At 72.8% G+C, this 57671-nt stretch carries 44 protein-coding genes and 1 pseudogene (2 of these 45 only partly in view); 17 read left to right on the forward strand and 28 right to left on the reverse strand.

The genetic code is table 11. From position 1 onward, the window contains the following. The 15 genes and pseudogenes from ACIQ87_RS00775 to ACIQ87_RS00845 form a co-directional block, all read right to left on the reverse strand. Window positions 1-633: the 5' portion of a benzoate-CoA ligase family protein gene (locus ACIQ87_RS00775; RefSeq protein WP_402399482.1), read on the reverse strand. The gene continues 921 nt to the left of window position 1, outside the view; the window shows 633 of its 1554 coding nt (coding positions 1-633); its start codon is at window positions 631-633; its stop codon lies off the left edge, out of view. Then, complete coding sequence (locus tag ACIQ87_RS00780) at window positions 630-1883, reverse strand: acyltransferase family protein (protein ID WP_402399484.1); 1254 nt, start codon at window positions 1881-1883, stop codon at window positions 630-632. The genes ACIQ87_RS00775 and ACIQ87_RS00780 overlap by 4 nt, the downstream gene beginning before the upstream one ends. Window positions 1884-1974: 91 nt before the next feature. Next, a complete protein-coding gene (locus ACIQ87_RS00785) occupies window positions 1975-3090 on the reverse strand; it encodes a serine hydrolase domain-containing protein (protein WP_402399487.1) in 1116 nt (371 codons plus the stop codon). A gap of 137 nt (window positions 3091-3227) precedes the next feature. After that, the gene (locus tag ACIQ87_RS00790) at window positions 3228-3452 is read right to left on the reverse strand and encodes a DUF6052 family protein (protein ID WP_402399489.1); all 225 of its coding nucleotides are present in this window, start codon (window positions 3450-3452) and stop codon (window positions 3228-3230) included. Next, on the reverse strand, window positions 3433-4761 hold the full coding sequence (locus ACIQ87_RS00795; protein ID WP_402399492.1) for a phenylacetate--CoA ligase family protein: 1329 nt from the start codon (window positions 4759-4761) through the stop codon (window positions 3433-3435). The genes ACIQ87_RS00790 and ACIQ87_RS00795 overlap by 20 nt, the downstream gene beginning before the upstream one ends. Continuing rightward, window positions 4758-6560, reverse strand: a complete 1803-nt coding sequence (locus tag ACIQ87_RS00800) for an FAD-dependent monooxygenase (protein ID WP_402399495.1) — start codon at window positions 6558-6560, stop codon at window positions 4758-4760. Before ACIQ87_RS00800 ends, ACIQ87_RS00795 begins: the two co-directional genes overlap by 4 nt. Window positions 6561-6565: 5 nt before the next feature. Then, on the reverse strand, window positions 6566-7402 hold the full coding sequence (locus ACIQ87_RS00805; RefSeq protein ID WP_402399497.1) for a tryptophan synthase subunit alpha: 837 nt from the start codon (window positions 7400-7402) through the stop codon (window positions 6566-6568). A gap of 3 nt (window positions 7403-7405) precedes the next feature. Further along, window positions 7406-8113: an indole-3-glycerol-phosphate synthase gene (locus tag ACIQ87_RS00810; RefSeq protein WP_392870570.1), complete on the reverse strand. Its 708-nt coding sequence runs from the start codon at window positions 8111-8113 to the stop codon at window positions 7406-7408. Between the two features lie 82 nt (window positions 8114-8195). Continuing rightward, window positions 8196-9260 (reverse strand): annotated as a pseudogene (gene trpD / locus ACIQ87_RS00815) (anthranilate phosphoribosyltransferase); the annotation flags it as partial. Then, window positions 9238-11736 carry a methyltransferase gene (locus ACIQ87_RS00820; protein WP_402399500.1) on the reverse strand — a complete coding sequence of 833 codons (2499 nt, stop codon included), beginning with the start codon at window positions 11734-11736 and terminating at the stop codon, window positions 9238-9240. The gene ACIQ87_RS00820 and the pseudogene trpD, both read right to left, overlap by 23 nt. A 58-nt stretch (window positions 11737-11794) precedes the next feature. Next, entirely contained in the window at window positions 11795-12595 is an 801-nt protein-coding gene (locus ACIQ87_RS00825) for a tryptophan 2,3-dioxygenase (RefSeq protein ID WP_402399503.1), read from the reverse strand. A gap of 169 nt (window positions 12596-12764) precedes the next feature. Beyond that, window positions 12765-13952 (reverse strand): kynureninase, encoded by a 1188-nt coding sequence (locus ACIQ87_RS00830; protein WP_402399506.1) that lies wholly within the window; start codon window positions 13950-13952, stop codon window positions 12765-12767. After that, window positions 13949-14800, reverse strand: a complete 852-nt coding sequence (locus ACIQ87_RS00835; RefSeq protein ID WP_402399509.1) for an alpha/beta hydrolase — start codon at window positions 14798-14800, stop codon at window positions 13949-13951. Before ACIQ87_RS00835 ends, ACIQ87_RS00830 begins: the two co-directional genes overlap by 4 nt. A 73-nt stretch (window positions 14801-14873) precedes the next feature. Further along, the gene (locus ACIQ87_RS00840; protein ID WP_402399511.1) at window positions 14874-16031 is read right to left on the reverse strand and encodes an epoxide hydrolase family protein; all 1158 of its coding nucleotides are present in this window, start codon (window positions 16029-16031) and stop codon (window positions 14874-14876) included. A gap of 115 nt (window positions 16032-16146) precedes the next feature. After that, window positions 16147-16560 carry an SgcJ/EcaC family oxidoreductase gene (locus tag ACIQ87_RS00845; protein ID WP_402399514.1) on the reverse strand — a complete coding sequence of 138 codons (414 nt, stop codon included), beginning with the start codon at window positions 16558-16560 and terminating at the stop codon, window positions 16147-16149. Window positions 16561-16822: 262 nt separating this feature from the next. Between ACIQ87_RS00845 and ACIQ87_RS00850 the strand changes: the two genes are divergently transcribed. From ACIQ87_RS00850 to ACIQ87_RS00865, 4 genes are all read left to right on the forward strand, one after another. Further along, window positions 16823-18001, forward strand: a complete 1179-nt coding sequence (locus ACIQ87_RS00850; RefSeq protein WP_402399516.1) for an acyl-CoA dehydrogenase family protein — start codon at window positions 16823-16825, stop codon at window positions 17999-18001. Between the two features lie 95 nt (window positions 18002-18096). Continuing rightward, window positions 18097-19329 carry a cytochrome P450 gene (locus tag ACIQ87_RS00855; RefSeq protein ID WP_402399519.1) on the forward strand — a complete coding sequence of 411 codons (1233 nt, stop codon included), beginning with the start codon at window positions 18097-18099 and terminating at the stop codon, window positions 19327-19329. A gap of 21 nt (window positions 19330-19350) precedes the next feature. Beyond that, complete coding sequence (locus ACIQ87_RS00860) at window positions 19351-20370, forward strand: alcohol dehydrogenase catalytic domain-containing protein (protein WP_402399522.1); 1020 nt, start codon at window positions 19351-19353, stop codon at window positions 20368-20370. A 183-nt stretch (window positions 20371-20553) separates the two neighbouring features. Then, complete coding sequence (locus ACIQ87_RS00865; protein WP_392870599.1) at window positions 20554-21945, forward strand: multicopper oxidase family protein; 1392 nt, start codon at window positions 20554-20556, stop codon at window positions 21943-21945. A gap of 67 nt (window positions 21946-22012) precedes the next feature. On the opposite strand, the gene ACIQ87_RS00870 is transcribed toward ACIQ87_RS00865, so the two are convergent. The 10 genes from ACIQ87_RS00870 to ACIQ87_RS00915 all read right to left on the reverse strand — a co-directional run bounded on the left by ACIQ87_RS00870 (window position 22013) and on the right by ACIQ87_RS00915 (window position 32922). Further along, entirely contained in the window at window positions 22013-22375 is a 363-nt protein-coding gene (locus tag ACIQ87_RS00870) for a YciI family protein (protein WP_402399525.1), read from the reverse strand. A gap of 252 nt (window positions 22376-22627) precedes the next feature. Next, window positions 22628-23344 (reverse strand): DUF2306 domain-containing protein, encoded by a 717-nt coding sequence (locus ACIQ87_RS00875; RefSeq protein WP_402399528.1) that lies wholly within the window; start codon window positions 23342-23344, stop codon window positions 22628-22630. 35 nt (window positions 23345-23379) lie between these two features. Then, entirely contained in the window at window positions 23380-24153 is a 774-nt protein-coding gene (locus tag ACIQ87_RS00880) for an SDR family oxidoreductase (RefSeq protein ID WP_402399531.1), read from the reverse strand. After that, complete coding sequence (locus ACIQ87_RS00885; RefSeq protein ID WP_402399534.1) at window positions 24146-25699, reverse strand: FAD-binding oxidoreductase; 1554 nt, start codon at window positions 25697-25699, stop codon at window positions 24146-24148. The genes ACIQ87_RS00880 and ACIQ87_RS00885 overlap by 8 nt, the downstream gene beginning before the upstream one ends. Window positions 25700-25863: 164 nt before the next feature. Continuing rightward, window positions 25864-27378, reverse strand: coding sequence for a class I SAM-dependent methyltransferase (locus ACIQ87_RS00890; RefSeq protein WP_402399537.1), 1515 nt, complete (start codon window positions 27376-27378; stop codon window positions 25864-25866). Beyond that, entirely contained in the window at window positions 27375-28238 is an 864-nt protein-coding gene (locus ACIQ87_RS00895) for a hypothetical protein (RefSeq protein WP_402399540.1), read from the reverse strand. Before ACIQ87_RS00895 ends, ACIQ87_RS00890 begins: the two co-directional genes overlap by 4 nt. Further along, window positions 28228-29310, reverse strand: coding sequence for a 4-hydroxyphenylpyruvate dioxygenase (gene hppD, locus ACIQ87_RS00900; RefSeq protein ID WP_402399543.1), 1083 nt, complete (start codon window positions 29308-29310; stop codon window positions 28228-28230). The genes ACIQ87_RS00895 and hppD overlap by 11 nt, the downstream gene beginning before the upstream one ends. A gap of 15 nt (window positions 29311-29325) precedes the next feature. After that, entirely contained in the window at window positions 29326-29547 is a 222-nt protein-coding gene (locus ACIQ87_RS00905) for an MbtH family protein (RefSeq protein WP_402399546.1), read from the reverse strand. After that, on the reverse strand, window positions 29544-31298 hold the full coding sequence (locus ACIQ87_RS00910; protein WP_402399549.1) for an amino acid adenylation domain-containing protein: 1755 nt from the start codon (window positions 31296-31298) through the stop codon (window positions 29544-29546). Before ACIQ87_RS00910 ends, ACIQ87_RS00905 begins: the two co-directional genes overlap by 4 nt. 49 nt (window positions 31299-31347) lie before the next feature. Next, window positions 31348-32922, reverse strand: coding sequence for a 4-hydroxyphenylacetate 3-hydroxylase family protein (locus tag ACIQ87_RS00915; protein WP_402399552.1), 1575 nt, complete (start codon window positions 32920-32922; stop codon window positions 31348-31350). Between the two features lie 200 nt (window positions 32923-33122). Here ACIQ87_RS00915 and ACIQ87_RS00920 point away from each other — a divergent pair, with 200 nt between their 5' ends. Then, entirely contained in the window at window positions 33123-34460 is a 1338-nt protein-coding gene (locus ACIQ87_RS00920; protein WP_402399555.1) for an extracellular solute-binding protein, read from the forward strand. Window positions 34461-34524: 64 nt separating this feature from the next. Here ACIQ87_RS00920 and ACIQ87_RS00925 read toward each other — a convergent pair whose 3' ends face one another. After that, window positions 34525-35913 (reverse strand): condensation domain-containing protein, encoded by a 1389-nt coding sequence (locus tag ACIQ87_RS00925; RefSeq protein WP_402399557.1) that lies wholly within the window; start codon window positions 35911-35913, stop codon window positions 34525-34527. Window positions 35914-36107: 194 nt separating this feature from the next. Between ACIQ87_RS00925 and ACIQ87_RS00930 the strand changes: the two genes are divergently transcribed. The 4 genes from ACIQ87_RS00930 (at window position 36108) to ACIQ87_RS00945 (ending at window position 42183) form a co-directional block, all read left to right on the forward strand. Next, window positions 36108-37349, forward strand: a complete 1242-nt coding sequence (locus ACIQ87_RS00930) for an acyl-CoA dehydrogenase family protein (RefSeq protein WP_402399560.1) — start codon at window positions 36108-36110, stop codon at window positions 37347-37349. 42 nt (window positions 37350-37391) lie between these two features. Beyond that, on the forward strand, window positions 37392-38768 hold the full coding sequence (locus ACIQ87_RS00935) for an FAD-binding oxidoreductase (protein WP_402399563.1): 1377 nt from the start codon (window positions 37392-37394) through the stop codon (window positions 38766-38768). Window positions 38769-39241: 473 nt separating this feature from the next. Next, window positions 39242-41179 carry an FG-GAP repeat domain-containing protein gene (locus ACIQ87_RS00940; protein WP_402399992.1) on the forward strand — a complete coding sequence of 646 codons (1938 nt, stop codon included), beginning with the start codon at window positions 39242-39244 and terminating at the stop codon, window positions 41177-41179. After that, a complete protein-coding gene (locus tag ACIQ87_RS00945; RefSeq protein ID WP_402399566.1) occupies window positions 41176-42183 on the forward strand; it encodes an enediyne biosynthesis protein in 1008 nt (335 codons plus the stop codon). The genes ACIQ87_RS00940 and ACIQ87_RS00945 overlap by 4 nt, the downstream gene beginning before the upstream one ends. Before the next feature lie 76 nt (window positions 42184-42259). Here ACIQ87_RS00945 and ACIQ87_RS00950 read toward each other — a convergent pair whose 3' ends face one another. Continuing rightward, window positions 42260-42985, reverse strand: a complete 726-nt coding sequence (locus ACIQ87_RS00950; RefSeq protein WP_402399569.1) for a maleylpyruvate isomerase family mycothiol-dependent enzyme — start codon at window positions 42983-42985, stop codon at window positions 42260-42262. 251 nt (window positions 42986-43236) lie between these two features. On the opposite strand from ACIQ87_RS00950, the gene ACIQ87_RS00955 reads away from it, so the two are divergent. The 3 genes from ACIQ87_RS00955 to ACIQ87_RS00965 all read left to right on the forward strand — a co-directional run bounded on the left by ACIQ87_RS00955 (window position 43237) and on the right by ACIQ87_RS00965 (window position 46617). Then, window positions 43237-44217 carry a DUF1702 family protein gene (locus ACIQ87_RS00955; protein ID WP_402399572.1) on the forward strand — a complete coding sequence of 327 codons (981 nt, stop codon included), beginning with the start codon at window positions 43237-43239 and terminating at the stop codon, window positions 44215-44217. A gap of 64 nt (window positions 44218-44281) precedes the next feature. Next, entirely contained in the window at window positions 44282-45256 is a 975-nt protein-coding gene (locus ACIQ87_RS00960; RefSeq protein WP_402399575.1) for a DUF1702 family protein, read from the forward strand. A 2-nt stretch (window positions 45257-45258) separates the two neighbouring features. Further along, window positions 45259-46617: a cytochrome P450 gene (locus ACIQ87_RS00965; protein WP_402399577.1), complete on the forward strand. Its 1359-nt coding sequence runs from the start codon at window positions 45259-45261 to the stop codon at window positions 46615-46617. Window positions 46618-46766: 149 nt separating this feature from the next. On the opposite strand, the gene ACIQ87_RS00970 is transcribed toward ACIQ87_RS00965, so the two are convergent. Then, on the reverse strand, window positions 46767-47546 hold the full coding sequence (locus tag ACIQ87_RS00970; protein WP_402399580.1) for a helix-turn-helix transcriptional regulator: 780 nt from the start codon (window positions 47544-47546) through the stop codon (window positions 46767-46769). Window positions 47547-47996: 450 nt separating this feature from the next. On the opposite strand from ACIQ87_RS00970, the gene ACIQ87_RS00975 reads away from it, so the two are divergent. The 5 genes from ACIQ87_RS00975 to ACIQ87_RS00995 form a co-directional block, all read left to right on the forward strand. Beyond that, window positions 47997-48527: a DUF5987 family protein gene (locus ACIQ87_RS00975; RefSeq protein WP_402399583.1), complete on the forward strand. Its 531-nt coding sequence runs from the start codon at window positions 47997-47999 to the stop codon at window positions 48525-48527. After that, complete coding sequence (locus ACIQ87_RS00980) at window positions 48524-50179, forward strand: GMC family oxidoreductase N-terminal domain-containing protein (RefSeq protein WP_402399586.1); 1656 nt, start codon at window positions 48524-48526, stop codon at window positions 50177-50179. The genes ACIQ87_RS00975 and ACIQ87_RS00980 overlap by 4 nt, the downstream gene beginning before the upstream one ends. 76 nt (window positions 50180-50255) lie before the next feature. Next, on the forward strand, window positions 50256-51302 hold the full coding sequence (locus ACIQ87_RS00985; RefSeq protein ID WP_402399589.1) for a carboxymuconolactone decarboxylase family protein: 1047 nt from the start codon (window positions 50256-50258) through the stop codon (window positions 51300-51302). 284 nt (window positions 51303-51586) lie between these two features. Continuing rightward, entirely contained in the window at window positions 51587-57469 is a 5883-nt protein-coding gene (locus ACIQ87_RS00990; RefSeq protein WP_402399592.1) for an SDR family NAD(P)-dependent oxidoreductase, read from the forward strand. After that, on the forward strand, window positions 57469-57671 hold the 5' end (the start) of the coding sequence (locus ACIQ87_RS00995) for an acyl-CoA thioesterase (protein WP_402399594.1). It continues 295 nt past the right edge of the window; only the first 203 of its 498 coding nucleotides appear in the window; the start codon lies at window positions 57469-57471; the stop codon falls past the right edge of the window. The genes ACIQ87_RS00990 and ACIQ87_RS00995 overlap by 1 nt, the downstream gene beginning before the upstream one ends.

Here is a 57671-nt window from a genome sequence, read left to right on the forward strand (position 1 = left end):
GACGCCGCGGGCGTACCAGTCGAAGCTCAGCACCGGGCTGCGGGCCGGCACCGGGACGGCCTTGGGCGCGCCCGTGCTGCCCGTGGTGAACTTCCACATGACGATGTCGTCCCGGTCGACGTCCACCGCGGCCAGCTCGGCCGACTGCGCGGCGAGCAGCGTCTCGTAGTGCAGTTCGCCCTCGCGCAGCTCCTCCGGCGCCAGGCCCATCACCAGGAGGTTGCGCTCCCCGGCCTCGCGCAGGGCGGCCACCGTCGCCCGGTCGACCAGCGTGAGCGACGGCTTCACGTAGTCCAGGTAGTACCGGTAGTCCTTCGGGTGGAGGTAGCTGTAGACCTCCGCGGTGACGGCACCGATCTTCTGCACGCCGTACCAGGCCGCGACGTACTCGACGCCGTCGCTCAGCGCCATCATCACCCGGTCGCCGCGCCCGATGCCCTGGCCGCGCAGCAGGTTGCCCACCCGGTTGGCCAGCGCGCCCAGTTGGGCGTAGGTGGTGCGTCCGGTGTCGGTGATCAGCGCGGTGCGCTCGCCGTCGTTGCGGTCGACGAACCAGTCGGCGATGTTGAGCCGCTCCGGTACGTCCGCGTACCGCATCGGGCCCTGTGGCCCGGGTGCCCCCGTCTCGGTCATTTGCCGGACCCCACCAGGTCGCGCAGCCGCTCGGCGGGGCGCTCGATGAGGTAGTGGCTCACCGTCGCGAACAGCACGCTGCCCGCGAGGACGAACACCAGCAGCTCCCAGAAGCCGACCTTGCCCACGAACGCGCCGACCGGCATGGCGTGGTTGTCGAAGATGCTTCCGTTCTTGAACCAGGCGTGGATCATCGGCAGGTGCCAGAGGTAGATGCCGTACGACATCCGCCCGAGGAAGCGCACCGGCGGGTTGCCGAGCACGCCGTCCATCAGCCGCGAGCTGACGCCCGGGACGGTCAGCGGCAGCACCACCAGCATCGCGAAGAGGATGGTGAGCACCTGGACGGTCAGTTCCTGCGCCAGGGCGCCGTAGGTGCCGGTTCCCGGGATGCCGAAGGGCTTGGGGATGTTGAGCAGGAACACCACGCCCGCGCCGAGCCAGCACAGGTTGGGCCGCGCGGCCACCATCCGGAAGAGGGCGGGCGGCTGGGACGTCGTCTCGGCGTAGGCCAGCAGCGCCGCGAGCGCCATGCCTCCGGCGAAGAAGCTGAAGGAGCCGAAGGGGAAGAAGGAGTAGTAGAAGACGTCGGCCTTCATGGCCGGCAGGTACGCGAAGGTGGTCCAGCCCAGGCTGGCCAGCGCGACCAGGGCCAGCGGCAGGGCGATCCGGCGGGCCCGGCGGCTCGGGTCGGCGGCGCGGGACGCGAACTTCTGGACGAGCCAGCCGATGAGCGGCAGGCTCAGGTAGAACACCAGCTCGGTGGGGACCGTCCAGGTCGGCTCCAGGCCGGCGATCCAGTCCATCGGGTTCCTGGTCAGCACGAAGTGCACCATCAGGAACGGCTTGAGCACGTACCAGGGGCCGTCGATGTTGTCGAAGTCGATCAGCAGCAGGACGGCCAGGACCATCGCCCAGTAGCCCGGCACGATCCGCAGCGCCCGCTTCCAGAGGAACGGGAGCGTGGCGGGTCGCCGGGTCCCGGATATCGTGGCGCGCGCGAACGGGCGGAACAGCAGGAGGCCGGACAGCACGAAGAAGGGCGACAGGCACACCTCCAGGCCGTTGGCCAGCACGCTCCACAGGTCGTGCCCCGGCTCGGCCATCGAGTGGCTGACGTTGGCCTCGTACGCGACGTGGTACGCGAGCACGCCGACGGCGGCCAGCCCGCGCAGCCCTTCGAGGGTCGGAACCCTCTTCGTCTTCTGTGCCCCCCCGGCGATACCGACGGATCTCTCTGTCACTGCCATGCGTTTGTCCCCCTCTGGTGACTGTGTTCCGGTGTTCGGGAGCCGTCGAGGGCCGGGCCGCCGACGTGGCGGCCCGGCCCGACCAGAGGTCTCAGTTGGCGGCTGCGTGCTGCGCGACCAGCTCGCTGAGCTGGTCGACGGCGGAAGCGGGGCCGGGGAAGAACCGGTTCTTCGTCAGCGCGAAGGCGATGCCGGTCTCGGTGTCGGCGTAGGCCGTGCTGCCACCCATGCCGGGCATGCCGAACGTGGTGAGGGTGTCCTGCGGGTTGGCACCCGGGCGGCCCAGGTTGTAGCCCAGCGCGCGCGGCAGCGGGAAGCCGATCATCTGGTCCACGTCGGCGGTGGCCACGGCCGTGACCTCGCGCAGCCGCCCGTCCGAGATCAGCCGGACGCCGTCGACCTCGCCGAGCAGCGCGGCGTACATCCGGGCCACGGCGCGGGCGGACATCGTGCCGCCGGAGGGGATGTCCGAGCCGAGCACCAGCGGGTGGTTGCCGTAGTCGGCGCTCGGGGTCACGGCCGCCGGGGTGGCCTTGAACAGCGGCATGTCGGCGGGCATCATCGCCAGCATCTCGGCGGTGCCGGGCGCGTCCTCCAGCCGGGCGAGCCGGCCGAGCTCGGACTCCGGGACGCCGAAGTACAGCTCGTCCGCGATGCCGAGCGGACCGGTCACCTCCTCCTTGAGCACCTGGGAGATCGGCTTGCCGGTGGCCCGGCGGACGATCTCACCCATCACGAAGCCCCAGGTCATCGCGTGGTAACCGGTCTTCGTGCCGGGCTCCCACCACGGCTCGGCGTCGGCGAGCAGGCCGACCATCCGGTCCCAGTCGGCCAGGTCCGGGATGGTGAGGTCGGACGGCACCGCCGGGACGCCGACCGAGTGGGTCAGCGCGTGGCGCACGGTCGCCTTGTCCTTGCCGTGGGCGCCGAACTCCGGCCACAGCTCGACGATCGGGGTGTCGTAGTCAAGGGCGCCGCGTTCGGCGAGGACGTGCACCACCGTCGCGGTCACGCCCTTGCCGGTCGAGGCGCTGTAGAACGGGATGTCCGAGGTGACCGGACGGCCGGTGTCGGGGTCGGCGATGCCCGCCACCGCGTCCACGACCAGCTCGCCGTGCTGGTACACCGCGACCTGGATCCCCTGCTCGGCGCCGGACTCCACCATCTCGTCGATGGCCTGCTGGACGATCTTCTGCATGATGCTCATGCCCTTTCGACTTTCGCTCTGTGGATCCGGCGCCCCACGGGCACCGCTCACATGAGACATCGGTGCCGCCGTCGGGATCTCGACATCCGCTCACCGGGTGCTCGAAGATTTTTTTCGGTTCACCCGGGTGGCGGCGGTCAGCCGGTCCAGCGGTGGCTGTAGAACTCGAAGTCCAGCGCCTGCCCGTCGAGCGCGGCGTGCAGCTCGGCGACCGCGGCCCGGGCCGCGGCCCGTACGGAGGGCACCCGGCAGTCGGCCGCCAGCCCGTGCAGCACGCGGTAGCAGTCGCGCAGCTGCCCCTCCTCCTCGGGCGAGAGCCGGGCTCCGGCGGCGGGGGACTGGTCAACCGGCTCGTTCGTCATGGAATCGCGCTGCCTTCACTTCGAATCGGGGGAGGCTGCCGGGGTCGGCCAGTTCGACCTCGGGGCGCAGGCCGAGCTGGCGCTTCATCTCGGCGCTGATGCGCGCGCAGAGCTCGGCCTGCTCGGAGCGGCGCGCGGCCGGTGCGGGCCTCGGTTCGACCCGGACGACGACGGTGTCGAGTCCGCGCACCGTCCGCAGGACCGTCTGGTACTCGCTGACCTGGTCGAAGCCGCGCATGATGTCCTCGATCATCACCGGGGTGACCGAGATGCCGCGGATCTTGCGCATGTCGTCGGTCCGGCCGAGGATGCCGCCGTCGTACCAGTCCCAGGACCGGCCGCAGCCGCACTCGTGCCACGGCCGCCGCACCACCAGGTCGTCGGTCCAGTACCGGAAGATCTGGATGCCCTCGCGGCCGAGCGCCGTCATCACGCGGACGCCCTGCTCGCCGTAGCCGACCGGCTCGCGGGTGACCGGGTGCAGGACCTCCTCGATCACCCCCGGCTCGATGATGTGGCAGCTGCCCGCCCTCGCCGGGCACTCGAACATGAAGACGGTGGCGAGTTCGGTCATCCCGGCGAAGTTGTACACCCGGGCGCCGAAGGCCTCGGCGATCGCGCGCGCGGTCGAGTCCGGGCGCGGTTCGGCGCCGGTCACCACGATCCGCACGTTCGCCTCCGCGGCCAGGTCGACACCCATCTCCCGGGCCGTCTCCACGAGCCTCATCGCGTAGGTGGGAGTGCAGCCCAGGACGTCGATCCGCTGGTCGACCAGCAGCCGCACCCGGCTGCGGGAGTCCATCGAACCGACCGGGACGACCATGCTGCCCATCCGCTCCAGGGCGTAGTGCATGCCCCAGTAGCCCATGAACAGGCCGTACCCGAAGGCGACGCACCCCCGCTGTCCGGCCCGCACGCCCGCGCCGTACAGGGCCGTGCACCACATGTCGACGGCCCAGGCCCAGTCGCGCGCCGTGTCGAAGGTGCGGAACGGCGGGTTGCCGCTGGTGCCGCTGGTCTGGTGGTAGCGGACGGCCAGGGCCGGATCCGTCGAGGGGATCGTGCCGTACGGAGCCGGCTCGGCCTGCTGGGCGGCGATCAGGTCGGACTTGTACACCAGCGGCACCCGCTCGGTGTACTCCTCCAGGGAGGCGACGCCCTTCGGCAGGCGCTCGCGCCAGAACGGCGAGTGCTCGGCGTGGTCCAGGGCGCGCCGCAGCTTCCGCCACTGCCACCGCGCCAGTTCCTCGCGCGGCATGGTCTCCGTTCTCGGGTTCCAGTACGGGGAGTCGGTCGGCAGGAGGGTCATGACACCACGCCGGTCTCGGTCGGCGCCGGGCGCAGCACGCAGAGGTCGGCCCAGCCGGCCGCGAGCACGGTGTGGATCTGGTCGAGGGTCCGCAGCGAGTCGTCCACCATGACCGCGACCCCGGCCTCGTTGCGTACCGCGTCGGCGAGTTGGAGGACGTCCGACGGCTCGCCGGCGGCCCCGCGGGCCTCCAGGAGCAGCAGGTCCGCGCCGTGTTCGGCCAGCTGCCGGGCCAGCGCCACGAGCGGACCCGACCCGGTGGGCCGCGGGCCGGCCGGGTCGGGGCCGAGCGCCACCGCGATCGGGCGGGGGGAGGGCCAGGCGGCCCGCAGCGAGTCCAGCGCCGCGAGGACCCGCTCCGGCGGGCCGGCCGTGGGCTGTGGCCACGGCTCGGCGGAGAGGTCGAGCAGCACCATCGCGCAGCCGTCGTCGACGGCCTGCCGGGCGAGCTGCCGGTAGCTCCCCGGGTCCTCCGCCAGGGGGAGCCGGCGGCAGGCGGGCGCGGCGGCCCGGTCCACCGGGCCGGGTTCCGAGCCGAGCACCAGGGCGCTGCCCAGCGTCCCGGGCGTGCCGGCCTCGCTGACCAGGCGGTTCTCCAGGTGCAGCCCGCCGATCCGCAGCGGGGCGAACGCCGGCGGCGGCGCCAGCTGCGCCTGCCGTCCGGTCGCCCGGCTGTGGAACCAGCCGTCGAAGCGGGCCGAGAACTCGGGGTCGCGGGCCGCGATGTCGGCGTGGGTGATCCGCCAGGACCGGGCCACCAGCTGGTACGCGAACTGGGTCGGCTCGAAGTCGGTGTAGCGGTGCAGGTTCTCGAAGTAGCGCTCGGACCTGCGCGCCGCCTGCTGGAACTTCTCGACCCGTGGCATCCGGGCCCGCTCGAAGCGGGCCAGGGCGTCGGTGAGGCTGCCGGAGCCCGCCCGCAGCTCGTCGGCCAGCACGATGGCGTCCTCGATCGCGAGCCGGGTGCCCGATCCGATCGACCAGTGCGCGGTGTGGGCCGCGTCGCCGATCAGGACCACGTCGCGGTGGTGCCAGGTGGCGCAGCTGAGCTGCCGGAAGTTGGCCCAGGGCGCGCCGTTGGACCGGATCGGCCGTCCGTCGAGGTCCGCCGCGAAGATCTCCTCGCAGCGGCGCACCGACTCCTTCTCGTCCAGCTCCGGGAACCCGGCCCGCTGCCAGGTCTCCTCGGAGACGTGGATGATCATCGAGCTCCAGGGCTGCCCGGACGGGTAGCAGTAGCCGTGGAAGCGGCCCCATTCGGTGTCGCGGAAGATGTAGGTGAAGTAGGGGAAGACCTTGTCGACCCCGTACCAGACGTAGCGGAACGCCGACTGCTCGAACTCCGGCCGGAAGACGTCCTCGTGGGCCCGCCGGACCACCGAGTTCACGCCGTCGGCACCGACCACGAGGTCGGCCCCGGAGTGGTCGTCGAGGCTCTCCACCCGGTGGTGGTGGTGCACCCGCGCGCCGAGCCCGGTGGCGGTGTCGCGCAGGATGGCGAGGAGGGCGGCCCGGGGGACGCCGTGGAAGCGGTTGCCGTTCACCAGCAGCCGGGAGGAGCGGTACCGGACGTCCACCGGGGTCCAGGTGGTGCCGGCGGCGACGATCGCGGCGTGCGTCGCCGGGTCCACCCGCCCCAGCTCGTCCAGCGCTCCCTCCGGGAAGACGACCCCCCAGCCGTACGTCGTCTCCGGTCCGTTGCGCTCGAAGACCCGTACGTCGTCCGCGATTCCGTACCGGCGCAGGAGTACGGCGAGGAAGAGCCCGCCGGGACCGCCGCCGATGATGTCGACCCGCATGTGCCTCACTGTTCCGTTGGGGATCCGTCAAGGATGGTGGCCGCCTTCCAGCGGCCGATGTGCTCGCGAAGCGCGTCCGGTCGGGCCGCTGGGGCCGTCTGGGACAGCACGCTGATCAGACGGCTTCCGACCACCACGCCGGCCGCGTCCGGGGCGAGGGCCCGGATCTGCCGTTCGTCGCGGATGCCGAAGCCGACCAGGAACGGCCGGGCGGCCGTCGCGCCGAGCCGCCGGGTGAGGCGGGTGGCCTCGTCGAGGTCGAGGTCCGCCCCGGTGCGGTCGGCCAGGTTCCGGTACGTCAGGTGGGCGGCCGCCGACTCCAGCCGCCGGACCCGCGCCGGGTCGGCGGCCGGGGCGATCCCGGGGACGGCGCTGAGGCCGGCCGCCGCGACCCGCTCCAGGTCCTCGGGCCCGTCCGGGCGGGCGAGCACCAGCGCGTCCGCCCCGGCCGCGGCGGCCCGCTCGATGAGCCGGTCCCAGCCGAGGTCGGCGACGGTCTGCGGGTAGACCAGGAGCAGCAGTGGGAGGTCCGCCGCGGCCCGGCGCAACTCGCCCAGCCACTCCCAGAGTTGATCCTGGTCCGCCCCTCGGGCGCGTTCGAAGGACCGCGCGATCTCCGCACCGCGCGGGCGGGTGCCCGGAGTCGGGATGCCGAACTCGAGGATGTCCGCGCCCGCGTCGGCCGCCGCCAGGGCCAGGTCCGGCCGGTCGCAGGTCAGCGGGTCACCCAGCGTCAGGTAGATCGCCAGGGCCCGCTGCCGTGCGGCGGCCAGCCGGTCCAGGCAGCGTCCGAGCCGGTCGCCGGGACCGCCGGACGAGGCCGGTGGGAGATCGTCCGACACGTCCTAGGCCCTCGCCGCGTCCCGCAGCGACCGGACGGTGGCCGCCGGGTCGGCGCTCTTGGCGATGGCCGTCCCGACGAGGATGCAGTGGGCCCCGGCGCTCGCGGCCCGGGACACGTCCGCCTCGGAGTGGAAGGCGCTCTCGGAGATCACCAGGAGGTCGTCCGGGCAGTCGGCGATCAGCTTCTCGCTGAGGCTGACGGTGCCGTCGTCGAGTTCGAGCGCCGTGATGTCCCGGTTGTTGATGCCCACGGCGACCGCGCCGAGCTCGATCGCCCGCTCCAGCTGCTCGGCGTTGTGGACGCCGACCACGACCTCCAGCCCGAGGTGCTCCGCGCGGCTCTTCATCGCGCCGAAGAGCTCCGGATCGGGGACCGTGCTCAGCGAGATCTGCACCGCGTCGAAACCGGCCTCGTGCGACTCGTCCATCTGGTCCACCGTGCGGAAGAACTCCTTGCGCATCAGCGGAACCCCCGCCACCCGGCGGATCCTGCGGGCGATCGGGATGCTGCCGCCGAAGAAGTCGGGGTCGGTGGGGGTCGAGAGCGCGTCGGCGCCGCCGTCGAGCAGCACCCGGACGTAGGGCTCGAGCTGCTCGTCGGAGATCAGCTCCCCGTCCCGTGGGGACCGGCACTTGACGTCGACCATCAGGGCCGGCCGGCGGTCCCGGCGTGCGGTGGCGAGTACGTCATACAGGCTCAGGCTGTTCATGATCCTCCTCTCGGGTCGGTGCCACCACATTGTGGTCGGCCCCGGTGCGACGGACTTCTTCTGTCGTGCTGTGACGGATCCGGTCGGAGACCTTGACCCAGCGCGCGAGCAGGTCCGCCGCCGCCCCCGAGTCGACCGCCCGGGTGGCCTGCGCCAGCCCGGAGGCGAGGTCCTCCTCCAGCGATCCGGTGAAGCCGGTGTACGCGGCCAGGGCCGCGGCCGCGTTGAGCAGTACCGCGTCCCGCACCGCGCCGCGCTCGCCGCGGACCAGCCGGCGGACCGTCTCCGCGTTGGCCGCCGCGTCCCCGCCCCGCAGGTCCCGCGGCCGGGCCCGGGGGATGCCCAGCGCGATCGGGTCGAGCGTGCGCTCGGTCACCGTGCCGTCCTGGACCAGCCAGACCCGGCTGGTGGTCGTGGTGGTGAGTTCGTCCAGGCCGTCGTCGCCGCGGACCAGCAGCACGGTCGCGCCGCGCCGGGCGAACACCTCGGCCAGCAGCCGGGTCCGCTCCGGGAAGGCGCAGCCGACCAGGGCGCGCGACGGCCGGGCCGGATTGAGCAGCGGCCCGAGCAGGTTGAAGACCGTCGCCACGCCCAGGGCCCGCCGGGTGTCGGCGATGTGCCGCAGCGCGGGGTAGCACACCGGACCGAACAGGAACCCGATGCCGATCTCGGCCACGCAGCCCGCCACCGCCTCCGGTTCCAGGTCGATGGCGACACCGAGCCGCTCCAGCACGTCCGCCGAACCGGACCTCGACGTCGCGCTGCGATTGCCCACCTTGGCGACGGTGGCGCCGGCCGCGGCGGCCACCAGCGCCGCCATGGTCGAGATGTTCACCGAGTCGGACCGGTCGCCGCCCGTGCCCACGATGTCGAGGGCACGGGTGGCGAGCCGGACCGGACGGGCGTAGCCGAGCGTGGTGTCGGCCAACGCGCCGACCTCGGCCGGGGTCTCGCCCTTCGCGCGCAGCGCGACCAGGAAGCCCGCGACCTGGGCCGGGGCCGCGGCACCGGACATGACGCGGCCCATCACCCAGGCGATGTCCTCGGCCGAGAGGTCCCGGCCGTCCAGGAGCTGCTCGATCAGCTGCTGCCAGCCGGGCACCGCCAGGCCGGCGAGCGGCTGACTACGCGTCGGCAGCGCTCCCATTCCCGCCCCCCGGCTCGTCGTGCCCGGCGGCCGCACCGACCACCGCCGGAACCTCCGCCGGACGGGCCTCGATCAGCGACGACCTCGCCGAGCGGTCGATCCCGACGAACTCGAACCCGCTCTCGGTGAGCAGCCGCCGCCAGGAGCTCTCGCTCCGCTCGCGCCCCCCGAGCAGCACCAGCATGTGCAGGTCGAGCAGTTTCGCGGGGTGCGGCCGGGAGTCGTCCGGGATCACCTGTTCGAGGATGAGCAGCCGGGCCCCGGGCCCCATGGCCCGGTGACAGCTGCGCAGGATCTCCACCGCCCGGTCGTCGGACCAGTCGTGCAGGATCTGCGCCAGGACGTAGACGTCGCCCCCGGACGGGATCTCGTCGAAGAAGTCGCCGCCCACCACCCGGCAGCGCTCCCGCAGTTCGCCCCCGCCGAGCCCGGGCAGCGCCTCGTCGGCCACCTTCGGCAGGTCGAACAGCACCCCGCGCAGTTCCCGGTGCCGGGACAGCAGGGTGCCCAGCAGCGTGCCGTTGCCGCCGCCGACGTCGACGACCGTGCCGACCCCGCTCCAGTCCCGGTCGAGCAGGGGCAGCAGGCGCAGCGTCACCAGCCCGGCCTGGCCCTCGTTGAAGGCGGCCAGCTCCGCGGGATGGTCGCCGAGCCAGTCGAACATGGGCTGGCCGAAGACGGTCTCGAAGGCCGCGCGGCCGGTGCGCAGCGAGTGGCCGGCCGCCGTCCAGGCCTGGTACGCCTCGCCGGCCATCAGCGAGGCGAGGTGGTGCAGCGAGCCGGGCGCGTCGCGGTGCAGCAGGGCGCCGAGCGGGGTGACGGCGAAGGTGCCGGCGGGCTGCTCCACGAAGAGCCCCTCGGCGGTGAGGACCCGCAGGAAGCGGTGCAGGGCGTCCGGGTCGGCGCCGACCCTGCCGGCCAGCTCCTCGGCCGGGACGGCCTCCTCGCCGAGGCTCTCGACCACCTTCAGCTCGGTGACGGCGAAGATCGCCTGGGAGACGATGTACCCCATGATCTTCCGGCGCAGCAGGCTGTTCTGGTCCTCGGGATCGGGCATGGTGTTCTCCGTCGGTCGCGGCGGTCTCCGGTTGTGGTCGCGGGTGCGTTCGCCCGCGTCCCGCAGGTCCGGGAAGAGTGGTATCGCGGCGGTGGCCTTCAGGTAGTCGGCACCGGTGGTGCCACCGGTGCCGGGGGAGTCCTTGATGATCTTCCGGGTGATCCCCCAGTGGGTCCGCTTCATGGCGCGCCAGCTGTCGTCGAGCCGGGCCATCGCCGCGGCCACCGCCTCCAGCGCGTGCTCCCCGAGCACGGGTGCCAGCTCCTGGTAGGCCTCCTGGAGGGTGGGGCTCGGCACCTCGACCCGGGCGACCTTGTCGTCGGCGGCGGTGCGGGGCCGCGGTGCGGTGATCCGCTCCACCTGCCGGTAGGCGCGGGACTGGATGGCGCTGCGGCCCTCGGTGTGCGCGCGGATGATCGCGAAGCCCTCGCGGGACATCGTGGTGAGCACCCGGTAGAGGATCGGGGTGCTCTCCACCCGCTCGGCCGCGGCCTCGAGTTCGGCGACCGCCGTGCCGAGGTCCGCGGCCCGCAGCGCGGTCAGCGCCCGCTCCAGGCACCGGTACGTCCGCCGGTAGACCAGCTCGAAGAGCTGCACGCTGCGCACGAACATCAACTCGTCGTGGACGGGCGTGGACGGGAGCATCGAGATCTCGGCCGCCTGCCGGACGGCCTCCGGCGTCGCGTCCAGCGCCGCCTGCGCGAGGCGCCGGCCGAGTGCGGCCAGCGCCGGGTCGTCCCGGTCGAGGGTCCGGACGAACCCGGCCGGCGGCACCACGCCCCCGCGTGCCCTCGGGGCCAGTTCGGCCACCCGCGCCAGGGCCTGGGCGACCGCGTGGGTCCGCACCCGCTGCCAGTGCGCGTCCGGCGTCACCGCCAGGGCCTCGCTCTCGGCGAGCAGGAGGTCGGCCAGCAGGACGCGGATCTGGGTGTCGAGGCCCGGGTCGGTCTCCGACTCGCCGTCGGCGGCGGCCAGCCGTTCGAGCATCGGCACGAGGAGGTAGGAGTCGTAGCCGCCGTCGTCCTGGTCGAAGGTGCTCGGCAGCCAGTCGAGGAGCAGCCGCCAGTCGAGCGGCAGCCGGTGCTCCGGCGGCGCCGTCGCGGCCAGCCTCCGCTCCAACTCGCGTAGCGCGTCCACCAGTTCGGGGGAGGCGTAGTTCCGTCCCGTGGTCTGGAAGTGGTCGAGGATCTCCTTGAACGGGAAGCTCTCCGGCGACCCGCGCTCGCCGTCCGTCTCCAGTCCGGCGGTCCACTCGGCGAGGCGGGCGAGGGCCGCCGCGGGATCGGGTCGGTCGCTGGGGCGGGCTCCGTGGAGGCTGATTCCCGCCACGCCGGTGTGCTGCGGCCACTCGGCGGTCGGGCCGGCCGGGGTACGGCCTTCGGTTCGGGCGGACGGGGACTTGTGTTCCGATGAGTACATGCCACACCTCGTGGAATAGTGGCGGGATGGACGCCGTGAGGTGGATCAGGGATCGGTCTCACATCTCGCTGCGGATCGCCCAGAGGTCCGGGAACACCGGCTGGTGCAGGGTGCCGCGCAGGTACGCGGCACCGGCGGAACCCCCCGTACCGGGCTTGGCACCGATGATCCGTTCGGCCATCTTGGCGTGCCGGTAGCGCCACTCCTGGATGAGTTCGTCGAGGTCGAGCAGCCGCTCGCACAGCTGCGCCGCCACGCCGTCGTCGCGGTAGACCCGCAGCAGCGTCGACTGCACCGCCTCCGAAGGCTCCTGGGGCAGCGCGGCGTCCCGGTGCAGGCGGTCCTGCGGCACCGGGTAGCCGTGCTGCGCCAGGTAGCGCAGGACGGAGTCGAACACCGGCGGCCGGGTCATGGCCGCGGTGATGGTGGCCCGCTCGGCGCTGTGCTCCGGGTACTGGCTGACCATCGCGTCCCCGCGCCGGCCGAGCACCGCCTCGATCTCGCGGAACTGCGCCGACTGGAAGCCGCTGCCGTTCAGCACCGAGCGGAACGCGTTGAACTGGTCGGCCGTCATCGTCTCGATCAGGCCGACGTGACCGACCACCGCCCGGAAGACGGCGAGCAGCCGGTTCAGGCGGCGCAACGAGCCGCCGCTGTCACCCTCGGACAGCGCCCGCTGCAATTCCGCGAATTCATGGAGGATCAGCTTGAAGAAGATCTCGTGCGCCTGGTGGACCACGATGAAAAGCAGCTCGTCGGGCACGTCGGTGCGCGGCCGCTGCAATGCCATGAGTTCGTCCAGTGCGAGATATGCGGAATAGTCCAGAACCGCCGTGTCTTCGCCCGCCACAACCCACATCCGAATCGAGTAGGGAAACTGGAGCTGGAATGTCCGACAGGCTAGCGGGCGGCGCCGAAGGTCAACAAGGCGAGGATGGGGAGTTCAGCAATCCGGAAGATGTGACGCACCGTCAGACCTGTGCCCCGCGGTCACCGGCGGGTCGGTGACCGCGGGGCACGGACGACCGTCAGGTCAGTGACCGCAGGGCCTGGACGGTGGTCAGGACGTCCGCGTGCGAGACGTAGAGGCCGTTCAGGCCGAAGCGCAGCAGGTTCGGCGGCCGTACGTCGCCGGTGATGCCGCGTTCGATCAGGGCCGCCATGAGCCGGGCGGCCTCCGGGTGGCCGAGCGTCAGCTGGCTCCCCCTTCGTTCGTCCCGGCGCGGTGTCACCAGCTCGAAGCCCCGCCCCGCCAGGTGTTCGTCGACGCAGGCGATGAAGAACCGGCTCAGCGAGAGGCTCTTCCTCCGGAGCTGCCGGAGGTCGACGCCGTCGAAGACGTCCAGGGCCGCGTCCAGGGCCAGCAGCGACAGGACCGCCGGTGTGCCGATCCGGCAGCGGGCGATCCCCTCGGCCGGCCGGTAGTCCGGCGTCATCGCGAAGGGGTCGGCGTGGCCGTTCCAGCCGGTCAGCGGCTGGTCGAGGCGGTCGTGGTGACGGCGGGCCGCGTAGCCGAAGGCGGGGGCGCCCGGGCCGCCCGACAGGAACTTGTAGCCGCAGCCGACGGCGAAGTCGACGCCGTCCCGGTCCACCGCGAGCGGGACGGCGCCCACCGCGTGGCTGACGTCCCAGACCACCACGCCCCCCGCCCGGTGGGTGGCCGCGGTCAGCCGGGCGAGGTCCCACAGCTCGCCGGTGCGGAAGTCGACGGCGCTCGCGGTGACGACGGCCAGGCGCTCGCCGCAGTCGGCCAGCGCCTCCTCGAACCCGGACACCGGGGCCTCGCGCAGCTCCAGGCCGAGCATCCGGGCCACCGAGGCGGCCAGGTAGCGGTCGGTGGGGAAGCCCGCGTCGTCCATCAGCAGGATGTCGCGCCCGGGGCGCAGCCGGGCGGCGGCGGTCAGGGCGTTGAACAGCTGGACCGAGGTCGAGTCGCCGGCCACCGTCTGGCCGGGGGCCGCCCCGAGCAGCCGCCCGAGCCGGTCGCCGACCCGCAGCGGCGCGTCCCACCAGCCGTCCTCGTACCAGCCGCCGATCAGGTGCTCGCCCCACTGCTCGGCGACGACCCGGCGGACCCGCTCCGGTACGGAGGCCGGCAGCGCGCCCAGCGAGTTGCCGTCCAGGTACACCGTGCCCGGGGGCAGCAGGAAGGCCTTGCGGGCCGCGGCGAGCGGGTCATCCCGGTCGAGCTGCGCGGCGACCTCGTGCGTGGTCACAGGCCCACCTGCGCGAACACCGCGGCGCCGAGCCCGGTCGTCGGATCGGCCAGGTCGAACGGGAGGTCGAAGTGGTTGCGGTCGGCGGCGACGAGTTCGCGCACCACGGCCGCGCGCGGGCCGACGGCCCGGACCAGGTCGTCGTGCTGCCGGGCGAACTCGTCCGTCTCGGCGCCGCCCCTGGCCACCACCAGGGCGGGCAGGCGCGCGGGCAGCCGCAGGATCGGGCTGAGCCGGGCCGCCGCCGCGGCGTCCAGCCCCAGCGGCGCGTTCACATAGGTGTGCCGCAGCGGTTCGAGGTCGTAGACGCCGCTGAGCAGGACCGCCCCGGCGAACGCGTCGGCCGGGTGGCGGCCGCCCGGCAGCCAGTCGTCCAGCAGTGCCATCAGGGCCAGGTGGGCGCCGGCGGAGGAGCCGCCGATGTGGACGCGGTCCGCGTCCACCCCCAGCTCCCGCGCGTGCTCCAGCAGCCAGTGCAGGCCGCGGCGGACCTGCGCGACGATCTCGTCCAGCCGGTACCGGGGCGCCAGCCCGTAGCCCAGCGCCGCGTACGCGGCGCCGGCCGGGACCAGGCCGCGGGCCGGGAAGGACGCGTCGTCCTTGCTCAGCTCCTGCCAGTAGCCGCCGTGCAGGAAAACCACGAGCGGCGCGTTGCCGGAGCCCGCCGGAAAGAAGTCCAGGGATTCCGCGGGGGAGCGGCCGTAGGGTATTCCACGGCGGACGTCCAAATCTGCCCGGGCTTTCTCGCTGTCGCCGGCGTACCGGTCCACGAAGACGGTCAGGTCGGGCACGCGGGAACTCGGCGAGTACTGCCGGTCCAGGGTGCGCTGGTCGTATCCGCGATACACCGGCGATTCCATACGGGGCCTCTCCGTTTCTGCCCGGCGCCGCCACCGGCGCCGGGCGGGTTCGAGTTTCCGGTCAGCGCACCCGGCGCGCGAAGGTCCGGACGTCGCCGACGAACAGCTCGGGCTCCTCCAGCGCCGCGAAGTGCCCGCCGCGCTCGAGCTCGGACCAGTGGGCGAGGGTCGGCAGGATCTGCTCGGCCCACCGGCGGATCGGCCGGACGGCGTCCTCGGGGAAGACGGCCACCCCGACCGGTGCGGCGAGCGGCCACGGACCGGCCCAGGTGCGGATGAAGTCGGCGTCCAGCCGGTTGGACTCGTAGTAGAGCTGGGCGCTGGAGCCCGCGGCGGCGGTGAACCAGTAGATCGCGGCGTTGGTCAGCAGCCGGTCGCGGGCCACCGCGTCCTCCGGGACCGTCTCCGCGGCCGTCCACTCCTTGAACTTCTCGACGATCCAGGCGAGTTGGCCCACCGGGGAGTCGGTCAGGCCGTAGCTGAGGGTCTGCGGCCGGGTGGACTGGATCTTCCGCCAGCCGGCCCCGTCCTGCTCGAAGTTCGCGGCGAACTGCAGTCGGGCCAGGTCGGCCTCGCCCAGGTTCGCGAACTCGGCCGGGTCCTGCGGCGGGAAGGTGGCGAGCATGTTGAGGTGGACGCCCGCGACGTGCGCCGGATCGGCCAGGCCGAGCTGGAGCGAGACCGGCATGCCCCAGTCGCCGCCCTGGACGAGGTAGCGGTCGTAGTCGAGCCGGTGCATCAGCTCGGCCCAGGCCCGGCCGACCCGGGCGGTGTCCCAGCCGGCCTCCCGGGGGCGGCCGGAGAAGCCGTAACCGGGCAGCGAGGGGATGACCACGTGGAACGCGTCGGCGGGGTCGCCGCCGTGCGCCCGCGGGTCGGTCAACGGCCCGATCACGTCCAGGAACTCCACCACCGAGCCGGGCCAGCCGTGGGTGATGATCAACGGCATGGCATCCGGCTCCGGCGAGCGCACGTGCAGGAAGTGGATGTCCACGCCGTCGATCTCGGTCAGGAACTGCGGGAACGCGTTGAGCTGCTCCTCGGCCTTGCGCCAGTCGAAGCCGGTGCGCCAGTACTCGGCCAGCTCCTTCAGATAGCCGAGCGGTACACCGCGCTGCCAGCCCACGCCCGGCAGCTCACCGGGCCAGCGGGTCGCCGCGAGCCGGCGGTCCAGGTCGTCGAGGTCTTCCTGCGGGATGTCGATACGGAAGGGGCGCACGGCGAGTCCTCTCGGTGGGACGGTCGGGGCGAAGGCGGGGGCAGCGGCGGGGCCGGAAGCCGGCCGGGTCTCGGGCGGCGGTGTCTCAGACGGTGGTGTCTCGGGCGGCGGTGTCTCAGGCGGCGAGCGGGGTGTTCTGGTACGAGGCGATCCGCCAGTCGGCACCCTGGCGGGCCAGCACCCAGGTCGCCCGGATCGCGCGCTCGGCCGTCACCTCGGCGTCCCCGGGGGCCAGCACGCCGCCCCGGGTGACCAGCACGGCGACGTCCTCGGCGAGCGGGCGGACCGACACCGGCTCGCCGGTGACCCGGGTGCCCTTGAACGGGCCGGCGAAGGCCTGGGTCATGAAGGCGCGGATCTGCTGACGGCTCGTCAGGAACACGTCGCCGGGCAGGATCAGCGTCGCGTCCTCGGTGAAGACCTCGGCGAAGCCGTCGGCGTCCTGCGCGGCCCAGGCCGCGACGATGCGCTCCGGGACGGCACGCAGGGCGGCGGCGTCGGGGGTGTTGGGCGCGGGAGTGGCGGACATGGTCTCTCCTTCTCCGGTGGTCCCGGCCGCGATCACGCGGGCCGGGTGACGGCCAGCCTCACAGCAGGCCGGGAGGGGGGACAACTCCCGGATTGCGATGGTGTGTTGCCCCAATAATGGGGAACGGCATGCCTCGGGTGCGCCGCAATCCGGGAGATGCGGGCACCCCGGCCGACTGTCAGCCTCGACAGGGCCGATCAACGACCGCGGCCCGGACGGCCAAGCCGTCCCGAGTGGGCCGCCCACTCCGGAGGAGCCCCCGATGACAGCCAAGGAATCCCCGTCCAGGGAAGAACTGGTGAGCCGTGCCGCCGAGCTGGTGCCGCTGCTGCAGAAGAACGCGCTGTGGCACGAGGAGCACCGCCGGCTGTCCGACGAGACCCTGGCGGCGCTGAACGACTCCGGACTGCTGCAGATCCGGGTGCCGGTCCGCTACGGCGGCTACGAGTCCGACATGCGCACCGTGGTGGACGTGATCGCCGAGCTGGGCCGCGGCGACGGCTCCACGGCCTGGGTCATGGCGGTCTACGCGATCAGCTCCTGGATGGCCGGCCTGTTCCCGGACGAGGTGCAGGACGAGATCTTCGCCGACCCGGGCGTACGGGTGAGCGGCATCCTCAGCCCGACCGCGGTCGCCGTGCCGGTCGAGGGCGGCGTGCTGCTGAACGGCAAGTGGACGTTCAACTCCGGTGCCCTGCACAGCTCCTGGAACACCAACGCGGCCGTGCTGATGACCCCGGACGGCCCCCAGCCGATCATGGTGGCGGTCCCGCTGGCGGACCTGGAGATCGTCGACGACTGGCACACCACCGGCCTGCGCGGCTCCGGCAGCGTCACCACCGTCGCCACCGACCTGTTCATTCCCGAGCCGCGGGTGCTGCCGATGGTCCCGGTGCTCCAGGGGCAGCACCGCTCCGCGGCGAACGCCGACTCGCCCATCTACCGGGCGCCGTTCATGCCCACCGCGTGCGCCACCGTGGCCGCGCCGGCCCTCGGACTGGCCCGGGCCGCCAAGGAGGCGTTCTTCGAGCGGCTCCCCGGTCGGAAGATCAGCTACACCGAGTACGCCAACCAGGCCGAGGCCCCGATCACCCACATCCAGGTGGCCGAGGCCGTCACCCGGATCGACGAGGTGGAGTTCCACGCCCACCGCGCCGCCGCCCTGCTCGACACCAAGGGCCCCACCGGCGAGGAGTGGACGCTGGAGGAGCGCGCCCGGATCAGGCTCGACCTCGGCGCGGTCTGCTCGCGCGCCAAGGAGGCGGTGGACATCCTCAACACCGCCAGCGGCGGCTCCTCGATCTACACCACCGTCCCGATCCAGCGCATCGAGCGGGACGTCCAGACGCTCAACCTGCACGGCATCCTGCACCCCAACACCAACCTCGAGCTCTACGGGCGGGTCGCCTGCGGGCTCGGCCCGAACACGCTCTACCTGTAGCCGACGCTCTGCCCTGACAGGGCCGCCGCCACCCGCGGCGGCGGCCCTCGTAGGCATGCCGTCCGACCGTTCCCATCGACCGCTCGGAGACCTCCATGGCAATCCCCGAACCCGTCGTCATCGACCGCACCGGACGTGACATCCACGCCGAGGCCGCCCGGATCCGGGCGAACGGCCCGGTCACCCGGATCGAACTGCCCGGCGGCGTGCTCGCCTGGTCGATCGCCGACCACGAGACCGCCCGACAGGCCCTCAGCGACCACCGGCTGTCCAAGGACCCGCGCCGGCACTGGACGGACTTCGCCGAGGGCCGGATCGGCGAGGACTTCCCGCTCATCGGCTGGGTGCTGATGGACAACCTCACCACCCGGTACGGCGCCGACCACACCCGGCTGCGCCGGCTGACCGCCGGGGCCTTCACCCCGCGCCGGGTCGAGGCCATGCGCGCCGAGGTCCAGAAGGCCGTCGACGAGCTGCTGGACGAGCTGGCCCACTGCGAACCCGGCGAGGTGCTGGACCTCAAGGCCCGCTTCGCCCGCCCGATGCCCGCCCGGGTGATCTGCGACCTGTTCGGCGTCCCGGCCGAGGACCGCGCGCGGATCCTGCGCGGCGGCGAGGCGAACATCGACACCAGCCTCACCCCGGAGGAGGCCGCGGCCAACGTCGAGCAGTGGCACCGGGAGATGCTGGAGTTCGTCGACTCCAAGCGCCGCAGCCCCGGGGACGACCTCACCAGCGACCTGGTCCAGGTCCAGGAGGAGGACGGCTCCAGGCTGAACGACTCCGAGCTGGTCGGCACCCTGCACCTGCTGCTCGCCACCGGCACCGAGCCGGTGATGAACCTGCTCGCCAACGCGACCCGGGCCCTGCTCACCCACCCCGAACAGCTGGCGCTGCTCCGCAGCGGCGCGGTGAGCTGGGAGGACGTGATCGAGGAGACCCTGCGCGTCGAGGCGCCGGTCGCCCACCTGCCGTTCCGCTTCGCGGTGGAGGACATCGAGCTCGGCGGCGTCGTCATCGCCAAGGGCGACCCGGTCCTGATCAACTTCGCGGCGGTGGGCCGCGACCGCGCGATGCACGGCGACAGCGCGGACGCCTTCGACGCCGGCCGGCCGGACAAGGAGCACCTCTCCTTCGGCCACGGCGTCTACCGCTGCATCGGCATGCCGCTGGCCCGGATGGAGGCCGAGATCGCCCTCTCCGCGCTGTTCAGTCGCTTCCCCGACCTCGAACTCGCCGTCCCCGCGGGGGAACTGGAGCCGCAGGTCACCTTCATCATGAACGGCGTGCAGACCCTCCCGGTCCGCCTCACGCCGCGAACCCGCTGACACGAAAGGAAGGTCGGGCCGATGTGGGCTGCCGTCGTACCGGAGGCCAAGGCGCGCTGGGAACTGCGCGAGATCCCCACCCCCACGGCTGGACCGGGTCAGGTGCTGATCCGGGTCCACGCCTGCGGGGTCTGCCACAACGACCTCTGGGTGAGCCAGGGCGTCTTCCCCTTCCCGCCGCTCGACCCGGTGGTGGTCGGGCACGAGGCGGCCGGTGAGGTCGTCGAGGTCGGCCCGGGCGTGACCAGCCGCCGGGTCGGCGACCGGGTCGGCACCACCTGGGTGCAGGCGACCTGCGGCCGGTGCGACTACTGCCGGCTCAACCTCCCGCTCACCGGGCAGTCCGGGATGAACTGCCCGGAGTCGGTGATGAGCGGCCTCACCGTGCAGGGCGGCCACGCCCAGTACGTCGCGGTGGCGGCCGACAGCACGGTGCTGCTGCCGGACGCCCTCTCGTACGAGAGCGCCGCGCCGGTGCTGTGCGCCGGCTACACCGCGTGGAGCGCGCTGCGCGCCGCCGACCCCAAGCCGCACGAGCGGGTCGCGGTGCTCGGGATCGGCGGACTCGGCCACCTGGCCGTGCAGTTCGCCCGTGCGGCCGGCTTCGAGACCGTGGCCGTCACCAGCTCGCCGGACAAGCACGAGCTGGCCCGTTCGCTCGGTGCGGACCACGTGGTCGCCGACGGCGAGCAGCTGCGGGCGGCCGGCGGCGCCGACGTGGTCCTGGTGACCGGCACCTCCTACCGGGCGGCCACCGAGTCCCTCCAGGGGCTGCGGCCGAACGGCCGGATCGTGCTCGCCACCATCGACCCGGTCGACTCCTTCACCATCCCGCCCACCAGCCCGTTCTGGGCGCAGCGCCAGCAGGTGATCGGCGCCACCCACAACGGCCTCGACCAGCTCACCGAGGCCCTCGACCTGGTCGCGTCCGGGGCCGTCACGCCGATGGTCGAAGTCTTCCCCAAGGAACGGGTGGCCGAAGCACTCGAACGAGTCGAACAGGGTGGGGTACGCTTCCGCGCGGTCGTCAACTATCTCTGATTCACCGTCAAATACCGCAACCTGCAAGAAGCGCACGGTCTGATCAACGATCAGGATGGCGACCTGGGACGCACCCGAACAACGTTTCGGGCGCGCGGATACCGACTTGGGGAGGACATCCTGAACAGGCGACACTTTCTCGGCCTGGCGGGCATAGCGGCGAGCACCGGCGTACTGATACCGGTGAGCGCGCTGGCCGCCGGGGAGTCGGAGCGCCCCGGGCAGGCCGCCCGGGGCGCGGCCTCCGGGCCGTTCTCCGTACGGATGCCGGTACCGCCGACCCTCAACCCCGTGGCCCGCACCGCCGACACCGACGTGTACCGGCTCGACATCCTGCCGGCCGAGCTGGAGCTGATCCCCGGCGTCAAGACCAAGTGCATGACCTTCGGCGGCAGCTTCATCGGCCCGACGATCCGGGCCAAGGAGGGGCGCCGGGCCCTGGTGACCTACCGCAACTGGCTGCCCGAGCACGCCAACGTGCACCTGCACGGCGGCCACGTCCCGGCGGCCAGCGACGGCCACCCGATGGAGGTCATCGACCCGGGTGCCGAGCGGCAGTACGAGTACCCGAACCAGCAGCCCGGCGCCACGCTCTGGTACCACGACCACAGCCACCACATGGAGGCCGAGCACGTCTACCGCGGCATGCACGGCTTCTATCTGATCGAGGGTCAGGGCGAGAGCCAGTACGGGCTGCCGTGCGGCGAGTACGACGTCCCGATCGCGATCCGTGACGCCGAGATCGACGCCAACGGGCAGCTGGTGGCCGGCGACCCGCGGAACCGGAACGTGATCCTGGTCAACGGCCGCCAGAAGCCGTACTTCCCGGTGGCCGCGCGCAAGTACCGCATCCGGCTGCTGAACAACTCGACCCTGCGGTTCCTGAAGTTCAACTTCGGCTCCCTGCCGGTGCTGCAGATCGGCTCGGACGGCGGTCTGCTGCCCGCGCCGATCGACCGGACGGGGACGGACTTCCCGCTCGCCGCCGGCGAGCGGGTCGACCTGGTGGTGGACTTCTCCCGGCAGCGGGTCGGCACCCAGTGCTTCCTCACCAACCAGGGCCAGTTCACCGGCAACGACGAGGTCGAGCAGGTGCTGCGCTTCGACGTGACGCGCCCCGCCTTCGACTTCAGCCGGGTGCCCACCGCGCTGCGCGCGATGCCCGCGCTGGCGCCGGCCACGGTCCAGCGCGAGGTGCGGCTCTCCTTCGACCTGACCGGCAACCCGGTCGGCCTGATCGACGGCAAGCCGTTCGACGAGAACCGGGTGGACCAGCGGATCCAGCGCGGTGCCACCGAGATCTGGACGATCATCAACGACGACGGCGCCACCAAGTACGGCCCGATCCAGCACTCGTTCCACATGCACATGACGCAGTTCCGGGTGCTCGACCGGGACGGCCAGCCGCCGCTGCCCGGTGACGTCGGCCTGAAGGACACCGTCCCGCTCCCGCCCGGCACCTCGGTCCGGGTCCAGGCGACCTTCGCCGACTACCTGGGCAAGTACATGTACCACTGTCACATGCTCGAACACTCCTCGGCGGGCATGATGGCGCAGATGGAGATCGTCGACTGACCCCCGCACACACGACGGCGGGTCGGGCTGTTGGTCAGCCCGACCCGCCGCCGGCGTTTCTAGCGGATCACATCTCCAGGCCCTGCTCGAACATCACCTGACGGACCTCGATGCCGGTGTGCTTGGCGTCCGGGATCATCCCGGCCAGCTCGATCGCGCGCTCCCGGGTCTCGACGTCGACCAGGTAGAAGCCGCAGACGAACTCCTTGTTCTCCAGGTACGGGCCCTCGCTCAGCGCCGGAGCGCCGTCGCGGACCTTGACGGTCGTGCTCTTCTCGGGCTCCGCCAGCGCCTGGGTGTGGACCAGCTCGCCGGACTCCCGGAGGAGCTTCATGAAGTCGCCGTGGCCGGCGTAGACCGCCTGCTTCTCGTCCTCGGGCAGGCCCTCCCACAGCACGGGGTTCATGTGCATCGTCAGCATGTACTTCATCGCTGTCTCTCCTTGGGGGTGGCGCCCCGGGCGCTTCCCGGGGCTTCCACCGGAGACGTCGGAGCCGGCGGGCCGTTCTCGACATCCCCGGTCGTGCGTACAGGACGAATCCCAGGCAGGACGGCCTGCGAGTGGTTCGGCTGCGGTTCGGCAGGCGGTTCGGCAGGCCGGGCAGGCCGGCCGGGCCCGCCGGGGCCGCACACGCCGGCGGCCGGCCGTGGTGTCCCACGGCCGGCCGCTCGGTTCCCGTCGTCAGCGCACCAGTCGGGCGGCCCGCGGAGCCGTCCGCTCGAGCCACCAGTGGGCGACCAGCAGGTTGAACACCCAGCCCGCCCAGTTGGCCAGGTCGAGGAGGGTCATGATGTCGATCCGGAAGCCCGGGACGTGCAGCATCAGCTCGGCCAGCACCCGGCCCCAGGTCGTGCCGAGGGCCAGCGCGAAGCTGTAGACCATCCACCGGCGGTGGTCGACGAACCGGCGCTGGAGGGCCGCCCGGAGCCCGAGCAGGGTGGTGCCCAGCCAGAGCACCGCCATCATGGCCAGCCCGGTCTTGCCGGACGGGGCCGCGGAGTACGGCACCAGCACCAGCGCCAGCACCGCGCTGGGCAGCGCTCCGGCGAAGATGTAGATCCGGCCGCTCATCCGGTGCACGGCCGGGTGGTGGCGGCGGATCCACGGCAGGACCTGGAGGAGGACCGTCACCAGTGAGACGTTGCCGAGGACGACGTGCGCCACCAGGACCGCGTAGTGCGCCGGGAAGCCCGGGTCGAGCGGGATCCTGGCCTGATGGCTGTCCCCCGAGAGGTAGCGCGGGAAGGCGTACAGCAGGTTGAACACCACGACGGCGGCCAGGGCCGCCGCCCACGGGCTCTGCCACCAGCTCGTCGCGGCCGTGGCCGGTTCCGTGCCGGGTCTCGCCCGCCGTGGTCCGGTGGCCAGCGCACCGGTCTGCTCCGTGTTCTCTGTCACCGCTGGTCCTCAGCTTCCGTGTCGTCCTGGCAGGTTCAGTGGTGGTATTCGCCGGCGTTGACGTCCAGGCAGTGCCCGGTGACGGCGCGCGCCAGCGGGGAGACGAGGAAGAGCACCGCGTCGGCGACCTCGTCCGGTTCGGGCAGCCGGCCGAGGTCCAGGGTGGCGGCGATCTCGTCGTAGATCTCCTGGACGGTGATCCCGCGCTGCGCGGCGACGTGCCCCAAGCCCTCGCGCAGCGCGTCCGCCCAGATGTAGCCGGGGGCGACGGTGTTCACCCGGACGCCCCGCGGGCCGAGTTCGGTGGCCAGGCTCTGCGCCAGCGACAGCAGGGCGGCCTTGCTCATCTTGTAGGCGCCGAACGGGCGCTTGGAGTGCCGGATCACCGCCGAGTTGATCATGACGACCGATCCCCGGTTCTCCGCCAGCGCGGGTGCGAACAGCCGGGTGAGCCGCAGCGCGGCGTACACGTTGGTCTCGAACCCGGCGCGCACGTCGGCGAGGTCGACCTCGCCGAGGTCGACCATCGGCGGCACCGCGAAGGCGTTGTTGACCAGCGCGTCGACCCGGCCGAAGGCCTCCGTCGCGGCCTTGACCAGGGCGGCGGCCGACGAGTCGTCGGTGATGTCGGTCGGCACCACCAGCGCCCGGCGGCCGGTCCGCTCGACCTCCGCGGCGACCTCGACGAGCCGCGACTCGGTCCGGGCGGCGAGCACGACGTCCGCGCCCGACTGCGCGGACCGCAGGGCGATCGCCCGCCCGAGGCCGGGGCCGACCCCCGAGACCACGACGACCTTGTTCTCAAGCATCCTGATCCTCCTTCACATTCGCTTCACCGTCGGGGAGTTCGACCGACAGGGCGTGGCGGAACACGTTCCCGGGGTCGTACGTCCGCTTGACCTGCTGCAGGCGCGGGTAGTTGCCGCCGTAGTAGAGCGTCGACCAGGGCACCCCCGAGGTGTTCCAGGCCGGGTCGGCCAGGTCGCGGTCGGGGTAGCCGATGTAGGTGCCGTCGCTGTACTCGTCGGGCACCGGGACGCCGCCGCTCGGGGCGTACGCGTCGCGGTAGAACGCCCGGACCCAGGCGATGTTGGCCTCGTCCTGCTCCTCGGACTGCCAGATGCCGGCGCAGTAGAGGACCTTCAGGACGGAGTCGCGCTGGACGGCGGCGGTGGCGTCGGGGGCGACGGTGTTGACCTTCCCGCCGAAGCCCGCGGCCACGATGCACGACATCGGGTTGGTGTGCTCCGGATCGCTCAGGTAGCGCCAGATCACCCCGAGTTGGTGGTCGGTGAACCCCTTCCGCAGGTACGCCGCCTTGTCCTTGTAGCGTCCCTTCGGGTCGCTCGGGAAGCTGTACGAGGGCAGCCAGGAGCTGAACCAGGGGACGACCTCGGCGGTGTGCACCACCGGTTCCACGCCGACCCCGGCGGACACGGACTCGAAGTGCTCGGCGAACACCTTCTCGGCGTCCGGCCCGTCGTGGTCGATCACCACCGTCATCCCGAACATCCCGGAGTTGCGGTGGGTGACGATCAGGTTGCTCCACAGGCCGGCCGCCGGGGAGTCGGCGTCGTCGTTGTTCTCGTACCAGGTGGCGTAGTTGCGCAGCAGCGTGGTCAGGGACCGCTCGGTCATCCCGTCCCAGGGCCACATCACCGTCCGCTTCCAGACCCGGGCCGGCGCCTTGGGCAGCAGCCCGGCCGGGTCGTCGGTGTCCGCCCCCGGGGTGCGCAGCCAGTACCTGGTCACCACGCCGAAGTTGCCGCCGCCACCGCCGGTGTGGGCCCACCAGAGGTCGCGGTGCGGGTCGTCGGGCTCGGAGGTCGCCACCACGGCCCGGGCCCGGCCGGACTCGTCGACCACCACGACCTCGACGGCGTACAGGTGGTCGACGATCAGGCCGTCGCGGCGCGAGAGGGGGCCGTAGCCGCCGACCGGGAAGTGGCCGCCGACGCCCACCTCGAAGCCGGTGCCGCCGGGGATCGTCACCCCCCAGCGCTTGAACAGGGTGCGGTAGACGTCACCCAGCAGGGCGCCGGACCCGACCTCGATCGCGCGGCGCGCGGGGTCGTGGGCGATGCGGTTCAGCTCGGACAGGTCCAGCAGGATCTCGATGTCGGGCGAGGTGGTGAAGTTCTCGAAGCAGTGCCCGCCGCTGCGGACCGCGATCCGCCTGCCCGCCGCCACCGCCTCGTCGACGGCCGCCACCACCTCCTCGGTGGTGGTCACCAGGCGCACCTCGTCGGGGCGTCCGACGAAGCGGTGGTTGAAGCCCTGGACGAGGTTCTCGTACCTCGGGTCCCCGGGCCTGATCACCGCCGGGCCGGTCGGATCAACGGTCTTGTCGGTCATGCTCGTTCGTCCCTCCGTGTTCCTGCGCCGCAGAGACGTTCGCACGGCACGGCCGGGCGGCACATCTCGCGGATTGCGGTGTGATCGGGCGGGTGTGATCGGGTGTGATCGGGTGGGGCTGATCCGGCGCGCCGCGGGTCGGGCCCGGAAGTCGGGTGCCGGGATCAGGCGGCGCGTTCGGCGGTGATGACCGCGAAGGTGCCGGGGGTGTACTGGTCCCGGACGGTCAGGCCGGCGGCCGCCAGCCAGGCGCGCAGGTCGGCGAGCGCGAACAGCGGCATGCCGTCCGGGAAGCCGGGCCCCCGGAAGGTGCCCTGGAAGTGGCGGTCGACGGGGTCGGCGGCCTGCAGGAAGGTGAGCAGGGTGAAGCTGCCGCCGGGCCGCAGGCAGCGGCCGACCTCGGCGATCACCCCGGCCGGGTCCGGCATCGCCTGGAGGGCGTTCCAGCAGTTGACCGCGCCCAGCGTGGCGTCGCCGAACGGGAGCGCCTGCGCGCTCGCCCGGAGCGCGGGGACGTCCGGCAGCCGTCCGCTCAGCCAGGTGAGCATGGCCGGGTTGAGGTCCAGCGCGATCAGCCGCTCGGCGCCCACGGCCTCGGCCAGCACGGCGGTCCACCGGCCGGCTCCCGCGGCCAGGTCGAGCACCGGCCCGTCGACCGGGGCGGTGTGCGCGGCGATGTAGCGGTCCTCGTCGGCCGGCGTCACCTGGCCGCCGAAGTTGCCGCCCATCAGCCGCAGGAAGGCCGGCCTCAGCACGGTCTCGTAGTGCAGCCCGATGTTGCGCATGGCGGCGGCGTTCTGGAGGACGTCCTTGGGGTCCGAGGGCTCGCTGCGCTCGAACAGGTCCAGGTGGCCCGCGGCGGACGAGAACCCGGCGGCGCAGTCGGCGCAGCGGGCGCCGTCGGGGGAGACGTCCAGGCGGCCGGTGCAGGCCGGGCAGCGCAGCACGTCGGCGTGGCGGGTGAGGTCGGCGGTGCCGACGGCGTCGGCCGACAGCGCGGTGGTCCGATGCGGGCTGGTGTCGGCGACCACCTCGGTGGTGCCGTGGCGCAGCGCCCAGTACGCCTTGGCGCCGGAGTAGCCGATCAGCATCCGGGTGTCGCCGTCCCAGGTGGCGGCGAGCTGCGCGGGGGCGAGCGCGTCGACCCACGAGCGGTCGAAGGCGCGCTCGGCCTCGCTGAGCACCCACTCGGCCGGGGAGGGCCAGACCCGGCCCAGGACGGCGGTGGCCGGGTCCAGCGGCCGCAGCACCCGGTCGAGCCGGCTGAGGTCGTCCCGGGAGGGCTCCAGCGGTTCGACGGCCGCCAGGATGCGGTCGCGGTCGGCGGGGAAGTGCGAGAGCAGGTACAGCAGGGCGAGGGTGCGCCCGGGGTGGGCCCCGCGGTCCGCGAGCAGTTCGAGGAACCGGTCCAGCTCCTTGCCGATCGGCTCGGCCGACTCGCCGCCGACGGAGGCCGGTTCGGCGCCGGCCAGCAGACCGAGCAGCAGGACCAGCCAGCCCTGGCGCTCGGGCGGGGCCTGGTCCAGTGCGGTCAGCAGCGCCGGCACGGCGGCCGGGGCGAGGTCGCTCGCCCGGCCGTCCTGCCACAGCGCGTCCACCAGGTGCCGGAAGGCGGCGTCGCGCTGTTCGGCGTCGGCCGTCGTGAAGGCGGTCAGCAACTCCACGGGGGTCTGGGTCATTTGGGTGTCCTGTTCGGGCTCTGGCCGGCGGCTTCGGTCATCGAGCGGGCCAGTGCGAGGGCGTCCTCGCGGACCTGGCCGCCGAGGCGCGGGCGCTGACCGGTGTCGGAGTACTGCCGGGGCCGGCTGCCGCTGGTGCGGCGCAGCACGGTCATGCTGTTCTGGCGCAGCTTGCGGCTCTCCAGCAGGTTCAGCATCTCGAACTCGCCGGGGGCCAGCCGCTGGGTCTCGGCGATGTAGTCGAGGATCGCCTCGCCCTCGGGGTAGGTCATCAGGTAGTGCATGACGACGATCCCGCCGTCCGGATCGATCAACTCCCAGAAGTTCTCGAAGAAGTAGAGGCAGTCCCAGGCGTCGACCCAGGCGAAGTCGATCGGCCGGAACTCCTCGGGGAGGCGTCCGACGGCCCCGCGCATGTCGGAGTTGACGACGGTGACCCGCTCGGCGAGGCCGAGTTCGCCCAGCACCTCCGTCACCAGCGGGGCCGAGGAGCCGCTGTCCGAGAGGTCGTCGATCGCCACGAACCGCGGCTCGTACGGCTCGCGGTAGCCGGCCGGCAGCAGCAGCGCGGGCTCGCTGTCGATCCACGCCTCGTCCAGCTCCCGGCCGTCCGCGAGGTACGGCCGGGTCTTGCGGACCAGCGCGGCGGCCTCGGCCGCGGCCAGTTCCTCGGCCTCGGCCAGGGCCTTCGCCAGGAACGGCGTGGTGTACCCCATGCCGACCTCCAGCACCCGGCGGGGCCGGGCCAGGTGGATCAGGTGGGAGAGCAGCGGGGCCACCACCTCGGTGCCCATGCCGGGCACCCGCAGCCGCTCCACGGCCGTCCGGAAGCGGTCGTCGAAGATCCCGTCACGCGCCATCGGCCACACCCCTGCCCTTCTGGTACTCGATGGCCTGGTAGAGCGCCTTGATGTTGCCGCTGCCGAACGAGCGGGCCCCCATCCGCTCGATGACCTCCAGGAAGAGGGTGCCGCGCGGGTGCACGGACTTGGTGAAGATCTGGAACAGCTGCCCGTCGTGGTCCTGGTCGATCAGGATGTTCAGCCGCTCCAGGTCCGCCACGGAGTGCCGCAGCGGGGTGAGGCGGCCGGAGAGCAGCCGGTAGTACGCCTCCGGGGTGCCCAGGAACTCCACCCCCCGGCCGGCGATCGCGTCGACCGAGCCGACGATGTCGTCCGTGGTGAAGGCGATGTGCTGCACCCCCGGCCCGCCGTGGTCCTTCAGGAACTCGTCCAGGTGGCCGGTGACCTGGGCCTGGTCCGGTTCGATCAGGGTGAAGGTGACGGTGCCGTTCTGCACCACCTTGGTGATCATCACCTGCCCGTTGACCTTGATCCGCTCCGTGAAGATCAGCTCGAAGTCGAGCACCTCCCGGTAGAAGGCGACCGTCGCGTCGATCTGCCCTGGCTCGACGCAGATCGCGAAGTGGTCGACCTCCCGCAGGCCGAAGTCCGGCGCGGCCGGGTCGGTGGCGACCGGCGCCAGCCCGGGCAGCGGCCGCTCGTCGGCCGGGGCCGGCCGCTGGACGAAGGTGTGGGCGATGTCGCCGACGCCCATGATGGTCGCGGTGACCAGCTCGCCGTGCGCGGCCGGCCCGGCGACGGGCCGGGCGCCGCGCCGTACGGCCTCCGTGAAGGCGGCCCGGGCGTCCGGGACGCGCAGCGCGATGTCGGCGACCCCGTCACCGTGCTTCTCCACGTAGGCCGCTCCCGGGTGGTCGCCCGGCAGCGGCTGGCTGAGCACCACCCGGATGCCGTTGCGGCCGAGCGCCACCGAGCGGAGGTCCGGCGCCTGCGGGGCCGAACCCGCGTACACTTCCAGGCCGTAACCCCGGACCAGCCACTCGGTGGTGGCGGCCAGGTCGGCGACGTAGCAGGCGATGTGGTCGACGAGCATGCCGCCGAAGGTCTCCTGACCCGCGTCGAGGCTCATGTTCCAGACTCCTCGTCAGTCGTCGGGCTGCCCGGGGAGGCGCCCGGTGAGGCTCTTCGGCCTCAGATCGGTCCAGTGCTCGTTCACGTACGCGAGGGCGGCGGTCCGGTCGACAGGACCGTGCTCGGCCGTCCAGCCCGCCGGCACCGCGGCGGCGGCCGGCCAGAGCGAGAACTGGCCCCGCGCGTTGACCAGGACGGTGAAGCGGCCGTCCTCGGCGTCGAAGGGACTGGTCATCCCCGCTCTCCTTCCGGTCGGTCCAGCAGGTTCTCCAGCGCGGCCACCGAGGGCACGTCGAAGAACTGGGTGACGGTGAGCCGGACGTCCAGCGCCGCCCGGATCCGGCTGACCAGCCGCATCGCGTCCAGCGACTGGCCGCCCACCTCGAAGAAGCTGTCGTCGATGCCGACCTCCGGCACCCCGAGCACCTCGGCGAACAGGGCGCACAGCTGCCGCTGGCGCTCGGTCGCCGGCGCCCGGCGGGTCGAGTCGGTCACCGGTTCGGGCAGCGCCCGCCGGTCCAGCTTGCCGTTGGGGGTCAGCGGGAGGGCCGGCACGCTCACGAAGGCCGTCGGCACCATGTACGCCGGCAGCTGCGCCACCGCGTGCGCCCTCAGCGCGCCCGCCTCGACCCCGTCGGACTCCGGGACGTAGTACGCGATCAGGCGCTTCTCCCCGGACTCCGACTCCCGTGCCACGACGGCGACATGGGCCAGACCGGGGTGGCGCGCCAGCGCCGCCTCCACCTCGGCGGGCTCGATCCGGAAGCCCATCACCTTGAGCTGGTCGTTGGCCCGGCCGAGGTACTCCAGCAGGCCGTCCCGGTCGACCCGGACCAGGTCCCCGGTGCGGTACATCCGCTCGCCCGGAGCGTCGAAGGGGTTGGCCACGAAGCGTTCGGCGGTCAGGTCGGGCCGGTTGAAGTAGCCGCGGGCCAGGCCGCGTCCGGCGATGTGCAGCTCGCCCACCCCGCCGGCCGGCACCGGCCGCAGCTCGGCGTCCAGGACGTGCAGCCGGACGTCGTCCATCGGCCGGCCGACGCCCACCGGGCCGTCCGCCACGTAGGGGGCGGTCATCGCCGCGCTGGTGCTGAACAGCGTGGCCTCGGTCGCGCCGTACATCGCCCGCACCACCAGGCCGGGGTTGTGCTCCAGCACCCGCTGGACGGCCGAGGGGGCGATGACGTCGCCGCCGGTGAGCACCTCGCGCACGCCGGTCAGGCAGCCCGGGTCCTCCTCGGCGAGCACCCGGAACAGGCCCGCGGTCAGGTGGATGCCGGTGATCCGCTCCTCGGCGATCAGCCGGCGCAGGGCGTGCACGTCGAGGTCGCCCGGCGGGGCCACCACGATCCGCCCGCCGTGCAGCAGCGGCACCCAGAACTCGTAGGTGGAGACGTTGAAGGCGTACGGCGCCACCATCAGCACCCGCTCGTGCCGGCCCTGCGACCAGATCGAGTCCAGGGCCAGGCCGAGCGCGTCCCGGTGCGCGACCGCGACGCCCTTCGGCTCCCCGGTGGAGCCCGAGGTGTGGATCACGTAGGCGAGCGCGTCCGGCTCGACCGGGACGGCCGGGTCCGTCGCGGGGTGGTCGGCGAGGCCCTTCTCGCCCTCGACGACGACCACCTCGGCGACGTCCGGCAGGCCGCGCCCGCGCATCGCCTCGTCGGTCAGCAGCACCGGCGCCGCGCAGTGCTCCACGATCCACTGCTTGCGCGCCAGGGGGTAGGCGCTGTGCAGCGGGAGGTAGCAGCCGCCGGCCTTGAGCACGGCCAGCACCGCCACCACCAGGTCCGCGGAGCGCTCCATCAGCACCGCGACCGGAGACTCGGCCCGTACGCCGAGGTCCCGCAGCCGGTGCGCCAGCCGGTTCGCCCGCTCGTCCAACTCGCGGTAGCTGAGCCGGACTTCACCGGACGATACGGCGATCGCGTCCGGTGTCCGCTGCGCCTGTCGTGTGAAATGCCCCTGAAGGGAAGGGGAAGCCACCATGCCCTCCGATCCTCATCGATTGGTTGTCGGGCTGTCGTCGGCGCCCGGATCAGCTGTCGAGCAGCCCGTGCACGGAGTCGCTCAGGTCGGCGAAGGAGGACAGATCGGGTACGGTCCACCCGTTCAGGTCGTACTCCGCCAGGCACTCGTCGACCAGGCCCTTGTAGGCGTCCAGCTGGCCGTTGGCGAGCTGGGCGAAGAGCAGCTCGATCCGGGTGTTCTCGTGGCTGCCCGCGTAGTTGCGCTCGTAGAGCTCGTGGCGGCCGCCGAACTCGCTGCCGACGGCGTCCCAGAGCAGCTTCATCACCTTGACCCGCTCGACCGCGTCGACACCGCCGGAGCCGCGCAGGAACCGGTCCAGGTAGGGCCGGATTTCCGGGTTGTCGAAGTCCTTGGCGCTGGAGTTCACGTAGATCAGCCCGCTGGCCACGTCCTGCAGCACGATCTCCCTGATCCGCGGGTAGCCCGTCTGCATGAACCACCGGTAGGCCAGGCCGTACTGGGAGTTGGGCAGCACTGCGCCGTTGTGCCAGGCGACCGGGTTGCGGGCGGCCGCGTCGGACAGCCCCCAGAACAGGTTGCGCCAGGCCAGCACCTCGCCGAGCCGGCTCTGCACCCCGCGGAAGTCGCCGGTGCCGGTGATGTCCAGGGCCTTGGCCAGCAGCCCGGCGATGAACTCCAGCTTCACCGCGAGCCGGGTGCAGCCGTGGAAGGTGAACCGCTCGATGAAGCCGGACTGCCCGGTGAACAACCGGATCTTCTCCGGCTGGCCGTAGACGAAGACGTTCTCCCACGGGATGAGCACCTTGTCGAGCACCAGGATGGTGTCGTTCTCGTCCAGCCGGGAGGAGAGCGGGTGGTCGAAGGGGCTGCCCATCGCCGCCGCCGTCGCGGTGTAGGACGGGCGGCAGATCAGCTTCATCCCGGGCGCGTCCATCGGCACGGTGGCCACCAGCGCGAAGGTGCGGTCCTTGATCGGCAGGCCGTAGTGCGCGATGAAGTTGTAGTGCGTCAGCGCGGAGCCGGTGGCGACCACCTTCGCGCCGGACACCACCAGGCCGGCGTCCGTCTCCTTCTCCGCGTGGATGAAGACGTCCTTCACCTGGTCCGGCGGCAGGGAGCGGTCGACCGGCGGGTGCACGATCGCGTGGTTCCAGTACAGCACCTTCTCCTGCGACTCGGCGTACCAGCGCCGGGCGTTGTCCGCGAACGGCTCGTAGAAGTCCGCGTTCGCGCCCAGGGTGCCGAGGAAGGACGCCTTGTAGTCGGGGCTGCGGCCCATCCAGCCGTAGCTCATCCGCGCCCAGGCGGCGATCGCCTGCTGGTCGGCGACCAGGTCCTCCGCGCTGCGCGGGGTGGTGAAGAAGCGGTGGGTGTAGCCCTCGCCGCCGCTGTCGACCGGTGCGGTCAGCACCGGCCGGTGTCGCGGATCGTGCAGGGCGTCGTAGAGCCGCGCGGTCATCCGGACCGGGTTGTGGAACGCCGGGTGGGCGGTGACGTCCTTGACCCGGTCGCCGTAGAGGTAGATCTCCCGGTCGTCGCGAAGGCTCTCGATGTACTCCGCCCCGGTCAGCGGGCGGCTCCCGCGCGCATCTCCGGCGGTGGTCTCGCGGGCTTCGGCCATCAGACGCCTCTCCTTGCTGCCAGTTCACCGGACGAACCGAGCCTGACAGTTCCGCATGGGTGGCCGCTTCTCCCGACGTGCGCTCGCGCCGGCGGGGGCTCCGGGAGCCCCGGGAGTCAGCACGAGCGGAGATGCCCGGGGCCCGCCACCCCCGGAGCATGAGCATCTGGATTGCCCGGCCTGCCAGGAAGGATTCCGCAATGAGCAAGCGGATCGATCTCGACATCGTGGTGCCGCTCTACCCGTTGATGCCCTACTTCCAGGACCGGACCAGGGAGTTGGCGGAGAAGTTCACGGCCAACCACCCCGAGTACCGGATCCGGGTCACCGGCGTGGACTGGCTGTCGGTTCCGCAGACCATCCACGACGCCGCCCTGAAGGGCGAGGCGCCGACCATCGCGCAGTACTTCTACACCTCGACCCGGGACGCCCTCGACGCCCGACGGCCCGACGGCTCACCGCTGTTCACCTCGGTCGAGCGGGCGATCGCGGGCCGCACCGAGATCCTCGGCGAGCCGGTCGTGCTCGGCGACGTCGAACCCGCCGCCCGGCACTTCTACACCTACGACGGCGCGGTCGCGGCCATGCCGCCGCTCACCTCGACCACCCTGCTCTACGCCAACACCACCCTGCTGGAGCGGGCCGGTATCACCGAGGTCCCGCTGACCTGGGCCGGCATCGAGGCCGCCTGCCGGGCCGTCACCGCGCTTCCGGACGGGCCGGCCCACGGGATCACCTGGCCCAACCACGGCTGGTGGTTCCAGCAGTCGGTGGCCCAGCAGGGCGCGCTGCTCGCCGACCGGGACAACGGCCGCTCCGGCCGCGCCGAGAAGCTGTACCTCGACTCGGACGCGATGCTCGCCTACGTCGAGTGGTGGCGGGGGCTGCACCGGGCGGGCCTGTACCGCTACCACCCGAGCCGGGTGAACACCGAGGTCGACTGGAACCGCAACTTCCGTGCCTTCGCCGACCAGGAGGTCGCGTTCGTCCTCACCACCTCGGTCGAGGCGGCCCGGATGGCCCAGGCCGGCCGGGACGGCGGCTTCGTCGCCCGGGCCTGCCGGATGCCGTACAACGACCGGGTGCCGTACGCGGGCAACGTGATCGGCGGGGACGCGCTCTGGCTGGCGTCCGGGCTGGACCAGGAGACCGAGGACGGCGCCCTGGCCTTCATGCAGTACCTGAACACGCCGCGGACCGCCGCCGAGCGGCACCGGGAGACCGGGTTCATCCCGGTCACCGGCGGGGCGATCGAACTGCTGGAGCAGGAGGGCTGGTTCGGGCGCAACCCGCACTTCCGCACGGCGCTGGACCAACTCGCCGCCAACTCCGGCTCGCCGGCCGCCCGGGGCGCGCTGCTCGGCGAGTTCGCCGCGATCCAGAACGTCCTGACCACCGCCATGCACGACGTCCTGGCCACCGACGTGGACCCGCGGGAGCGCTTCGCCCGGGCGAACGCCGAGGCCCAGCTGCTGCTCGACGGGTACAACGACGCCTACCGGGGCCTGCGCCCCCGCGGCCCGATCCGGGTCGGCTGAGCGGGCCGAAACGACCAAGGGGCCGGCGGTTCCGCGGGGAGCGGAACCGCCGGCCCCTACGTACTCAGGAGTTCCCGGCACCGAGCTCCAGCGGCGCGTCCGGCGCGCCGACCAGCTCCCGCAGCACCTCGCGGAAGCGGTCCACCTGCTCCGCCATGGTGCTCTCGTCGTAGAGGTTGCTGTTGTACTGGATGCCGGCGACGACGTCACCGGCCGGGTCCAGGTTGAGCGTCCACAGCGCGCCGTTGGGCACGTCCGAGCCCACCGGCTGCGAGGTGAGCCGGCGGCGCACCTCGGTGAACTCCAGGTCCCCGATCAGCTCGCCGTCCAGCAGGAACGGGAACGGGAAGACCTGGAAGACGCAGGCGGCCCGCTCGTCCTCCAGCGTCGGCAGCATCAACTCCGGTGCCTGGGCGAGGATCTGGCCGAACGGGATGTCGTGGGCGTACGCCTCCAGGCTGGTGGTGCGGATCCTGGTGACCACCTCGGCGAAGTCGCGGGCCCCGGCCAGCTCCGTGCACAGCGGGAGGAAGTTGAAGAACGGCCCGACCGTGTGGTGGAAGCGGTCCTCGCCGCGTCCCGGCGAGAAGGTCGGCACCACCACCCGGGTGGTCCCGGTGGAGCGCGCGACCATCACCGCGAACGCGCCCATCAGCACCATGAACGGCGTGCTGCGCAGCGCCCGGCCGATCTCCACGGCCCGGGTGGTCAGGTCCTCGTCGACGGTGAAGCGGTACACGGCGGTGGACTCCGGCAGGCCGGAGGACTTCGGCCGGTCGGTGGGCACCGAGAGGATCCGGGCGCCGGCCAGCTGCTCCCGCCAGAAAGCGCGCGACTCCTCCAGCGCCGGGTTCTCGGCGAACTCCCGCTGCCACAGCGAGAACTCGCGGTACGGCAGGGCGTCCGGCAGCTCGGGCTGCCGGTGCCCGCGGCGCTCGGCGTAGCGGACGGCGAGGTCGCGGATGATCAGCCGGACCGACCATCCGTCGGCGGCGGTGTGGTGGACGACCAGCGCCAGGATCGCGTCGTCCTCGTCGAAGCGCAGCAGGGTGGCCTTCAGCAGCGGGAGTTCGCGCGCGCTGACGGTGCCCGACTCGACCTCGGTGATCAGCTCCTCGACCGCCTGCTCGCGGGCCCGGGCGTCCGCTCCGGACAGCTCCCGCAGCTCCAGCGGGACCGGGGTGGGCGGGTGGACCTCCTGGTACCGCTCGCCCTCGCCGCGGACGATGGCCGTGCGCAGGGCCTCGTGGCGGACCACCACGTCGTCCAGGGCCAGTTGCAGCGTCGCGGCGTCGACCTTCCCGCGCAGGCGCCAGCCGTGCACGATGTGGAAGTGCGGGCCGAACGGTCCCTCCTCGTCGCCGCGGTCGAAACCGCAGAGGAATTCCTGGTTGAAGGAGAGCTGTGTCCTGCTCTCCGGTGCGTTCGACTGCGGCTTTCCATCGGAGATCACGGGGAATTCCTCTCGCTGGTTCCGGGGCGAATTCGCCCCGGAACCGTAGCAACGGCCCCCGCCGCCGTGGTTCTTCGATCGTGCTGGCAATCAGGGAGATGCGCCCCGCCCCCGCCACGGGCGACAGTGGCCGGGAAATGTCCGCCCGGCCCCGGGCGGAACGCCCGCGCCAACCGTAGAGGAGCCGCGCCGCAATGACGGTCGCCACGAATGCCGCAGGGTCCGGCTCGCCGCAGCCGCCCGAACCCGGTCTGACGCCGAAGGAGGTCATCGCCAGGGCCGAGGCCATCGCGCCGCTCCTGGTGGCCCGGCAGGCCGAGACCGAACAGCGCACGTACTACGCCGAGGACACCCACGAGGCGTTCGCGGAGGCCGGCTTCTACCGGATCCTCGTCCCCAAGCGGTACGGCGGCTACGAGTTCGGCATCGACACCTTCCTGCGGGTGGCGATGACGCTCGCCCGCGGCTGCCCGTCGACCGGCTGGATGTACTGCCTCGGCGCCACCCACGCCCTGCCCGCGGCCTCGCTGTTCGGCGAGCGGGCGCAGGCCGAGATCTTCGCCGGCGGCGACTTCATCTGCCCGGCCACCATCGTGCCGAACGGCCGGGCCGAGCGGGCGCGGGACGGCGGCTGGCGGCTCGACGGCACCTGGAACTACTGCTCGGGCTCGCCGTACGCCACGCACTTCATGGGCCACGTCCCGGTGCCCGGCGAGGACGGCGAGCCGCCGGCACCGATGCTCTTCGTCGCCCCGCGCTCCCAGTTCCGCCGGCTCGACGACTGGGGGGGCCAGCTGGGCCTCAAGGGCAGCGGCTCGCACAGCATCGTGATCGAGGACGGCCGGGTCCCGGACCACCTGACGCTGCCGCGCACCCACATGAGCGAGGTCCTCGTCGACGGCGGCACCCCCGGCTACCGGCTGCACGGCAACCCGGAGTACGGCGGCGGCTCGCTCAGCTTCATGGTGCTGGAGGTCGCCTCGCTCGCCGTGGGCATGGCCCAGGGCGCGCTGGACGCCTACGGGGAGCTGATGCAGTCCCGCACGACGCTCTTCCCGCCGGTGGTCACCCGCGCCGAGGACCCGGACTACCAGTTCTGGTACGGCGAGGCGGCCGGCATGATCGCCACCGCCGAGGCCGCCGTGCTGCACGCCGTCACCCAGTGGCAGGACCTCTGCGCCCAGGGGCCCGGCGCCTTCACCCGGGAGCACGACCTGCGCCTGGCCACCATCTGCCGCGAGGTGATCCGGCTGTGCTGGCACGCTGTGGAGGGGCAGCTGTTCCCGACGGCGGGGTCGAGCGCGGTGCGGCAGGGCGAGCGGATCGAGCGGGTCTGGCGCGACCTGTCCACCCTGCACAGCCACTCCGGGATCGGGGTCTTCCTGTCCGCGGTGACGACCCGGGAGCTCGCCCGTGCGCGGTTCGGTGTCAAGTAGCCCGTCGATTCGAGTAGCCCGTCGAGCCGAGGAGTTCGTGTCATGACCGAGACCGATCCGGTCGTCTCGCTGCCCGGGGAGCGCGCCTACGCCGCCGCGACGGCCGTGTTCAACCTGGCCGCCCCGGTCCGGCCCGCGGCGGCGGTGACCGTCCGCACCGTCGAACAGGTCCAGGCGGCGCTGCGGCACGCCCACCGCGCCGGGCGGTGGGTCCGGGTGCACACCACCGGGCACGCCTCCTCCTCGGCCCGGCCGATGGACGACGCCCTGCTGATCCGCACCGAGCCCGCCGGGCCGGTCGTGGTCGACCCGGTGGCCCGCACCGCCCGCGTCCCGGCCGGAACGCGCTGGGGCGCGGTGGTCGAGGCCGCCGCCGAGCACGGGCTGGCCGCGCCGCACGGCACCTCGCCCACCGTCGGGGTGGTCGGGTACCTGCTGCGCGGCGGGATCAGCTTCTACGGCCGCCGGGCCGGGCTCGCCGTGAACAGCGTCCGGGTGATCGAACTCGTCACCCCGGACGGCGAGTTCCGCCGGGTCTCGGCGATCGCCGACCCGGAGCTGTTCTGGGCCCTGCGCGGCGGCGGGGGAGGGCTGGGCGTCGTCACCGCGGTCGAGATCGCGCTCTTCCCGGCGGCCCGGGTGGTCACCGGCGCGGCCTTCTGGCCCGCCGCGTACGGCCCCGAGCTGCTGTCCCGTTGGCTGCGCTGGAGCGGGGACGCGCCCGAGGCCGTCACCACCGCGTTTCGGGTGATGAACCTGCCGGCCGTGCCGGAGATCCCGCCGGTGCTGACCGGTGGCCCGGTGATCTGCCTGGCCGGCGTGGTGCTCAGCCCGACCGAGGACGGCCTGGCGACCGCCGAGCGCCAGGCGGCGGACCTGCTCGGGCCGCTGCGGGCCGTCTCCGAGCCGGTGCTGGACACCTGGTGCACCACCACCCCGCCGGCCGTGGTCCGTACGCACATGGACCCGACCGACCCGGTGCCGGTGCTCGGGGACCACCTGCTGCTGTCCGACCTCGGCCCGGACGGCGCCGAGACCTTCCTCAAGGTGCTCGGCGAGGGCTCGGGATCCCCGCTGGTCAACGCCGAACTCCGGCAGCTCGGCGGCGCGCTGGCGGTGCCCGACCCGAACGGCGGGGCGCTCAGCCACCTCGACGCGGCCTTCGCGTTCACGGCCGGCGGGCTGGCCGTCGACCAGGTCACGACGGCGGCGGTCCGGGCGCACTGCGCCGAGGTCCGCTCCGCTCTGACGCCCTGGGACACCGGCCGGACCGCGCCGACCCTGGTCGAGCGGCTGGAGCAGCCCCAGGGGCACCTGTCCGCGGCCGCCGTCGCGCGGCTGGACCGGGTGCGCCACCGGGTGGACCCCGCCGGGTGGCTGCGCCACGACGTCCCGCCCGGGTCCTCCGACCGGTACTGACCCGCCCCCGCCGCCGGCCGGCGGCACCGCACCGCGCGCACCCGCCGAAGCGCCCTCCGGAGCACCTCCGGAGGGCGCTTCGGCGTTTCCCCGGCCGCCGCGACGGATCCCCGGCCGCCGCGACGGAATACCGGCGGCCGGCCGGCGGGAAGTCGCACCTCCCGATTTCCGGCGCCGCCGCGATTCTCCTGTTCGGCAAAGTCTCGGCAAAGCCGGTATGGGTTCGGTGAGCAATGTGAGAGATGCCCCCGCGGGGGCCCGGCGTCCATGCTCGTGGGGTAGACCTGCGAGTGAAGTGGGATTCACCGTCGCATTTCGGGAACGCGGATCCAGGACCCCGGGACTTCTTCCTCCCGCCGGAGTCGGCCGTGTCAGTGCACTCGAAGCGAAAAGCAGGGTCGTACACGATCTGCCGAGAGGGGAATTCGGTGACATACGGTGAACGATTCCGCAGACTGGTACCCGGCCTGGTGGTGATCTTGGTGGCCACCTCGCTGTTCTTCGCGGCACGGAGCTCGGTCGCGGTGGCCGGGGCGGAACAGGTCGCGAAGCAGTACGGCTTCAAGGAGATGCCCATCGCGATGCCGCCCGGCTACGACCAGCGGCCGATGAGGACCGTGCGGAACGTCAACCCGGCCTACCAGAAGATCCGTTCGTGGATCTCCTCGGTCGGGGCCAGCATCGCGATCAACGACCTCACCGGGCACGGCGTCGCCGACAGCATGTGCATCGTCGACACCAGGACCGACAGCGTGGTCGTGACGTACACGCCGACCGCCCGGCCGGCCGACCGCTTCACGCCCTTCGTGCTGGACGGCAAGCCGCTGCCGATGGACGACACCATGGCGCCCACCGGCTGTACGCCCGGCGACTTCAACGGCGACGGCCGGATGGACCTCCTGGTGACGTACTGGGGCCGCACGCCGATCCTGTTCATGGCCAGGTCGGACGCCACGACCCCGGCCGCGAGCTCCTACGTGCCGCGCGAGCTGGTGCCCTCGGAGTCGCTGGACGGGAAGTACCACGGCCCGCGCTGGAACACCGACGCGGACTACGTCGCCGACCTCGACGGCAGTGGACGCCCGTCGATCGTCATCGGCAACTACTTCCCCGACTCCGACGTGCTCGACCCGAACGGCCTGAAGAACGTCGTGATGAACGAGTCGCTGTCCAGCGCCAGGAACGCCGGCGGCGACCACGTCCTGCGCTGGCAGCAGAGCACCTCGGGCCCCGAGCCCACGGTGTCGTACGTGGAGGAGAAGGGCGCGATCCCCTTCGACGCCTCGACCGGCTGGACGCTGGCGATCTCCGGCGCCGACCTGACCGGCGACGGACTGCCCGAGATGTACATCGCCAACGACTTCGGCCACGGGCACCTGATGTACAACAGGTCGACGCCCGGGCACATCGAGTTCACCGAGGCCACGGGCGAGCGCACACCGAGCACCCCCAAGTCCTTCGTGCTGGGCAACGGCTCCTTCAAGGGCATGGGCGTCGACTTCGGCGACCTCGGCCGCAACGGCAACTTCGACATGATGGTCAGCAACATCGCCGTCGCCTGGGGCCTGGAGGAGAGCAACTTCGTCTGGATCAACAAGGCGAAGGACGAGGCCGACATGAAGGCCAAACTCGCCGACGGCGTGGCGCCGTTCACCCAGGAGGCCCAGGAGCACGGCATGGCCTGGAGCGGGTGGGGCTGGGACGCCAAGATGGGCGACTTCCTCAACACCGGCGACCTCAACGTCCTCCAGGCGACCGGCTTCGTGAAGGGGAAGATCAACCGCTGGCCGTGGCTGCAGGAGATGGCCATGACCAACGACGACCTGCTCTCCAACCCCGCGATGTGGCCCAACGTCCAGCCGGGCGACGACATCGCCGGTGACGAGGCGATCGCCTTCTACGCCAAGACCCCCGACGGCCCGTACGTGAACATCAGCTCCCAGCTGGGCATCGCCGTGCCGACACCCACCCGAGGCCTCGCGACCGGCGACACCACCGGGACCGGCCGGCTGGACTTCGCCGTCGCCCGCCAGTGGGGGCCGCCCGCCTTCTACGCCAACACCGCGCCCAGCGTGGGCAACCAGCTGAACCTGCGGCTCTACCGTCCGACCGCCGAGGGCGGGGCGGGCCAGGGCCTGGTGAACAGCGGAGCGCCCGCGTACAACGCCACCGTGTGCGTCATGACCCCGGACGGCCGCACGCAGATCTCCCAGCTCGACGGCGGCGGCGGCCACGGCGGCTACCGCAGCTTCGACGTGCGCTTCGGTCTCGGCTCCCAGCAGGGCCCGGTCACCGTCAAGTTGACGTGGCGGGACGCGAGCGGCGGGCTGCACGAGAAGACCGAGCAGATCAACCCCGGTACGCACACCCTCATGCTGAGCAGCGACGTCCAGGAGGTCCCGAACCGATGAGCGCGACCGCGCAACCCGTTCCCGGCGGCGCCCCGGCGGCCGCGCCGGCCGCCCCCGCGAAACCGAAGGACCCGCGTTACCTGGCCCTGCGGAACTTCGCCATCTCCATCAGCGTGTTCAACGCCTTCGGCTACACCCTGCTCGGCTTCGAGCAGCCCTGGCTCTGGCCGTTCATCGCGGTGGTCACCGCCTACGCCTGCGAGATCTGCTTCGAGCTGATCAGCGCCTGGGCCCAGCGGCGCGCGCCGCGCTTCCGCGGCCGCGGGGTGCGCGGGGTCTACGAGTTCCTGCTGCCGGCCCACATCACGGCGCTCGCGGTCAACATGCTGACGTACGGCAACAACCAGCTGCTGCCGATGTTCTTCGGGGTGGTCATCGGCGTCGGCGGCAAGCACGCCCTCCAGGCGCCGATCGCGGGCCGGATGCGGCACTACATGAACCCGTCCAACTTCGGGATCACGATGTCGCTGCTGTGCTTCGGCACCTGGTTCAGCATCTCGCCGCCGTACCAGTTCACCGAGAACGCGAACACCTTCTTCCGCGTGATGATCCCGCTGATCATCGCCACCGCGGGAACGGTGATCAACGCCCTGCTCACCAAGCGCACGCCGCTGATCGTCGGCTGGCTCGGCGCGTTCGCCATCCAGGCGTTCGTCCGGCACTGGATCTGGGACGTCGCGCTGTACTCCGCGCTCGGCGCGATGACCGGGGTCGCCTTCGTGCTGTTCACCAACTACATGATCAGCGACCCGGGCACCACGCCGATGAAGGCCAAGGCCCAGTTCATGTTCGGCTCCTCGGTCGCCATGGTGTACGGGGTGCTGATGGTGTTCAACGTGGTCTACACCCTGTTCTACGCCACCACGATCGTCTGCGCCCTGCGCGGGATCGGGTGGTGGGTCGCGCACCTCGTCCAGAAGTCCCGGCAGGCCAAGGCCGCCGGGGCGGGCACCCCGGAGGGGACGGCCGCGCAGCCGCAGCAGGTCGGTGCGATCGCGGCCTGAGACGCCGCGGATCGCACCACGACGGCGCTGTGGCGCTGCCCGGACCGGGCAGCGCCACAGCGCCGTCGGGCCGGTCCTAACGACCGGCCGCCGCCTCGACGGGCCGCGCCGGCGGCCGGAACGGGCCCCAGGTGAACGCGGGCAGCCAGGCCTGCGGCGCGTCGCTCCACGCCAGTTCGGCGATCTGGTCGAGCGAGCGCCGACCGGTGAGCGAACGCAGCAGGTCGTGCCGGTGCCCGCGCAGGACGGCGGCCGGCTCGCCGTCGCCGGCCAGCCACTCGGCCCCCGGCGCCTCGATCCGCAGCGCCGGAAGCCCCTGGGTGCGCACCGCGGCGGCGAAGCCCCGGACGACCAGGTCCAGCGACGAGGGGTAGGACGGGTGGTCCGGGACCACCGCCGCCCCCAGCGCGGCCCGCAGGTCCATCTCGTGGGTGAACGCGTCCATCATCAGCATGGTGTGCCGCAGTTGGGGGGACTCGGTGAGCACCCGCTCCACCGGGGCGTCCAGCCGCGCCCACTCGGCGAGCAGGCCGTCCAGGCCGTCGCCGGAGTCGGCGTGCGGGACCTCCCACAGGTTGCCGGGCGCGTCGGCGGCCACCGTCCGGCAGACCTCCAGCAGGTGGCCGACCAGGTCCAGCACGGTCCAGTCCGGACAGGCGGGCACCGCGACCCCGGCCACCCCGGGCCGGTCGCCCAGCAGCGCCGTGATGTTCTCCCGGGAACCGCGGTAGGCGAGGTGGTCGGGTGCCCGGTCCCAGAGCGACCCGGGCGTGGCCTCGGCGTTCCGCTGATACGTGCTCATACGGCTCTCCTTCGGTGGGACGACCTTGACGGGGACGGACCGACGACGCCGGGAACCCGGTCTCGTACGGGCCGGTTCCATTGTGGCGCCCGGGATCCGGGCCGGGGCCGGACGGACGGAACGCGGAGCACTCCCGAAGACGCGGATCCGAAGACGGGCCGCGGAAAACGCAACCGTGGAGATGCGGGCCGTGACGTGGCCTCAGGAGCATGGAGGAGCCGTCAATTCCCGATGTGGACCTGGGAGGGATCGTGCCGACGACCTTGGGATCGCTGCGCCGACTGGTGCTGACACCGTCACTGACCTCGGTGACCTTCGCCGGGCGCGGGTTCCCGGTGACACCCACGGAGTCCACCGAACGGCTGGAGGCGGTGCCCCGGGCGGTGGTCTGCGGCTTCGAGTGGGGGATCGACGCCCGCAGCCAGTGGGAGGTCGAGCGCCGCCTCGCCCTGGTCGAGCCCGAACAGCGCGGATTCGCCTACGAGGGCGCCACCATGGCCTTCACCGTCCTGGACGCGATGGGCGGGGGCCACCGCACCCGGGACCTGCTGGCCGGTCCCGGACAGCCGCACATCTTCCTGGCGTACATCGGCATCGGCTTCGCCATGGCGCGGCTGCCGAGGCCGCTGTGGCGCAAGGTGCTGCCGGACCTCGCCGGGACGCCCTACCACCCGACGATGAGCTGGCTGGCCGTCGACGGCTACGGCTTCGACCTCGCCTACTTCCACACCCGGCGCTGGGTGGACGAGCAGCGCCGGCCGAAGCCGTACCCGTGGCAGGGCGCGCCCGAGTACTTCCCGCGGGCGTTCGACCAGGGCGTCGGACGGGCCCTGTGGTTCATCCACGGCGGCTCGCCGGCGCAGGTCGCGGACGCGGTGCGGCGGTTCGACGCGGACCGGCAGGGCGACCTGTGGAGCGGCGTGGGACTGGCCGCGACCTTCGCCGGCGGCGGAACCGCCGACGGCCTGGCCGGGCTGTGCGACGCGGCGGGCCCGCACCGGGCGCAGCTCGCCCAGGGCTCGGTGTTCGCCTCCAAGGCGCGCGCGTACGCCGGGTTCGTCCCCGCGCACTGCGAGACCGCCTCGACCAGCCTGACCGGCCTGCCGGTCGAGGCGGCCGCGAAGGTGGCCGACGACTGCGCGGTGGACGACCGCGCCCCGGGCGCCGCCGGCGGTCCGCCCCCGTACGAACGGTGGCGGGCGAACGTGCGCGCCCACTTCGGCGACGCGTAGGGCCGGTGCGAAGCAGCCGCGGGGCGGATCGGCCGCCCCGCGGACGACCTGAGAGGAGTAAGGCGTGTCCACTGCATGGCGGACGCTCCGACGTCGAATTCTCACTCCGAGCACCTCTGAGACGCTATTGGAAACACGTGGTTTCCACCGGAAGTCGCCGGCCGCCCAGGAACTCCTGGAGACGGTCGGCGCGCGCTTCCTGGAGGGCTACGCGCACGCCGTGGAGGCCCGGAACCCGGCGGAGGCGGAATACCCGCTGGAGGAGATCCCGGACCGGTTCCGCGGCTTCGCCTACGAGGGCGCCGGAATGGGCTTCGCCATGCTCGACGGGCTGCGGCTGTCCGGCGGCGGCTCGGTGGCCCGCTGCCTCCGGGGCCGGGGCGCCGACCACGTCTACATGGTCTACGTCGGGATCGGCTGGGCGATGGCCCGGCTGCCGAGGTTCTGCTGGCCCGACATCGACGCGCTGGACCCGCTGCTGCGCTGGCTGGTGCTCGACGGGTACGGCTTCCACCAGGCGTACTTCCGCACCGACCGGTACGTCCACCGGCAGTACCGGGACCCGGCCTTCCCCTGGCCGGCCCACGACGCCCCGTCGTACGCCGGCCGCGCGATCGACCAGGGCATCGGCCGGGCCCTGTGGTTCGTCGGCGGCACCGACCCCGACCTGGTCGCGACCATGATCGAGAAGTTCCCGGAGTCCAGGCGCTCCGACCTCTACGGCGGGGCCGGGCTGGCGGCCACCTACGCCGGGGGCGTGGACGAGGCCGAACTGTGCGCGTTCCGGGACCGGGCCGGCGAGCACCGGGCGATCGTCGCGCAGGGCAGCGCGTTCGCGGCCGAGGCCCGGATCCGGGCCGGACTGCTGGTGCCGCACACGGAGTTGGCCACCCGGGTGTTCTGCGGCATGGGGCCCGTCGAGGCGGCCGCGGTGACCCAGGAGCTGCGGCCGACGGAGCCGGTGCCGGGCCCGGTGCCCGCGTTCGAGCTGTGGCGCCAGGCCATCGCCGACCGCTTCCGGAACGTCGGGGGGTGCTAGCGATGGCCGCCACCCGCAAGGTCCCGCCGGGCCCGCCGCGCCGGGCCGCCCCCGTCCTGCTGCGCAGGCTGGTGGGGGACCGGCTGGAGATGATGCGCGCCGCCGCGTCGGAGTACGGCGACGCGGTCCGGATCTCCATGGGCCCCAAGACGCTCTACTTCTTCAACCACCCCGACCACGCCAAGCACGTGCTCGCGGACAACGCGGCCAACTACCACAAGGGGATCGGCCTGGCCCAGGCCCGACGCGCCCTCGGCAACGGCCTGTTGACCAGCGAGGGGGAGCTCTGGCGCAAGCAGCGCCGGCAGATCCAGCCCGCCTTCCAGCACAAGCGGATCGTCCAACAGGCCGGTGCCGTCGCGGAGGAGGCGGCCAAGCTGGTGGGCCGGCTGCGGGCGCACGAGGGCGGCGGGCCGGTCGACGTGGTCAACGAGATGACGGCGCTCACCCTCGGGGTGCTCGGCCGCACGCTGCTCGACGTCGACCTCAGCGCCTTCGAGGCGGTCGGGCACGACTTCGAGGCCGTGCAGGACCAGGCGATGTTCGACATGGTCACCATGGGCATGGTGCCCGGCTGGGTGCCGCTGACCAAGCAGCTCCGGTTCCGCCGGGCCCGGCAGGACCTGCAGGGGGTGGTCGACCGGCTGGTGGCGGAGCGGGTCTCCCGCGACGGCGCCCGGATCGACGGGGAGGACGCGCTGTCCCGCCTGATCGTCGCCACCCGGCAGGAGCCCGACCGCGCCGTCGCCCGGCAGCGGATGCGCGACGAGCTGGTCACGCTGCTGCTGGCCGGCCACGAGACCACGGCGAGCACCCTCGGCTGGACCTTCTACCTGGCCGACCGGCACCCCGAGGTGATGGACCGGCTGCACGCCGAGGCCGTCGAGGTGCTCGGCGACCGCCTGCCCGAGTTCGAGGACCTGCACCGCCTGCGGTACACCTCGATGGTGGTGGAGGAGGTCATGCGGCTCTACCCGCCGGTGTGGATCCTGCCGCGGCAGGCCCAGGCGGACGACGAGGTCGGCGGGTACCACGTCCCGGCCGGCGCCGACGTGCTGATCTGCCCGTACACCCTGCACCGCCACCCCCGGTTCTGGGACGCCCCGGAGCAGTTCGACCCGGAGCGCTTCGACCGGGACCGGGCGGTCGACCGGCCGCGCTACGCCTACATCCCGTTCGGGGCGGGGCCGCGCTTCTGCATCGGCAACCACCTCGGGCTGCTGGAGGCGACGTTCACGATCGCCATGGTCGCCCGGGAGCTGCGGCTGAGGAAGGTGCCGGGCCACCGGGTGGTGGCCGAGCCGATGCTGTCGCTGCGGGTGGGCGGCGGCCTGCCGATGACGGTGCACCCGGCCGGCTGACCGGGCCCCGGGGCCGCACGGCGAAGCCCCCGCGACGTCCCTCGGGGATCGTCGCGGGGGCTCCTGTGTTGGGCCCCGTGTGTGGGCCCCGGGCCCGGCTCCGAACGCTCCGCGGACGCGGGTTCGAAGCCGGGCCCGGGGCCGCGGGCTCAGGCGGTGTCGGTGATCGGGGCGGCCCGCGCGGTCAGTGCCACCGCCCGGGCGTCCAGCAGGGCCAGCAGCACCGGCGGGTCGAGGACCCGGGCCTGGCGCAGGCGGAGCTCGATCGGCAGCAGCGGCACGTCCGGCCGCACCTCGATCGGTCCGACCGATCCCACCGAGACCGGGCGGTCGCCCGTCAGTATCTCGTCGAACGCGGCCGGGACGGAGTGCGCCAGCAGGAACCAGGTGCCGGCCGGCACCTGGTCGAATAAGAAGACGCCGGGGCGGGGGAGGACGGTACACGCGGCGGGCCGTCCCTCGGGGACGCGGGTCGGGAACAGCCCGACGTACACCCGGCCGAGGTCCCCCGCGATGGGGGCCCGGATCTCGCCGCGGAAGGCCGAGAGTTCCGTGCTCCGGGACAGGCCGCGCGGGTCGACCTCGATCCGGGGAGTGAAACCCCCGAGCTGGCGGTAGACGGTGGGGGGGACGCCGACGCTGCTGGCGAACCGTGAACTGAAGGTGCCGACGCTGTTGTACCCGACGCGGTGGCTGATCTCGGTCACCGTGAACGACGTTTCGATGAGGAGGCGCTTGGCCGTTTCGAGGCGGATGGCGGAGAGGAAGCGCCTCGGCGAAACTCCGGTCATTCGCTGGAATTCACGGGAGAAGTGGAATTTGCTGTACATGGCGGCCTGCGCCATGTCGTCTATGGTCAGCAGCTCGCCGATGTTCTCGTGCATGGTCTCGATGGCCCGGGAAACAGCTTGCTCGATGGCAGTTGTCATGATTGACTCCAGCTTCTCCGCCGCACCTGCGGATGAACAGAGATTCCACCCTTGCGATGATCGGGAACGAAAGTCGAGGCCGCGCTGACAGGCCGACTGTCGAGGTGCCAGGCAAGCGAAGGGAGGCCCCCTTCGGAAAAGGCGAAGCTGAAAAGTGTCGCCGGCCATAGCAAGTGACGACCGTAGCAGCAGGCACATGACAGACGCAATGGTCCGGTGGCAAGTGCCTTCGGCATGCCCGTCCGGTGAGTTGCCCCGGAATTCATGTTTGAACGGCCCCGGAGCCCATCAGCAACACAGGAGATGCTTGCGGGGGCGTATTGCGCGCACGATGCCACTGTCGCGTATGCGAATCGGGATCGGCCGGTGCGTGCCGGGCCCGCTTTTCGACAAGCCCCTGAGGAGATGCCGGTGGGCTCGCCTACCTCGGATCGACACGATTACCGGACCATGACGCTCGAAGCGTTCGCGGACACGATCGTCCCGGGCGAGAAGCGTTCCCCCGACGACCGGGCGGTGGCCGGCGCCTCGACCGGCGGCGGCGCCGTCCAGGCGGGCGCCATCGAGCTGCTGGAGACGCCGGCGACCGGACTGTCGGACGCCCTGGACGACTACGAGCAGGCCCTGAACCGCCACGCGAGCGCGTACGCGGACGGGCACGGCCTGCGGCTCGACGACTCGGTGCCGCCGTTCGTCGCGCTGCCGTTCGCGGACCGGACCAGCCTGGTGCAGGAACTGACCGGGACGGAACACCAGGAACGTGAACTGTGGGTCCTGCTGGCGCTGTTCGCCAACATGGCCTTCGACACCGCCGCCCACATGCACACCGCGGACGCGCTCGCGGCGGGCCACCCGGGCCTCACGGCGATGGGGTTCATGAAGCCGGACGAGGACGGCCTGTGGCGGTTCCCCGACTTCTCGTACGGCAAGCAGCTGGCCGATCCCCACCCGGACACCACGTCTTCAGGGAGTCCCGCATGACAAGCACCGAGAGCACCGACGTCCTGATCGTGGGCAGCGGCTTCGGCGGCGCGATCGCGGCGTACCACCTGGCGGCCGGCGGCGCCAAGGTCACCATCCTGGAGCGCGGCCCCTGGCTGAAGGCCGACGACTTCGACCACGACTTCCTGCTCGGCTCCTCGTACACCCGGATCTTCGACTTCGTGGTGGGCGACGGGATGAGCCTGCTCGGCGGGAACTGCGTCGGGGGCGGCAGCGTGGTGTACTTCGCCGCGATGCCGCGCGCGCCGCGGTTCGTCTTCGAGCGCCGCGGCAGCATCGGCCGGCGGATGTGGCCGGCCGCCATCGACCGGGACGTCCTCGACCCCTGGTACGACCGGGTGGCCGAGGCGCTGCCCATCACCCAGCAGGACTGGAACGACGTCACCTACTCCGGCGGGCTGTTCGCCGCGGCCTGCGAGCACGCGGGGCGCACCGCCAACCCCGTCCCGGCCGCCATCGACCGGGCGAAGTGCACCAACTGCAACTGGATGATGTCGGGTTGCCGCTTCGACGCCAAGCGCTCCCTGCTGCTGAACTACCTGCCGGCGGCCCTCGCGCACGGCGCCGAGATCCGGCCGCTGCACGAGGTGCAGCAGCTGACCCGGACGGACGACGGCGGCTACCGGGTGCACTACAGCGTCGTCGACGACGTGGACTACCGGGTGCACGTCGGCAGCGGCACGATCGACGCGAAGATCGTCGTGCTCGCCGCCGGCGCCGGCGCCACCCCGGTGATCCTCCAGCGCTCCGAGGCGGCCCTGGGCGAGATGCCGCACGCCGTGGGCCGCTACTTCTCCGGCAACGGGGAGCGCCTCAACACGGCCATCGTCGACGAGGACAAGGCCCGCGACCTGCTGGGGCTCAAGCGCTCCGACGGCACGGCGTTCCGGGCCAACCAGATCGGCAAGGGCCCGGTCGTGGCGAGCTGGGACAACCTCGACGGCTCGCTGCCGGAGCACTCCCGGTTCTCCCTGGAACAGCTCTACTTCCCGCCGGGGTTCGGCACCATCCTGGCGCAGGTGCCCGACGCGAGCGGGCCCAGCTGGTTCGGCGTGGAGAAGAAGGAACTGGTCCGGCAGTGGCAGTCCTGGCTGACCGTCTTCACCATGATCGAGGACGACAACGAGGGCGTCTTCGGACCGCCGCCGCCCACCGGCAACGCGCAGCGGATCTCCCAGCAGATGCTCGGGCGCGGGCCGATCTCGTACCGGCCGACCGCCAACACCCTGCGCGCCTGGGCCGATTCGGACGCCGTGGTGAAGGACATCCTGGAGCGCGACGGACTCGCCCGCGTCATGCCGTGGACCAACGAACTGGTGGGCGCCTACACGGTGCACCCGCTGGCGTCCTGCCGGATCGGCGACGACCCGCAGACCTCGGCGCTCGACGACCGGCAGGAACTGCGCAACCACCCGGGCATCTTCGTCACCGACGGCTCCGCCGTCCCGGGGGCGCTCACGGTCAACCCCGCGCTGACCATCTCGGCGCTCGCCGAGCGCGCGATCCCGGGCATCGTGGCCGCCGCGCAGCAGCGCGGCGTGAACGTCAAGTACGGCGCGCCCGCGCCGGACGGCGCCACCAGCGGCCGGCGCGGCGTGCAGGTGCAGCTGCCCGGCCTGATGCGCCGGTAGCGCCCGGGCGCAGGACCGGGCATCAGGACCGGCCTTTCGGACCGGGCCTCCAGACCGAGCTTCGAGGAGGACGCACATGACGACGCCGTTCCTGCGGCCGGCCCTGCGCAGGTCCATGGCGCAGGTCCACCGGGTCGCCCCGGTGCGGCCGGCCGACGCGGGGAAGGAGGTGGCCGGCGTCTTCGCCGAGGTCGAGCGGGAGTTCGGCATGCTGGCACCGCCGATCGGCCTGCACGCCGCCTCGCCGGCGGTGCTCGCCGCCTCCTGGGTGATGCTGAGGGAGACCCTGGTCGCCGGCGGGCGGGTCGACCGCGCGACCAAGGAGGCGGTGGCCGCGGCGGTCTCGGCCGCCAACTCCTGCCCGTACTGCGTGGAGGTGCACGGGACGACGCTGGCCGCGCTGCTGCCCGGGGCGTCCGCCCCGGGCAGCGCCCGGGCGGCCGTCGAGGCGTCGGCGGACTGGTTCCGGGCGGACCGGGACCAGGGCGTGCCGCCGCCGTTCTCCGCGCAGGCGGTGCCCGAACTGGTCGGGGTGGCGGTCACCTTCCACTACCTCAACCGCATGGTCAACCTGTTCCTCGCGCCGAGCCCGCTGCCGACCGGACTCCCGGCGGCCGCGAGATCGGCGGCGAGGGCGGTCCTCGGCCGGCTGATGCGCCGCAGCGCGCGCGTCGCCCCGCCGGCCGGGACCTCGCTCGACCTGCTGCCCTCCGCGCCGCTGCCGGAGGACCTGCGCTGGGCGGCGGGCACCCCCAGCGTGGCCGGCGCCTTCGCCCGGGCGGCCGCCGCGGTCGACGCGGCGGGGGCCAGGTCGGTGCCGGACGGCGTCCGAGCCCTGCTGGCCGACCGGCTGGCCGACTGGGACGGCCGGCCGCCGGGGATCAGCCGCGGCTGGGTCGAGGACGCCGTGGCGGCCCTGCCCGCTGACGAGCGTCCGGCCGGCCGGCTGGCCCTGCTGACCGCCGAGGCCTCGTACCAGGTCGACGACGGTCTGGTCGCCGGGTTCCGGCGCGGCCGGCCCGGCGACGCCGCGCTGATCGAGCTCACCTCCTGGGCCGCCCTGACGGCGGCCCGGGAACTGGGCGCCCGGCTCGCCGACCGCGTTCCCACGGCCGCCGGCTGACGCCGCGCACGGCCCGCACATCCGAGGCTCCCGCCGACCGGCGGGAGCCTCGGCGCGTTCCCGGCGAACGCCCCGGCCGGCCCCGGGGAAGCCCCGGCCGGCCTCCCGGAAAATGACGCCGTTATCGAATAGCGGCGGCGTGGAATCACACCGTTATGGAAAAGCACCGCCCCCCACCAGGCGGAAAGCAAACTCGGAGAAGACAGCCGGACGGTCGCCGCCGCACTATTGACGACAGTGCAGGCGTGTCGAGTCGGCAACAGATTTGCCGTCAATTCATCTCCATGGGTGGTGAATACGTGAGCAGTGAGCGGATCGCTATCGTTGGAATTGGCCTCCGTTACCCGGACGCCAATTCGGCGAGCGAACTGTGGGAGAACGTACTGGGTGGTCGGCGGGCCTTCCGGCAGCTGCCGGACGAGCGCATGAACCAGGCGGACTACTGGTCGGAGGACCGGAGCGCGCCCGACCGGCACTACACAAAAAAGGCCGCCGTCCTGCGGGACTACGCCTTCGACCGCATCAAATACAGCGTCGCCGGAAGCACGTACCGGGCGACCGACCTGACGCACTGGCTGGCCCTCGACGTGGCCGCCGAAGCGCTCGCCGACGCCGGATTCCCGGACGGTTCCGGACTTCCCCACCAGAGCACCGGCGTGGTCGTCGGAAACAGCCTCACCGGGGAATTCTCGCGGGCCAACATCATGCGACTGCGATGGCCGTACGTGCGCCGCACGGTGGCCGCCGCGCTGACCGGCCAGGGCTGGTCCGAAGGGGACGTCGCGAAGTTCCTCCAGGAGCTGGAACCGCAGTACAAGGCGCCGTTCCCCGCCATCGACGAGGACTCGCTGGCCGGCGGCCTCGCCAACACCATCGCCGGCCGGATCTGCAACCACTTCGACCTGCGCGGCGGCGGCTACACGGTCGACGGGGCCTGCTCCTCCTCCCTGCTGTCCGTCGTCACGGCGGCGAAGGCCCTGGCCGACGGCGAACTGGACGTGGCGGTCGCCGGCGGGGTCGACCTCTCCATCGACCCGTTCGAGGTGATCGGCTTCGCCAAGACCGGCGCCCTCGCCACCGGCGAGATGAAGGTCTACGACCGGGACTCCAACGGCTTCTGGCCCGGCGAGGGCTCCGGCATGCTCGTCCTGATGCGCGAGCGCGACGCGCTGGCGCAGGGGCGGCGGATCTACGCCAGCATCAGCGGCTGGGGCGTCTCCTCCGACGGCAAGGGCGGCATCACCCGGCCCGAGGCGAGCGGGCACCGGCTGGCGCTGACCCGCGCCTACCACCGGGCCGGCTACGGCGTCGAGACGGTCTCCTACTTCGAGGGCCACGGCACCGGCACCGCCCTCGGCGACGCGACCGAGATCGAGGCGCTGTCCTCCGCGCGCCGCACCGCCGACCCGACGGCCCGTCCGGCCGCGCTCGGCACGGTCAAGGGGAACTTCGGGCACACCAAGGCCGCCGCCGGCGTGGCCGGCCTGATCAAGGCGACCCTCGCCGTGCACCACCAGGTGATCCCCCCGGCCACCGGCCACCTCGACCCGCACCCCGGCCTGCTCGGCGACGAGGCGGCCATGTACGTCCCGCGCCAGGCCGAACTCTGGCCGGCCGACCAGCCGGTCCGGGCCGGGGTGTCGGCCATGGGCTTCGGCGGGATCAACACCCACGTTGCCGTCACCCAGGCCCCCGGCAGCACCCGGCGCGAGGCGCTCGACGAGCGCACCACCCGGCTGGTCGCAGGCCGCCAGGACGCCGAACTGCTGCTGCTGGACGGCGCGGACGCGGACGCGCTGCGCGCCGAACTGACCGGGCTGCTCGACCTGGTGCCGAAGCTGGCCCAGGCCGAACTGGCGGACCTGGCCGGCACGCTGGCCGACCGGCTGTCCGGCGGCCCGGTGCGCGCCGCCGTCGTCGCGACCAGCCCTGACGACGCCGTGCGCGGCCTGGAACGGCTGCTCGCCCTGCTCGACTCCGGTGCGCGGGAGGCCTTCTCGGCCGGCGAGGGAGTCTTCCTCGGCCGCGCCAGGACCGCCCCCCGGATCGCCTACCTCTTCCCGGGGCAGGGCTCGGGACGCGGCGCCGTCGGCGCGATCCGGCGCCGGTTCGCCACGGCCGAGGAGGTGTTCCGCTCCTCGGCGCTGCCCACCGGCGCCGACCAGGTCGCCACCCAGGTGGCCCAGCCGCGCATCGTCACCGGTTCGCTGGCCGCCCTGCGGGTGCTGGACGCGCTCGGCATCCGGGCCGACACCGCCGTCGGCCACAGCCTCGGGGAGCTGACCGCCCTGCACTGGGCGGGCGCGCTCGACGAGGAGCAGGTGGTGCGCCTGGCCACGATCCGCGGCCAGGTGATGGCCCGGGCGAGCCACGGCGGCGGCGCGATGGCCGGTCTGGCGGCCACCCCGGAGGAAGCGGCCCGGCTGTCCGCCGGACTGGACGTGGTCGTCGCGGGCTACAACGGGCCCCGGCAGACCGTGCTCTCCGGCCCCGCCGAGGCGGTCGACGAGGTCTGCCGCCGGGCCGCGGCCGAGGGCGTCACGGCGACCCGGCTGAACGTCTCGCACGCCTTCCACTCGCCCCTGGTCGAGCCGGCCGCGGTCGCGATGGCGGCCGAACTGGCGGAGTTCGACTTCAGCGAGCCGGTCCGCCCGATCGCCTCCACCGTCACCGGCCGGCTCCTGGACCCGTCCGCCGACCTGCGCGAGGTCCTGCGCGAGCAGGTCCTGCTCCCGGTCCGCTTCCAGGAGGCCGCCACCGTGGCGGTCGACGGCGCCGACCTGGTCGTGGAGGTCGGCCCGGGCCGGGTGCTGTCCGGCCTGCTGACGGAGATCGCACCGGACCGCGCCACCCTGGCGGTCGACACCGACAGCGCCTCGCTCGGCCCGCTGCTGAGGATCGCCGGCGCCGCGTACGTGCTCGGCGTGCCCGTCCGGACGCGGGCGCTGTTCGGCGACCGGCTGCTCCGGCCGCTGCCGGCCGACGGCGCGATGACCTTCCTGGCCAACCCCTGCGAGGCGGCCCCGGCCATCGACGCGGAGCTGGCCGCGCAGGACAGCGGCCAGGACCGGGACGCGCCCACCGGACGGCCCGGGGCCGCGGACACCGGCGCGGACTCCACCCTGGAGCTGCTGCGCAGGCTCGCCGCCGAACGGGTCGAGCTGCCGCTGGACTCCGTCACCGCGCAGACCCACCCGATGGACGACCTGCACCTGAGCTCCATCACCATCGGCCAGATCGTCAACGACGTCACCCGGGCGCTCGGCCGGCCGGTGCTCGCCGCGACCCCCAACTACGCGACCGTCAACCTGGGCGGGATCGCGGAGCTGATCGACCAGCTGGCGGACACCGCGCAGGACGGCGGCGACTCGGCGGCCGAGGTCGCCGGCGTGGCCCCGTGGGTGCGGCCCTTCGCGGTCGAGCACCTGGAGGCCGCCCGCCCCGCCCTGCCGACCCCGGCGGCCTGGCCGCAGTCCGGCCCCCAGGACTCCGCCGGAGCCTGGACGGCGTACAGCACGCCCGGCCACCCGCTCGCCGAGCCGCTGCGCACCGCGCTCGCGGCGGCGGGCCTCGGGGACGGTGTGCTGCTCTGCCTGCCGGACGCGTGCGGACCGGACGAGGCGGAACTCTTCCTGACCGCGGGGCGGGCCGTGCTGGCCGCCCCCGAGGGCACCCGGCTGGTCGTGGTCCAGCACCGGCTCGGGGCCGCGGGCCTGGCGAAGACCCTGCACCTGGAGCACCCGTCCGTCCCGACCACGGTGGTCGAGCTGCCCGACACCGCCCCCGAGGGCGCGGCCCGCGAGGAGGCGGTGGCCCGGGTCGTCGCCGAGACCGCCGCCACGGCCGGCTTCGCGGAGGTCCGGTACCAGCCGGACGGCCGCCGCACCGTCCCGGTGCTCCGGCCGCTGCAGCTGCGTCCGGCGGCCGAGGGCCGGTCCCCGCTCGACGCCGGGGACGTCCTGCTGGTCACCGGCGGCGGCAAGGGCATCACCGCCGAGTGCGCCATCGCGATGGCCAAGGACTCCGGTGCGGCCCTGGCCCTGATCGGCCGCGCCGACCCGGCCGCCGACCGCGAACTCGCCGGGAACCTCGCCCGGATGGACGCCGCGGGCCTGCGCTACCGGTACGCCCGCGCCGACGTGACCTCGCCCGAGGAGACCGCCGCCGCGGTGGCCCTGCTGGAGAGCGGGCTCGGCCCGGTCACCGCGGTGCTGCACGGCGCCGGACGCAACCAGCCGGCCGCCCTGGACGCGCTCACCGTCGAGGACTTCCACCGGACCCTGGCACCCAAGACCGACGGCCTGGAGGCGGTCCTGGCGGCCGTCGAACCCGACCGCCTGAAGCTGCTGATCACCTTCGGCTCGATCATCGGCCGGGCCGGACTGCGCGGCGAGGCGCACTACGCCACCGCCAACGACTGGATGACCGAGCTGACGCTCCGGTTCCGGGAACGCCACCCGAAGGCCCGGGCGATCGCCCTGGAGTGGTCCGTCTGGTCGGGCGCCGGCATGGGCGAACGGCTCGGCGTCGTCGAGGCGCTGATCCGCGAGGGCATCACGCCGATCTCCACCGAGAACGGCATCCAGGTGCTGCGCGAGGTGCTCGCGGACCCGTCGGCCGGCCCCGTCCTGGTGGTCAGCGGCCGGGCCGGCGGCCTGCCGACCCTCACCACCGCCCGGCGCGAGCTGCCGCTGACCAGGTTCGTGGAGCGGGTGGTCGCGCACCACCCGGACATCGAGCTGATCACCGAGACCGAGCTGACCGAGGGCGGCGACCCGTACCTGAGCGACCACCGGCTCCAGGACGACCTGCTCTTCCCGGCCGTGCTCGGCATGGAGGCGATGGCCCAGGTCGCCGCCGCGGTGAGCGGCCACCAGGGCCCGCCGCTGCTGGAGGACGTCGAGTTCCGCCGTCCCGTGGTGGTCCGGCCGGGCGGCTCGACCACCATCCGGATCGCGGCCCTGGTCCGGGACCCCGAAACGGTCGACGTGGTGCTGCGCAGCGAGGGCACCGACTTCGCGGCCGACCACTTCCGGGCCAGGCTGCGCTACCCCAGGGCCGAGGTGCCCGGCACCCCGGTGCCGGACGGCTTCGGCCTGCCGGCGGTGCCGGTGGACCCGGTGACCGAGCTGTACGGCAGCGTGCTCTTCCAGGGCAAGCGGTTCCAGCGCCTGCTGGAGTACCGGCGGGCCAGCGCCCGGCACGCGCTGGCGGAGATCTCCACCACCGCCCCGGCGCCGTGGTTCGCGGCCTACCTGCCGCAGGACCGGCTGCTCGCCGACCCCGGCACCCGGGACGCGATGATGCACGCCATCCAGTGCTGCGTGCCGGACGCCACGCTGCTGCCGCAGGGCATCGAGCGGCTCTGGCTGGCCGACCCGGCCGACCAGGACACCGAGTACGTGGTGCTCGACGCCAGGGAACGCTCGCAGGACGGGGACAGCTACGTCTACGACGTCGACGTGCGGACCCCGGCCGGGAAGGTCGTCGAGCGCTGGGAGGGGCTGACCCTGGTCGCCGTCCGCAAGCGCGACGGCGCCGGCCCGTGGGTGCCCGCGATGCTCGGCTCGTACCTGGAGCGCGGCCTGGAACGGGTGCTGGGCGGCAGCCGCGCGGTCGTCGTCGAACCCGCGGCGGACGCCGCGGCGGAGGCCGGCGCCGCGGACGGCGACCGCAGGGCCCGCACCGAGACCGCCCTCGGCCGGGCACTGGGCCGGCCGGTGGAACTGCGCCACCGCCCGGACGGCAAACCCGAACTCGCCGGCGCGCCCGGGCTCGACGGAGTCACCGTGTCGGCCTCGCACGGCCCCGGACTCACCCTCGCGGTGGCCGGGCAGGGGCGGCTCGCCTGCGACGTGGAGACCGTCCTGGAGCGGACCGCCGAGGACTGGGACGCGCTGCTGGGCGCCGGTCAACTCGCCCTGCGGGACCTGTTGGTGGCCGAGGCGGGCTGCAGCCCGGCGGTGGCCGGCACCAGGGTCTGGAGCGCGCTGGAATGCCTGCGCAAGTCCGGTGCGACCACCCAGGCACTGACGCTCGACCGCGTCCACCCCGGCGGCTGGGTCGTGCTGTCCGCCGGTGACGCGGCCGTCGCCACCTGGGTGACCACCGTCAACGACCGTACGGAGCCCGTGCTCTTCGCGGTCCTCGTCGGGAAGGAGAACTGATGTCGTCCTACTACGAGATCCGGCACATCGTCGGATTCGAGGAGACCAACCTCGTCGGCAACGTCTACTACGTGAACTACCTGCGCTGGCAGGGGCGTTGCCGGGAGATGTTCCTCAAGGACAAGGCGCCGGGGGTGCTCGCCGAACTGCAGGACGACCTCAAGCTGTTCACCCTCAAGGTGGAGTGCGACTTCTTCGCCGA

It is taken from the genome of Kitasatospora sp. NPDC096204, from assembly GCF_044763205.1.
In the GTDB taxonomy this organism is placed as follows: domain Bacteria; phylum Actinomycetota; class Actinomycetes; order Streptomycetales; family Streptomycetaceae; genus Kitasatospora.

Bases quoted from the DNA above. Each gene is read 5' to 3' on its own strand.
- ACIQ87_RS00780 (WP_402399484.1), bottom strand. From the start codon at position 1,883: ATGGCAGTGACAGAGAGATCCGTCGGTATCGCCGGGGGGGCACAGAAG.
- ACIQ87_RS00785 (WP_402399487.1), bottom strand. From the start codon at position 3,090: ATGAGCATCATGCAGAAGATCGTCCAGCAGGCCATCGACGAGATGGTG.
- ACIQ87_RS00790 (WP_402399489.1), bottom strand. From the start codon at position 3,452: ATGACGAACGAGCCGGTTGACCAGTCCCCCGCCGCCGGAGCCCGGCTC.
- ACIQ87_RS00795 (WP_402399492.1), bottom strand. From the start codon at position 4,761: ATGACCCTCCTGCCGACCGACTCCCCGTACTGGAACCCGAGAACGGAG.
- ACIQ87_RS00800 (WP_402399495.1), bottom strand. From the start codon at position 6,560: ATGCGGGTCGACATCATCGGCGGCGGTCCCGGCGGGCTCTTCCTCGCC.
- ACIQ87_RS00810 (WP_392870570.1), bottom strand. From the start codon at position 8,113: ATGAACAGCCTGAGCCTGTATGACGTACTCGCCACCGCACGCCGGGAC.
- ACIQ87_RS00820 (WP_402399500.1), bottom strand. From the start codon at position 11,736: ATGTACTCATCGGAACACAAGTCCCCGTCCGCCCGAACCGAAGGCCGT.
- ACIQ87_RS00825 (WP_402399503.1), bottom strand. From the start codon at position 12,595: ATGTGGGTTGTGGCGGGCGAAGACACGGCGGTTCTGGACTATTCCGCA.
- ACIQ87_RS00845 (WP_402399514.1), bottom strand. From the start codon at position 16,560: ATGTCCGCCACTCCCGCGCCCAACACCCCCGACGCCGCCGCCCTGCGT.
- ACIQ87_RS00850 (WP_402399516.1), top strand. From the start codon at position 16,823: ATGACAGCCAAGGAATCCCCGTCCAGGGAAGAACTGGTGAGCCGTGCC.
- ACIQ87_RS00855 (WP_402399519.1), top strand. From the start codon at position 18,097: ATGGCAATCCCCGAACCCGTCGTCATCGACCGCACCGGACGTGACATC.
- ACIQ87_RS00860 (WP_402399522.1), top strand. From the start codon at position 19,351: ATGTGGGCTGCCGTCGTACCGGAGGCCAAGGCGCGCTGGGAACTGCGC.
- ACIQ87_RS00870 (WP_402399525.1), bottom strand. From the start codon at position 22,375: ATGAAGTACATGCTGACGATGCACATGAACCCCGTGCTGTGGGAGGGC.
- ACIQ87_RS00880 (WP_402399531.1), bottom strand. From the start codon at position 24,153: ATGCTTGAGAACAAGGTCGTCGTGGTCTCGGGGGTCGGCCCCGGCCTC.
- ACIQ87_RS00885 (WP_402399534.1), bottom strand. From the start codon at position 25,699: ATGACCGACAAGACCGTTGATCCGACCGGCCCGGCGGTGATCAGGCCC.
- ACIQ87_RS00890 (WP_402399537.1), bottom strand. From the start codon at position 27,378: ATGACCCAGACCCCCGTGGAGTTGCTGACCGCCTTCACGACGGCCGAC.
- ACIQ87_RS00895 (WP_402399540.1), bottom strand. From the start codon at position 28,238: ATGGCGCGTGACGGGATCTTCGACGACCGCTTCCGGACGGCCGTGGAG.
- hppD (WP_402399543.1), bottom strand. From the start codon at position 29,310: ATGAGCCTCGACGCGGGTCAGGAGACCTTCGGCGGCATGCTCGTCGAC.
- ACIQ87_RS00905 (WP_402399546.1), bottom strand. From the start codon at position 29,547: ATGACCAGTCCCTTCGACGCCGAGGACGGCCGCTTCACCGTCCTGGTC.
- ACIQ87_RS00910 (WP_402399549.1), bottom strand. From the start codon at position 31,298: ATGGTGGCTTCCCCTTCCCTTCAGGGGCATTTCACACGACAGGCGCAG.
- ACIQ87_RS00915 (WP_402399552.1), bottom strand. From the start codon at position 32,922: ATGGCCGAAGCCCGCGAGACCACCGCCGGAGATGCGCGCGGGAGCCGC.
- ACIQ87_RS00920 (WP_402399555.1), top strand. From the start codon at position 33,123: ATGAGCAAGCGGATCGATCTCGACATCGTGGTGCCGCTCTACCCGTTG.
- ACIQ87_RS00930 (WP_402399560.1), top strand. From the start codon at position 36,108: ATGACGGTCGCCACGAATGCCGCAGGGTCCGGCTCGCCGCAGCCGCCC.
- ACIQ87_RS00935 (WP_402399563.1), top strand. From the start codon at position 37,392: ATGACCGAGACCGATCCGGTCGTCTCGCTGCCCGGGGAGCGCGCCTAC.
- ACIQ87_RS00945 (WP_402399566.1), top strand. From the start codon at position 41,176: ATGAGCGCGACCGCGCAACCCGTTCCCGGCGGCGCCCCGGCGGCCGCG.
- ACIQ87_RS00950 (WP_402399569.1), bottom strand. From the start codon at position 42,985: ATGAGCACGTATCAGCGGAACGCCGAGGCCACGCCCGGGTCGCTCTGG.
- ACIQ87_RS00965 (WP_402399577.1), top strand. From the start codon at position 45,259: ATGGCCGCCACCCGCAAGGTCCCGCCGGGCCCGCCGCGCCGGGCCGCC.
- ACIQ87_RS00970 (WP_402399580.1), bottom strand. From the start codon at position 47,546: ATGACAACTGCCATCGAGCAAGCTGTTTCCCGGGCCATCGAGACCATG.
- ACIQ87_RS00975 (WP_402399583.1), top strand. From the start codon at position 47,997: ATGACGCTCGAAGCGTTCGCGGACACGATCGTCCCGGGCGAGAAGCGT.
- ACIQ87_RS00980 (WP_402399586.1), top strand. From the start codon at position 48,524: ATGACAAGCACCGAGAGCACCGACGTCCTGATCGTGGGCAGCGGCTTC.
- ACIQ87_RS00985 (WP_402399589.1), top strand. From the start codon at position 50,256: ATGACGACGCCGTTCCTGCGGCCGGCCCTGCGCAGGTCCATGGCGCAG.
- ACIQ87_RS00990 (WP_402399592.1), top strand. From the start codon at position 51,587: ATGGGTGGTGAATACGTGAGCAGTGAGCGGATCGCTATCGTTGGAATT.